Annotated in this window: 44 protein-coding genes (1 of these 44 only partly in view); 29 read left to right on the top strand and 15 right to left on the bottom strand. The window is 43.1% G+C overall.

The genetic code is table 11. The features are described 5' to 3' along the window. Positions 1 to 186: 186 nt before the first annotated feature. Complete coding sequence (locus EAH55_RS15625) at positions 187 to 831, top strand: redoxin domain-containing protein (RefSeq protein ID WP_112571776.1); 645 nt, start codon at positions 187 to 189, stop codon at positions 829 to 831. A gap of 77 nt (positions 832 to 908) precedes the next feature. Here EAH55_RS15625 and EAH55_RS15620 read toward each other — a convergent pair whose 3' ends face one another. The 4 genes from EAH55_RS15620 to EAH55_RS15605 form a co-directional block, all read right to left on the bottom strand. Beyond that, positions 909 to 2,459 carry an alpha-N-arabinofuranosidase gene (locus EAH55_RS15620; RefSeq protein WP_121810479.1) on the bottom strand — a complete coding sequence of 517 codons (1,551 nt, stop codon included), beginning with the start codon at positions 2,457 to 2,459 and terminating at the stop codon, positions 909 to 911. Between the two features lie 322 nt (positions 2,460 to 2,781). After that, positions 2,782 to 3,366, bottom strand: coding sequence for a TlpA family protein disulfide reductase (locus EAH55_RS15615; protein ID WP_121810478.1), 585 nt, complete (start codon positions 3,364 to 3,366; stop codon positions 2,782 to 2,784). Between the two features lie 36 nt (positions 3,367 to 3,402). After that, positions 3,403 to 3,813, bottom strand: a complete 411-nt coding sequence (locus EAH55_RS15610; RefSeq protein ID WP_121810477.1) for a DUF6691 family protein — start codon at positions 3,811 to 3,813, stop codon at positions 3,403 to 3,405. Position 3,814: 1 nt separating this feature from the next. Further along, complete coding sequence (locus EAH55_RS15605) at positions 3,815 to 4,375, bottom strand: YeeE/YedE family protein (protein ID WP_244228218.1); 561 nt, start codon at positions 4,373 to 4,375, stop codon at positions 3,815 to 3,817. Positions 4,376 to 4,540: 165 nt separating this feature from the next. Between EAH55_RS15605 and EAH55_RS15600 the strand changes: the two genes are divergently transcribed. The 15 genes from EAH55_RS15600 (at position 4,541) to eutC (ending at position 22,941) form a co-directional block, all read left to right on the top strand. After that, positions 4,541 to 5,095 (top strand): hypothetical protein, encoded by a 555-nt coding sequence (locus EAH55_RS15600; RefSeq protein ID WP_121810475.1) that lies wholly within the window; start codon positions 4,541 to 4,543, stop codon positions 5,093 to 5,095. Between the two features lie 267 nt (positions 5,096 to 5,362). After that, positions 5,363 to 6,286, top strand: a complete 924-nt coding sequence (locus EAH55_RS15595) for a transporter (RefSeq protein WP_208644858.1) — start codon at positions 5,363 to 5,365, stop codon at positions 6,284 to 6,286. A 30-nt stretch (positions 6,287 to 6,316) separates the two neighbouring features. Continuing rightward, a complete protein-coding gene (locus EAH55_RS15590) occupies positions 6,317 to 7,873 on the top strand; it encodes a phosphatase PAP2 family protein (protein ID WP_121810914.1) in 1,557 nt (518 codons plus the stop codon). Between the two features lie 29 nt (positions 7,874 to 7,902). Beyond that, positions 7,903 to 8,718: a hypothetical protein gene (locus EAH55_RS15585; protein WP_121810474.1), complete on the top strand. Its 816-nt coding sequence runs from the start codon at positions 7,903 to 7,905 to the stop codon at positions 8,716 to 8,718. Positions 8,719 to 8,826: 108 nt separating this feature from the next. After that, positions 8,827 to 9,933 carry a hypothetical protein gene (locus EAH55_RS15580; RefSeq protein ID WP_162996896.1) on the top strand — a complete coding sequence of 369 codons (1,107 nt, stop codon included), beginning with the start codon at positions 8,827 to 8,829 and terminating at the stop codon, positions 9,931 to 9,933. Positions 9,934 to 10,021: 88 nt separating this feature from the next. Then, positions 10,022 to 11,098: a hypothetical protein gene (locus EAH55_RS15575; protein WP_112571762.1), complete on the top strand. Its 1,077-nt coding sequence runs from the start codon at positions 10,022 to 10,024 to the stop codon at positions 11,096 to 11,098. 106 nt (positions 11,099 to 11,204) lie between these two features. After that, on the top strand, positions 11,205 to 11,669 hold the full coding sequence (locus EAH55_RS15570; protein ID WP_112572265.1) for a RidA family protein: 465 nt from the start codon (positions 11,205 to 11,207) through the stop codon (positions 11,667 to 11,669). Between the two features lie 99 nt (positions 11,670 to 11,768). Continuing rightward, positions 11,769 to 12,881 carry a D-TA family PLP-dependent enzyme gene (locus EAH55_RS15565; RefSeq protein ID WP_121810473.1) on the top strand — a complete coding sequence of 371 codons (1,113 nt, stop codon included), beginning with the start codon at positions 11,769 to 11,771 and terminating at the stop codon, positions 12,879 to 12,881. 15 nt (positions 12,882 to 12,896) lie between these two features. After that, positions 12,897 to 13,967: a dipeptidase gene (locus EAH55_RS15560; RefSeq protein ID WP_121810472.1), complete on the top strand. Its 1,071-nt coding sequence runs from the start codon at positions 12,897 to 12,899 to the stop codon at positions 13,965 to 13,967. Positions 13,968 to 14,215: 248 nt separating this feature from the next. Further along, entirely contained in the window at positions 14,216 to 16,816 is a 2,601-nt protein-coding gene (locus EAH55_RS15555) for an MGH1-like glycoside hydrolase domain-containing protein (protein WP_121810471.1), read from the top strand. A 73-nt stretch (positions 16,817 to 16,889) separates the two neighbouring features. Further along, positions 16,890 to 17,492, top strand: a complete 603-nt coding sequence (locus EAH55_RS15550; protein ID WP_121810470.1) for a Pycsar system effector family protein — start codon at positions 16,890 to 16,892, stop codon at positions 17,490 to 17,492. 475 nt (positions 17,493 to 17,967) lie between these two features. Beyond that, positions 17,968 to 18,897, top strand: a complete 930-nt coding sequence (locus tag EAH55_RS15545; RefSeq protein ID WP_121810469.1) for a sugar phosphate isomerase/epimerase family protein — start codon at positions 17,968 to 17,970, stop codon at positions 18,895 to 18,897. Between the two features lie 269 nt (positions 18,898 to 19,166). Continuing rightward, the gene (gene eat / locus EAH55_RS15540) at positions 19,167 to 20,516 is read left to right on the top strand and encodes an ethanolamine permease (protein WP_121810468.1); all 1,350 of its coding nucleotides are present in this window, start codon (positions 19,167 to 19,169) and stop codon (positions 20,514 to 20,516) included. Between the two features lie 116 nt (positions 20,517 to 20,632). Beyond that, on the top strand, positions 20,633 to 22,000 hold the full coding sequence (locus tag EAH55_RS15535; protein WP_121810467.1) for an ethanolamine ammonia-lyase subunit EutB: 1,368 nt from the start codon (positions 20,633 to 20,635) through the stop codon (positions 21,998 to 22,000). Between the two features lie 185 nt (positions 22,001 to 22,185). Then, entirely contained in the window at positions 22,186 to 22,941 is a 756-nt protein-coding gene (eutC, locus tag EAH55_RS15530; protein ID WP_121810466.1) for an ethanolamine ammonia-lyase subunit EutC, read from the top strand. Between the two features lie 169 nt (positions 22,942 to 23,110). Here eutC and EAH55_RS15525 read toward each other — a convergent pair whose 3' ends face one another. From EAH55_RS15525 to accD, 3 genes are all read right to left on the bottom strand, one after another. After that, positions 23,111 to 23,629, bottom strand: coding sequence for a DUF4251 domain-containing protein (locus EAH55_RS15525; protein WP_121810465.1), 519 nt, complete (start codon positions 23,627 to 23,629; stop codon positions 23,111 to 23,113). A gap of 248 nt (positions 23,630 to 23,877) precedes the next feature. After that, positions 23,878 to 25,761, bottom strand: a complete 1,884-nt coding sequence (htpG, locus tag EAH55_RS15520; RefSeq protein ID WP_121810464.1) for a molecular chaperone HtpG — start codon at positions 25,759 to 25,761, stop codon at positions 23,878 to 23,880. Positions 25,762 to 26,061: 300 nt separating this feature from the next. Then, a complete protein-coding gene (gene accD / locus EAH55_RS15515) occupies positions 26,062 to 26,907 on the bottom strand; it encodes an acetyl-CoA carboxylase, carboxyltransferase subunit beta (RefSeq protein WP_112571738.1) in 846 nt (281 codons plus the stop codon). 269 nt (positions 26,908 to 27,176) lie between these two features. On the opposite strand from accD, the gene fbaA reads away from it, so the two are divergent. The 3 genes from fbaA to EAH55_RS15500 all read left to right on the top strand — a co-directional run bounded on the left by fbaA (position 27,177) and on the right by EAH55_RS15500 (position 29,258). After that, a complete protein-coding gene (gene fbaA, locus EAH55_RS15510) occupies positions 27,177 to 28,256 on the top strand; it encodes a class II fructose-bisphosphate aldolase (protein ID WP_121810463.1) in 1,080 nt (359 codons plus the stop codon). A 101-nt stretch (positions 28,257 to 28,357) separates the two neighbouring features. Next, a complete protein-coding gene (locus tag EAH55_RS15505) occupies positions 28,358 to 28,882 on the top strand; it encodes a low affinity iron permease family protein (protein WP_121810912.1) in 525 nt (174 codons plus the stop codon). Then, positions 28,833 to 29,258 carry a GNAT family N-acetyltransferase gene (locus EAH55_RS15500; protein ID WP_121810462.1) on the top strand — a complete coding sequence of 142 codons (426 nt, stop codon included), beginning with the start codon at positions 28,833 to 28,835 and terminating at the stop codon, positions 29,256 to 29,258. The genes EAH55_RS15505 and EAH55_RS15500 overlap by 50 nt, the downstream gene beginning before the upstream one ends. Positions 29,259 to 29,372: 114 nt before the next feature. On the opposite strand, the gene EAH55_RS15495 is transcribed toward EAH55_RS15500, so the two are convergent. Further along, positions 29,373 to 29,723, bottom strand: coding sequence for a TfoX/Sxy family protein (locus EAH55_RS15495; RefSeq protein ID WP_121810461.1), 351 nt, complete (start codon positions 29,721 to 29,723; stop codon positions 29,373 to 29,375). Positions 29,724 to 29,800: 77 nt separating this feature from the next. Continuing rightward, complete coding sequence (locus tag EAH55_RS15490; protein ID WP_121810460.1) at positions 29,801 to 30,787, bottom strand: aldo/keto reductase; 987 nt, start codon at positions 30,785 to 30,787, stop codon at positions 29,801 to 29,803. 214 nt (positions 30,788 to 31,001) lie between these two features. Between EAH55_RS15490 and EAH55_RS15485 the strand changes: the two genes are divergently transcribed. After that, entirely contained in the window at positions 31,002 to 31,352 is a 351-nt protein-coding gene (locus EAH55_RS15485) for a YciI family protein (protein ID WP_112571727.1), read from the top strand. A 40-nt stretch (positions 31,353 to 31,392) separates the two neighbouring features. Beyond that, positions 31,393 to 32,616: an RNA polymerase sigma factor gene (locus EAH55_RS15480; RefSeq protein ID WP_121810459.1), complete on the top strand. Its 1,224-nt coding sequence runs from the start codon at positions 31,393 to 31,395 to the stop codon at positions 32,614 to 32,616. A gap of 139 nt (positions 32,617 to 32,755) precedes the next feature. On the opposite strand, the gene EAH55_RS15475 is transcribed toward EAH55_RS15480, so the two are convergent. From EAH55_RS15475 to EAH55_RS15460, 4 genes are all read right to left on the bottom strand, one after another. Further along, positions 32,756 to 34,933, bottom strand: coding sequence for a glycoside hydrolase family 3 protein (locus tag EAH55_RS15475; protein WP_121810458.1), 2,178 nt, complete (start codon positions 34,931 to 34,933; stop codon positions 32,756 to 32,758). A gap of 10 nt (positions 34,934 to 34,943) precedes the next feature. Beyond that, positions 34,944 to 38,264 (bottom strand): SusC/RagA family TonB-linked outer membrane protein, encoded by a 3,321-nt coding sequence (locus EAH55_RS15470; protein ID WP_121810457.1) that lies wholly within the window; start codon positions 38,262 to 38,264, stop codon positions 34,944 to 34,946. A gap of 188 nt (positions 38,265 to 38,452) precedes the next feature. Next, a complete protein-coding gene (locus EAH55_RS15465; protein WP_121810456.1) occupies positions 38,453 to 39,550 on the bottom strand; it encodes a FecR family protein in 1,098 nt (365 codons plus the stop codon). Positions 39,551 to 39,601: 51 nt separating this feature from the next. Continuing rightward, entirely contained in the window at positions 39,602 to 40,246 is a 645-nt protein-coding gene (locus EAH55_RS15460; protein ID WP_121810455.1) for an RNA polymerase sigma-70 factor, read from the bottom strand. Positions 40,247 to 40,427: 181 nt separating this feature from the next. On the opposite strand from EAH55_RS15460, the gene EAH55_RS15455 reads away from it, so the two are divergent. The 6 genes from EAH55_RS15455 (at position 40,428) to EAH55_RS15430 (ending at position 53,130) form a co-directional block, all read left to right on the top strand. Beyond that, complete coding sequence (locus EAH55_RS15455) at positions 40,428 to 41,867, top strand: alpha-L-fucosidase (RefSeq protein ID WP_121810454.1); 1,440 nt, start codon at positions 40,428 to 40,430, stop codon at positions 41,865 to 41,867. A 252-nt stretch (positions 41,868 to 42,119) separates the two neighbouring features. Next, the gene (locus EAH55_RS15450) at positions 42,120 to 44,792 is read left to right on the top strand and encodes a glycoside hydrolase family 2 protein (RefSeq protein ID WP_121810453.1); all 2,673 of its coding nucleotides are present in this window, start codon (positions 42,120 to 42,122) and stop codon (positions 44,790 to 44,792) included. A 16-nt stretch (positions 44,793 to 44,808) separates the two neighbouring features. Next, a complete protein-coding gene (locus EAH55_RS15445) occupies positions 44,809 to 47,103 on the top strand; it encodes a family 20 glycosylhydrolase (protein WP_244228216.1) in 2,295 nt (764 codons plus the stop codon). Positions 47,104 to 47,112: 9 nt separating this feature from the next. Continuing rightward, positions 47,113 to 49,230: an alpha-L-fucosidase gene (locus EAH55_RS15440; RefSeq protein WP_121810451.1), complete on the top strand. Its 2,118-nt coding sequence runs from the start codon at positions 47,113 to 47,115 to the stop codon at positions 49,228 to 49,230. Positions 49,231 to 49,299: 69 nt separating this feature from the next. Beyond that, complete coding sequence (locus EAH55_RS15435; RefSeq protein WP_121810450.1) at positions 49,300 to 51,576, top strand: GH92 family glycosyl hydrolase; 2,277 nt, start codon at positions 49,300 to 49,302, stop codon at positions 51,574 to 51,576. Positions 51,577 to 52,044: 468 nt separating this feature from the next. After that, on the top strand, positions 52,045 to 53,130 hold the full coding sequence (locus tag EAH55_RS15430) for a DNA topoisomerase IB (protein WP_121810449.1): 1,086 nt from the start codon (positions 52,045 to 52,047) through the stop codon (positions 53,128 to 53,130). 96 nt (positions 53,131 to 53,226) lie between these two features. Here the strand turns inward: EAH55_RS15430 and EAH55_RS15425 are convergent, their stop codons facing one another. Together EAH55_RS15425 and EAH55_RS15420 are read right to left on the bottom strand one after the other, a co-directional pair. After that, positions 53,227 to 55,095: a M56 family metallopeptidase gene (locus EAH55_RS15425; protein WP_121810448.1), complete on the bottom strand. Its 1,869-nt coding sequence runs from the start codon at positions 55,093 to 55,095 to the stop codon at positions 53,227 to 53,229. Between the two features lie 11 nt (positions 55,096 to 55,106). Next, positions 55,107 to 55,466: a BlaI/MecI/CopY family transcriptional regulator gene (locus EAH55_RS15420; protein ID WP_244228214.1), complete on the bottom strand. Its 360-nt coding sequence runs from the start codon at positions 55,464 to 55,466 to the stop codon at positions 55,107 to 55,109. Positions 55,467 to 55,881: 415 nt separating this feature from the next. On the opposite strand from EAH55_RS15420, the gene EAH55_RS15415 reads away from it, so the two are divergent. Both EAH55_RS15415 and EAH55_RS15410 read left to right on the top strand, forming a co-directional pair. Then, on the top strand, positions 55,882 to 57,465 hold the full coding sequence (locus EAH55_RS15415) for a flavin monoamine oxidase family protein (RefSeq protein ID WP_208644857.1): 1,584 nt from the start codon (positions 55,882 to 55,884) through the stop codon (positions 57,463 to 57,465). A gap of 34 nt (positions 57,466 to 57,499) precedes the next feature. After that, positions 57,500 to 57,671, top strand: the 5' portion of a protein-coding gene (locus EAH55_RS15410) for a pyridoxal phosphate-dependent aminotransferase (protein WP_162996895.1). Its footprint extends 995 nt past the window's final position; only the first 172 of its 1,167 coding nucleotides appear in the window; the start codon lies at positions 57,500 to 57,502; its stop codon lies beyond the right edge, outside the window.

Genomic DNA, 57,671 nt, shown 5'->3' with positions numbered 1-57,671 from the left:
ACCTCACTATATAATTAAAAGAATTTTATGAACCCATCCCACAACAAACAAATAAGCAATAGTGCTCCGCCGGCCTTGCTGATACGTTACAGGGTAATTTATGGATTATGCCGCTGTTGTTGATTTATTAAAACTCAACTACAAATACCTTAAAACATTATCCATAACATCATAAAACTATTTAAAATGCAAACTACAAATCACAATAAATATCCTTTTTTCGATCTGCTTGAAGTTGTTGCCGACCCCGATCTTAATTTTCGTAAAATAAAATCGTTGCACCCGGTTAAGGCAGGCAATTTTGTGCCGGAGTTTAAGCTAAGCAATGATTATAGCCGCTGGCAGCAATTTTACAATGGTGCCGAAACTCACGGGGCTATCTCTCAAAGGAATTTATTGAGTAAGCCGCTGGTGATCTCTTTTTTCTCGCACCATTGGGGGCAACAAGGCTTAGCGCAGCTTAAACAATTGAATGCTCTTCAGCATGAAGTTAAAGCAAGCGGGGGCAACCTGCTTATCATCACCGATGGTCAGGCGGAGGAACTTGAAAAATGGGCCTGGGAGCAAAGTCTAACGCTTAATTTTTATCACGATGCCAATAATGAAATAGCAAAACAATTTAGGGTATATTCTGATGATTACCCTGTATGGGACCGCTTTTCGGGCATCGATGAAAACGCGCCCTTATTGGCTACTTATATTATCGAGCCATCAAAACAGGTTATTTACAGCCACATCGACTGGGATTTCCTGGGAACTTTTTCTGCTGAGGATATTATTAGTGCAGTATATGAATCGGCACTGATCAGCAATAGCCGCAGATCGGCATAAGAAAAATGTATAAAGATCTTATCATAAAAACGGCCGGGCAATTTGCCCGGCCGTTTGCTTTTTAGGGAAAAGGGTGTTTATTTTAATTCAAGTGTTACTACAGATTTTGCAGGCAGACTTACCACCAGTTTGTCGCCGTCTTTTTTAGCGCCGCTGAAAGTGCTCAGGTGGATCTTGTTAGTATCTTTAAATGTATTCACATCAGTTAAATTAGCCGAAGTTAATACCTGGCCGCTAACAGTTTGCCATTTTACATCGCTAAGGCCGGTTGTAATGGTGATAGTATTATGCGGATCAAGGTTTACTAATGAGATATGTACTTTGCCTGATGCATCCTGTGAGGCAGAAGCATTTACCGCTTCAATCTTTTTACCATCAACTTCATAATCAGGTACACTTAGTTTAATAGGCAGGTATTTGGCATCCTGGTGCACCTTATACATGTCAAACACATGGTAAGTGGGTGTAAGCACCATTTTTTCTTTATCGGTTAATATTAATGCCTGCAATACGTTGATGGTTTGTGCAAGCGCGGCCATTCTAACACGATCGCTGTGGTTGTTAAATATATTGAGCGTTGTGCCGGCTATCAAAGCATCGCGTAAGCTGTTTTGCTGATAAAGGAAACCCGGATTTGTGCCTGGTTCAGGATCTGTCCAAACGCCCCATTCGTCAACAACAAGTGCTACCTTTTTTTCAGGATCGTATTTGTCCATAATGGCCGAGTGCTTGGTAACCAGCTCTTCCATTTTTAGGCAGTTAACCATGGTGCCAAAATATTCTTTCTCGCTAAAATCAGTCGCCGAACCTTTTTTGCCCCAGTTGCCGGTTGGTATAGTATAATAATGTAATGATAAACCCGACATCATCCAGTTGGGGATGTTTTTCATACAAACCTCTGTCCAGTGGTAATCGTCGGAGTTTGGTCCGCTGGCTATTTTTTTAAGTCTGGCGCCCGGGTAATCTTTCGCGAATGAAGCATAGCGTTTAAATAAGTCGGTGTAATATTCGGGTGTCATGTTACCACCGCAACCCCAGCTCTCGTTACCTACACCCCAAAATGTTACTTTATAAGGGGCCGGATGACCATTCTTTTTACGTAGCTGTACCACGGTGCTGGTACTGTTTGAGTTAAGGTATTCAATCCATTTAGACATTTCGTCAACGGTGCCACTGCCTACGTTACCGGCAATGTAAGGCTCACAACCCAATAAATCGCATAATTCCAAAAACTCGTGTGTGCCAAAGCTGTTATCCTCAGTAATGCCGCCCCAGTTGGTGTTTACCATGCGCGGGCGTTCGGTTGCTGGACCAATACCATCGCGCCAGTGATACTCATCGGCAAAGCAGCCGCCTGGCCAGCGCAGGTTAGGGATCTTTATCTTTTTGAGGGCATCAACAATATCAAGCCTGATACGGTCTTGCTTTTTTACGGGCAGGGTTTTATCAACCCAGAAACCACCATAAATGCCATGGCCAAGGTGCTCGGCAAACTGACCGTAAATATGTTTGCTGATAGTTGTTTTTGAATCGGTACTGATATTAAGTGTACCTGTTTGCCCGTAGGATGCCGAGCTCAATAAAGACAAAGCGATAACGCCGAGTTGTAAAAACGGGTTCTTTTTCATTGAAACTTAGGATTTAACTGATTGTACAGTAAAGAAAAGAAAAATTTGTTAATAAGTGTTAAAATAACAATAAAAATATCTGAACCATGATTGGCTTGATTTAAGGATTTCTTGAATTATAAGCATGTTGGAAACCAAGCCGGTGGCTAATCTGTCAGATTCGAGTTATCAGGAAATCCTTAAATCAGCCTAATCAAGGCTTTTTGTTAAAGACATTCAGTAATAAAGGAACTAACCACTTTCTTTAATTTATAAGTTTGTAGGAAATAAAATAGTTGATTATCTCGCAAGATGAGTATCATCAGGAAATCCTTTAATCAGGCTAATCAAGGTTCTTAATAAACTCTTCAAATTTCTCACTACTGTAATCAGCTGCTCCAGAGTGTTTGTAAACAAGCTTAGCATTCTTATCAAATACCAATGTAGTAGGGATAGTGCCATCGAGCAACGATTCGGGCACATTGCTGATCTGGTTGTATAAAGGCATATCGTAGCCGTTTTTGAGCATAAATGCTTTGGCTTTGGGGAAGTCATTATCTACATCCACTAACAGGAAGGCTACTTTAGGATCGTTTTTGAATTTTTTATAAAGCTCATTTACTCTCGGCATTTCGGCTATGCAGGGCGGGCACCAGGTAGCCCAGTAATTTATGAATACCACTTTAGATTTTAAAGAGCTTAACGATGTGATATTGCCGTTGGCGTCCTTAAATTGTATGTCGGGAACATTGGCAGGCGTTTCGCTATGTTTTGCATAGCCTTCCGGATCGGGCTGGAAAAGACCTAATGACATTAAGCCCCTGATCAGGTAACCTTTGGCATTGGGGTTAAAAATAACCAGCAGCGCCAGCGCCATGATCAGGATACTGAAAATGTTTGAAACCGATATCTTTTTTGGTGAGATCATAGTATCTAAAAGCTTAGTTGTTTAGGCAAGAGTAATTTAATGCGGCAATTTTTCCCTTAGCAGCCCATAAACCCATGTTCCTAAAATAGCGCTCAATAATGTAACCGAAGTAACCAAAAATCCGCTCCCGATTTGCGCAAATAACGGACCGGGACATGCGCCGGTAATTGCCCAGCCTAAACCGAATATCAGCCCGCCATACACGTTGCCCCAGTTAAATTTCTTGTTGGGGATAGCAATGGGCTCGCCGGAAAGAGTTTTGATCTTAAAGCGTTTAATGATCATGACAGAAATTATCCCAACAATAATAGCGCTACCTATAATGCCGTACATATGAAATGATTGCAGCCTGAACATCTCCTGGATCCTGAACCAGGAAATCACTTCTGATTTTACCAGCACTATGCCAAAAAGCAGGCCCGCAAAAAGGTATTTGATGTTGCGCATATTATAGGTGTAAAAGGTAAGGTAAAATAAACCAGGTCATGATAAAACCGCCCGCCATAAAGCAGCAGGTAGCCACCAGCGATGGCCATTGCAGGTTTGAAATACCCATAATAGCATGGCCTGATGTACAGCCACCGGCGTAACGGGTACCGAAGCCAACTAAAAATCCGCCTATTACCATAAAAACAAAACCTCTTAAAGTAAGCAGTTCATCGAAACTGAAGATATCCTTCGGCAGTAAACCGTTAAAATCCTTAACACCCTGTTGCTGTAATAGCGCATGCGTTTGCGGATTGATTTCAACCTCGTGATTGGCAGATAGAAATTGCGCGGCTATGAAGCCCCCTAAAACAATCCCGGCAACAAAAAACAGGTTCCAGCTTTCCTTTTTCCAGTCGTACTTAAAAAATGAAATATTAGCCGGAATGCAGGCTGCACATATGTGCCTTAATGAAGAGGATATTCCAAAAGTTTTATTACCGATGATGAGCAGGGCAGGTACAACAAGGCCAATCAGCGGTCCGGCCACGTACCACGGCCAGGGTTTGGTTATCAGATCCATAATTTACAGATTACTTATCCTGCAAATATAGCTGATGTAAATTGGCAAAATATTAATTGCGTTCCGTTGTAATTGTGATTTATACAATTTTACATTTTATTTGTTTTAACAATATTGTTACATATATTTACTGTTGATTATATACCCGAACAATAATTTCTTTTGGTGAAAAAGCTTATAGCGATACTGTTATTAAATGTGCATCTGTTCAATTTGGGCGGATACAATTTGGTATTTCAGTATTTTATTCATCAATCTGAAGCGCAAATTGTAAAAGAGATCTACGAAAACAAGGTTGATGCTACCAAGCTTGTTGAAATTAAGATTCCGGTACATCTTCCCAAGATCCACAGCTGGAACGGTTATGTGCATGACCAGGGACAACTCCAGTTAAAAGGCGTTTACTACAATTACCTGCGTTACAAGGTTACGCAGGATACCATGTCGTTTATTTGTATAGCCAACAGCGTTAAAACCCGTTTGGTTAATGCAAACCTCATTATTGCCAAGGAAATAAGTGACGTGCCACTGAGCAAAAAAGGTGCGCATGATTCATCACAAAAGAAAATAAGCGCTGGCGGCGAATACAGCTTCCAGGTTATGCATTATCAATTTTTATCCTATGGAAGGAAGTTAACGGTAAAACCGAACCCTATATCCTACCATGTAAATTCACCCTTCATCGAGTCGCCCGGCAAACCGCCTAACTCTGCCTGCTGATTATTGCCTGTAAATTATGAGTTAAATTGATTTGTGTGCCTGTATTTTAAGGATACAAACCGTTTTTTATCATTTGGCTGTTTAACCAGCGCGCCGCCGTGCGTGGCCGATTGCTGTTGTACAGTTTCTTTTTTACGGCTTTGATCATGTTCCTTAATGCTGATGTGTTGTCAATTACTTGGTAATCAAGATTGATAGCACCCAACCGGCTTGTTCAACCATTTTACAATTAGTTATTACCCTTATTATTTAAACGTAATGAAATTTATGTCGCTGTATTTTTACAGATGTTGTATTGTTGTTTCTTTTTTATTAGCTGTAACACAATGTGCCAAAGCGCAAACCGATGCTGACGCGTTGATGATCCCTAAAAATTATTTTTGTGCTGCCGCAGTATACACCCATGGGAGTTGGGACCATTACTGGGAAGGTACATTTAAACGGGATAATCAAAACTTAGGTACCGTTAGCACCAATGTTTACAGTTTGGGCGGTAACTACGGTCTTTCAAATCGCATAAATCTCTTGTTTATGGTTCCGTATATAACCACAAATGCATCTGCAGGTACTTTACGTGGCGAAAAGTCATTTCAGGATCTTGCGGTTACATTTAAGTGGATGGCAGTAAAAGAGGAGATAGGCCGTGGCTTATTCAGCGTTCACGCTATTGCTACCGGTACTTTGCCTTTAGCCAATTACGAAGCTGATTATTTGCCTTTGTCTGTAGGTTTACATAGCAAAAGCGTTGCGTTACGTGCATTGCTTAACTACCAGACAGGCAGGTTTTTCGTGGCAGGTTCTGGCCAGTACATCCGCCGTGACAACATTACCATCGACAGAAATTCATACTACACCACCGAGATGCATTACACCAATGAGGTGCAGTTGCCAAACGCTACCAACTTTATGTTTAGCAGCGGCTACCGCAGTCTTAAGTTTAATGCCGAGGCTACATTTACCAAAATTACAAGCACAAGCGGTTTTGATATCCGCAAAAACGATATGCCGTTTCCAAGTAACCGCATGAACAGTACAGCTGTTGGTTTGATACTTAAGTATAGCTTCCAATCAATAAGCGGACTTGAGTTTACCGCAGGTGGTAACTATGTTTTAGACGGGCGTAACGTAGGGCAAACCCGTTCGGGCTTTGCAGGTGTGTATTACGTGTTTAGCACAAAAAAGGAGAAGTAATAAGAGGTTGGACAACAAATGATCAATGAAATGAAAAAAACTATACTTAATATATTTACAATCACGGCACTGGCAGCGGTAACTTTTAGCTCATGCCGAAAGGATATTTTAGACCGCACATCGCTATACCCCGCGCTTAAACCCTCAAATCTGGACCTTACTGCCGATACCTGGAAACCGGTGCTGGTTACAGATTTTAGTACCTTAAACGTGGCTACGCCTGATGCTTTAACATCGCCAGCCTATGTGGCCGATTTAAATGAGATCAAGGCACTGCAGAAAAACCTGAGCAGTGATCAACAGGCAAAAATTCAATACTGGAGCGCCGGCTCGGTATTAAGGTGGAATGAGATTTTGCGCGAACTTGTAGCTAAGCACAATGTGCCGCCATATCAAAACGCCGACGGTACTTATCCGGCGCCAAACTCGGCTAATCCGTTCAATTATCCGGAGTTCCCATTTTCAAACCCGCCTTATGCCGCGCGTGCTTACGCTTACGTAAGTGCTGCCCAGTATGATGCTTTGGTTGCAGCATGGCACTTCAAAAATACTTACAAACGCACTGCACCATATAAAAATGATTCGGGTGTTAAAGCGCTGATCCCGGCATCTGATCTGCCTTCATATCCATGTGAAGACGCTGTTGTATCTGGTGCTACATCTGAGATCATGAAGCTGCTTTTCCCAACCGAGATTGCTTACATACAAAGCAAAGTTGACGAAGAAAGGTTGTACAGAATATCCTCAGGTGCAAATACCCGTGGTGAGTTTACAGCCGGCGAATCGTTAGGCAGGCAGGTTGCTTTACTATTTGCAACCCGCGCCCGTAATGATCGTGCAGGTAAAGCTATCGGTACCCCTGATATCTGGAAAAGCTTTGAAACAGTTACCGCAGCAAAAGGCGAACAATTTTGGGTGAGCCTGGAAACCCCCAAAAGACCGCCGATGTTGCCATTGTTTTCAAAAGTTACCCCATTTCTGTTTGATTCGGCTACTGTAGTTGCCATCAGGCCACCGGCGCCGTATGCAACTAATTCGCCTGAGTTTAAAAAGGAAACGGAAGAGGTGCTTTCATTCAGCAAAGACCACAGCCGTGATCATGAGGAACTGGTTGCTTTTTGGGCTGATGGTGTTGGTACTTATACGCCAGCCGGTCACTGGAACGCCATTGCCGCAGATGAATTTGTAAAACAAAACTACAGTGAAGTGCGCTGGGCGCGTAACTTTGCCTTATTGAACATGGCCGAAATGGATGCTGCTATTGTGTGCTGGGATACAAAGTATTTTTACTTTAACCAACGCCCGTCGCAAGCTAACCCTAATATCAAAACCTTAACCGGTGTGCCAAACTTTCCGGCCTATACATCTGGCCACTCTAACTTTAGTGGTGCGGCATCAACTGTGTTAACTTATTTATTGCCTGATAGGGGAAGTAAATTTACCGATATGGCGCACGCGGCGGCTATGTCAAGGTTGTACGGAGCCATTCACTATCGCAGTGATTGCGAAGTTGGTTTAACAACCGGAAATAAAGTTGGCCAATACGCGGTTAACAGGGGTAAGGCAGATGGTGCCGACGCAAAATAAAAGGATGTTGAATTGAGGACGAATAAACAATGCGCAGCTTAACAAACGATCAAAAAATATATTATACACTTCGCCTGGCAGTAGCCATGTGCTTTATCGGGCATGGCGCTTTTGGAATAATCACCAAACAGATCTGGTGTAACTATTTCGGCGTATTTGGGATAGGTAAAGAGATGGCCTATACCCTGATGCCTTATGTTGGTACTGTTGATATATTGATGGGTATATCTATGCTGGTTTATCCAACCCGCGCTGTAGCCGCATGGCTGATAGTTTGGGGATTGGCCACGGCATCTATGCGACCTTTATCGGGAGAGCCTTTTGCTGAATTCATCGAACGCGCCGGCAACTACGGAGCACCATTTGTATTGCTGTTGTTGCAGGGCGGGTTCAAAATCGGGAAAAGGCAATGGTTTGCCCGTATGGATGATCATGTAAATATCAACACCGATACTTTAGCCAAAGTTATCACCTGTTTAAGGGTATTTGCCTTTATGCTGCTGATAGGTCACGGCTGGCTTAACCTGATTCAAAAACAAGGCTTGCTAAACCAATACCATGCACTTGGTTTTGCCGATCCGGCTAAAACGGCACAGGTGGTTGGCTTGTTTGAGGTGTTGGCTGCTGCGATGGTGCTTATTCGTCCTTTTAAAAATATACTACTCGTTTTTATCATATGGAAAATATCCAGCGAGCTCTTTTATCCCAAATATGAAATGTTTGAGTGGATAGAGCGGGGTGGGAGCTATGGTGTGCTGCTGGCCTTGTGGTTTGCGGTTAAAAAAGCACCGGCTGGATATATACTTTGGCCTTTTAAACAAACATCACATTTAAAAGTAAGCTAAGTCAACAAAACATATCAAAATCTTATGGTGCAGGGTGAAAAATTACCCTGCCTTGTAAACCTATTATCTGAACAATCGCAAATGCATACAAATACTACTACTAACTCTATGAAAAAATTTATACTGAAACTTACTTACGTTACTACGATCATCATATTTGCAGGCTTTGCAAAAGCAAATGCGCAAGGCTGTGTTGCTATCAGAAGTACGGGCGGCTTATGTACTATGGATGAACACCCGGATAGTATTACCAGCAGCGGCAGCTGGCTGTTGAATAGTAACAACCGTTACTTTCGCTCATATAAACATTTTGTTGGTACCAAAGAGCAAAAACAACGTATTGAGCAGGGAACAAATGTTATCAATCATTCTTATACCCAGGATTTAACACTGACACGTGTTTTTAATAACCGCTGGTCGTTTGCGGTTGACTTGCCGATACTGGACAACAGCCGCTCATCATTATATGAGCACGGTGGTAAAGAACGCCTGCAAACCCATTCATTTGGTTTGGGCGATGTGCGCTTAACTGCATATGCCTGGTTATTAAACCCTGCAAAAGCCCGCCGTGGTAATATTCAGGTTGGTTTGGGACTAAAGCTGCCAACAGGAAATTACAATTACCAGGATTATTTTTACCATACAGCGGCCAACGATGGCAAAACGCTTGGTCCTGTTGATCAGTCTATCCAGTTGGGTGATGGCGGTACAGGCATTACTACCGAGATCAATACATACTACAATTTTACGCAGCGTTTTGGCTTATACGGCGGTTTTTATTATCTGATTAGCCCAAGGGAGCAAAACGGTGTATCATCGGCCCGTGGCAGTGTACCAAGCTCCAAAGCCGTTGCTAACGGAAGCGATGTAATGAGCGTGCCGGATCAGGTAATGATCCGCGGTGGCGCGAGCTATGGTATCAGCAAGTTTGATTTCTCTGCAGGTGTACGTTATGAATGCCTACCGGTTCATGACCTTGTAGGTGGCAGCAATGGTTTCCGCAGGCCAGGGTATATCATTTCGGCTGAGCCCGGTGTTACTTACCGTGTTAAATCATTTTCAATTTATGCCTTTGTACCTGTAGCGTTAAAACGCGACCGTACGCAAAGTGTGCCGGATAAAATTTCGACCAGTTTAACCGGTGTTTATACCCAGGGCGATGCCGCATTTGCGGATTACGCCATTAACGTAGGAGTAACTTTTAGAATTAAATAGTGAATTGGTTTTGTTTAAGCCGGGGGTGAGATCTCCGGCTTTATTTAACCTTCGATTACAAACTGCAATTACATATAAACAACATATTATGAAACATACTTTACAAATTCTTTTTTGCACAGCTATATGTGGCCTGTTTACCTATACCAGCGCCCATGCCCAGGGTTGCGTTGCTATAAAAGGTGATGGTCCTTTTACCAATATGGAACACACTACTCAGGATACCTCATACAAAGGCTGGGAACTTACCGCTTCATGGCGTTATTTTAAATCGTTCCGCCACTTTAAGGGTACCGATGAGCAAAAGCAACGTCAGGTTATAGGTAACGAGGTAATTAATCACCAACATACTATCGATATCAACCTCACCCGTAATTTTAACCAGTATTGGTCGGTTTCGGTAGGTATACCTTACCTGGTAAATACCCGTTCATCATTATATGAACATGGTGGTAAAGAGCGTCATAAATCATACTCTGATGGTATTGGTGATTCACGTATCATCGTTAACCGCTGGCTGTTCGATAGCCGTAAAAGCAATGGTAATATCCAGGTTGGTTTAGGTATTAAGCTTCCTACAGGCGATTTTAACTACAAATCACATTTTTACAATGTTATTCCGTCTGAGCGCCCTGTCGATCAGTCAATCCAGTTAGGCGATGGTGGTTTGGGTATCATTGCTGAGGCAAACGGTTATTTAGGTTTTGGCAGCGGCTTTAGCGGCTACAGCAATTTGTACTACATGAGCAACCCACGCAATATGAATGGGACACGCACTTACCGCGAAACATTGAGCGCAACGCTGGCTAATGAAGCTATTTCAAGCGTACCGGATCAGTACCTGGCACGTGTGGGTGTTAACTACACTATCGCTCATGTATTTACTATTTCGGCAGGTGGCCGGATTGAAGGTATCCCGGTTCATGATTTGATTGGCAAAAGCGATGGCTTCCGTCGTCCGGGGTATATTATTTCTGCCGAGCCTTCACTGAGCTACGCGTTTAAAAGGGTGAATATTTTCGCCAGCGTACCAATCGCGTTAAAACGCGACCGTACACAAAGCGTTACAGATAAAGAAAACTCAATAGCTACCGGTACTTATGTTATCGGCGACGCGGCATTTGCCGACTACGCTATCAATTTTGGTGTGTCGTTTAAATTTTGAGATTATATATTCTACTTAGTTGATTTTGGATAAAGCCGGGAGTGAGATCCCCGGCTTTTTTGTTTTTTATGATACTTTTTTATTTAAAAACAATAGTTTTATGCCCATGAACACTCCCGAAGAAAACTTTGCAGCGCTGGGTTTAAATCTGCCGCCTGCACCAAAGCCACTTGGCGTTTATAAACCATGTTTAGTTGATGGCAAATACCTTTACCTGTCGGGCCATGGCCCTGTGCAGGACGATGCCTCATTGATTATCGGTCGCGTTGGTGATACCGTGAGCCAGGAAGATGGCAAGCTTGCTGCGCAGCAGGTTGGTTTAACCATGCTGGCTACTATTAAAGCCAACATCGGCAGTTTTAATAAAATAAAGCGTGTTATAAAAGTGCTGGGTATGGTTAACTGTACTCCCGAATTTGAAAAACACCCTTTCATTATTAACGGCGCCAGCGAACTTTTTGCTAAAATATGGGGCGAAGAGAATGGTATCGGCGTGCGCAGCGCAGTAGGCATGGGATCACTACCTGATAATATCCCTGTTGAGATTGAAGCACTGTTTGAATTAGAATAAATAATTCGATACGATTTTGTAGAGAAGCAAGTATGCATCTCTACAAAAATTGCCTGGCTTACGACTTACTACTTAACTTAATACTTCCGACTTAAAACCATGACCCCTAACTGGTATACTATACAGGATATTGATAAGCTGGATACCCCGGCGCTGGTTGTTTATCCCAATAGGGTTAAAACAAACATAACCACGCTTACGGGTATGATTGATGATGTTGCCCGTTTGCGCCCGCATGTTAAAACTTATAAAAATGCAGAGGTTATCGGGTTGCTGCTAAATGCAGGTATCCGCAAGTTTAAATGTGCTACCATTGCCGAGGCCGAGTTATTGGCCATGAGCAATGCTTCTGATGTTTTGCTGGCCTATCAGCCCGAAGGGCCAAAACTGCACCGTTTTATCCGGTTGATCCATGCTTATCCCCAAACTCATTTTTCTTGTTTAGTTGATAATTCATCATCGGCTAAGGAGATTTCCGACGCGGCGGTTAGGTTTAAAACCAATATCGATGTATACCTGGATATGAATGTTGGCATGAACCGCACTGGTATAGCTCCGGGCTTTGAAGCGTTACAGCTTTATATGGATTGCGGAGTATTGCCAGGAATTAACCCTGTGGGTTTGCATGCTTATGATGGCCATATTCATGATGTGGATTTACAGAAACGGGCGGATAGGTGCAACTTTGCATTTGATCCTGTGCTTAAATTACAGCAAACCATAAAAAGCAAGGGTTATCCTGAGCCGGTTATAGTTGCGGGTGGATCACCTACTTTTCCTATCCATGCCAAACGAAAATATGTTGAGTGTAGCCCTGGCACATTTGTTTACTGGGACAAAGGATATCAGATGGAGATGCCTGAACAGGATTTTTTACCTGCCGCGCTGGTTGTTACAAGAGTGATTTCACTACCCAGCCCAGGCAAGCTTTGTTTAGATGTGGGGCATAAGTCGATATCGGCCGAGAACGAATTGAGCAAACGTATTTACTTTTTAAACGCGCCTGCGCTTTACCCGGTAAGTCAAAGCGAAGAGCATTTGGTAGTTGAAGCCGGCGCTAATCATCAATACAAGGTGGGCGATGTGCTTTATGGCATTCCGCACCATGTTTGTCCTACGGTAGCGCTTTATGAGCGCGTTTATACTATTGAGAACGAAAATATTAGCGGCGAATGGCTGAATAAAGCCCGCGACCGCAAGATCACCATTTAAATCTCCCCCGAAACCATGTTTGTTATAGATGCCCATTTGGATTTAAGCATGAACGCCCTGGAGTGGAACCGCGACCTTACGCGCCCACTTGCTGAGGTAAATAAACGCGAAGAAGGCTTAACCGATAAGCCAGATCGTGCAAAAGCCGTTGTTACACTGCCCGAATTACGGAAAGGCAATATAGGCCTGGTTGTAGCCACACAGATAGGGCGTTATGTAGCTCCTGATAATCCTTTGCCGGGCTGGCATTCGCCTGAGCAGGCCTGGGCACAAACCCAGGGGCAGGTAGCCTGGTACAAAGCCATGGAAGATGCCGAGGAAATGGTACAGGTGAACGATCTTGCGTCCCTTGAAAAGCACCTGGCGCTTTGGGGCGATGGCGCATCAACTGAAAAGAAACCGGTAGGCTACATTTTAAGTTTGGAAGGTGCAGATTCGATTGTGACGGTTAAACACCTGGAACGGGCTTATAACTACGGTCTCAGGGCCGTTGGCCCGGCGCATTATGGTCCTGGCAGGTATGCACAAGGCACAGATGCTACCGGCTACATGGGGCCAAAAGGGCATGAGCTATTAAAGGAAATGGAGCGCCTGAATATTATCTTGGATGCCACCCATTTATGTGACGATAGTTTTTGGGAGGCGCTTGACCATTTTAACGGTCATGTTTGGGCAAGTCATAATAATTGCCGCGCGCTGGTAAATCATAACCGGCAGTACAGCGACGAAATGATTAAAGTACTGATTGACCGTGGTGCAGTTATTGGTGCAGCGCTTGATGCCTGGATGATGGTGCCGGGTTGGGTGAGGGGAGTATCAACACCTAAAGGTATGAACTGCAATATGGAAGTAATGGTTGATCATATAGATCATATCTGCCAGATAGCCGGTAACGCCCTGCACGTAGGTATGGGTACCGACCTTGATGGAGCCTTTGGTCGTGAGCAATGCCCGTATGACCTGGAAACCATTGCCGATTTGCAAAAAGTTCCTGATCTGCTAAAAAAACGCGGTTATACCGATGAAGATATTCAAAATATGATGCATGGTAACTGGCTACGTTTTTTAAGAAAAGCCTGGGCTTGATCAGTTGGCGGTTCTTAGTTTGCGATTAGCAGTAATATATACGATACTCTGGTCGAAGTTTAGCGATAGTGTAATTTCTACCTAAAACCATGGAAGCGTCCTGCTTCCGTGGTAACTATCTAAGCCTTTATTCCTCTTATTCTTCATAATACAGTAAAACAAATCGCGCGTTACTGTATTTTTACCCAACTAAGCATACTTTGCAAAACACATGCTTTAAATTAGGCGTTGTGCCTAACACTACCCGTATGAATGCAGAACAATCAAGGTTAAAGGACACAGGCTGGAAAAAATGGGGCCCCTACGTAAGTGATCGCCAATGGGGAACCGTACGCGAGGATTATAGTGCCAATGGCGATGCCTGGAACTATATCACCCATGATATGGCCCGTAGCAAGGCTTACCGCTGGGGTGAGGAGGGAATAGCTGGGATCTGCGACAGGCAACAATATCTTTGCTTCGCTATAGCGCTTTGGAATAAAAAAGACCCGATCATTAAAGAACGATACTTCGGTTTAAGTAACCCGGAAGGCAATCATGGTGAGGATGTAAAGGAAATGTACTATTATCTGGATAGTACGCCTACGCACTCGTACATGAAAACCTTGTACAAATACCCGCAAAATGAGTTTCCGTACAGCTGGCTGGTAGATGAAAACAAACGCCGTGGCCGTCAGGACCCGGAGTTTGAGATCATGGACACCGGTATATTTGACCATAACGAATACTTTGATGTTTTTACCGAATATGCCAAAAACGCCCAGGAAGATATCCTCATTAAAATAACCATTCATAACCGGAGTGATCAAGATGCACCGCTGAACGTGATGCCTACCTTGTGGTTTCGCAATACCTGGGGATGGGGGTATGATTCGCGCAAGCCAGATCTTGTAGGATCTTCCGATAAAGTGATCAGTGTTTTTCATAAAGACCTTGGCCAGATGTGGTTACACACCGAAGGTGATGGCCGGCTTTTGTTTTGTGATAATGAAACCAATTCGCGCAGGCTTTATAATTATGATGATGGCCGTAGATATTATAAGGATGGCATAAACGATTATATTGTTCACGGTGCCGATACGGTAAATCCCAAAAACATGGGTACCAAGGCAGCGGTAAACTATGATCTGAATATCCCGGCCGGGAAAAGTGTGAGCCTTCGTCTCCGTTTGTCTGAAGATGCTAATTATAGTTTCGAGGATTTTGACGAGATTTTTGAAGTACGCAAAACGGAAGCCGATCAATTTTACAATGATGTTCACGGTGCTACCATGAACCCTGATCGTAGGCTGATCCAACGGCAGGCTTTTTCTGGGATGTTGTGGAATAAGCAATTTTTTTACACCGATGTGCGCCATTGGCTGAGTGGCGATAAAGGAATGCCGCGCCCGCCTGCTCAACGATTAAATGCCCGTAACAGCAAGTGGACCCACCTTAATACAAGGGACATCGTTTCGATGCCCGATAAATGGGAATACCCTTGGTTTGCCGCCTGGGACCTTGCCTTTCATTGCCTGCCGCTGGCAACCATTGATATGGCTTTTGCCAAAAATCAACTGATTTTGCTCACACGCGACTGGTATATGCACCCTAACGGCCAGTTGCCGGCTTATGAGTGGGATTTTGGCGATGTAAACCCTCCCGTACATGCTATGGCTGTATGGAATGTTTATAAAACGGATAAAGAAAATAACAACGGCAAAGGCGATACCTATTTCCTGGAACGTGTTTTTCATAAACTGATGCTCAATTTTACCTGGTGGGTTAACCGTAAGGACCAATCAGGTAATAATATATTTGAAGGCGGCTTCCTTGGGATGGATAACATTGGTGTTTTTGATCGTAATATGCATTTGCCTTCCGGTCAGCACCTCGAGCAAGCCGATGGCACCAGCTGGATGGCCATGTATTCGCTTAACCTGCTGCGCATTGCTACCGAGCTTACCGAAAACGATAACGCTTATGCCGATATCGCTTCCAAGTTTTTTGAGCACTTCATTTATATTGTTGGGGCGATGTCAAACCTGGGTGAAAATAACGAAGGGTTGTGGGATGATGAAGACGGCTTTTTTTACGATCAGATCCGTTTTCCGGATGATGGTTCGGTAAAAATGCGGGTTAGGAGCATAGTTGGTTTAATCCCGCTGTTTGCTACCGAAGTATTGGACGAAAAGGATATCATGGAAAGCCCGGTATTTAAAGACCGCATGAAATGGTTTGCCGAGAACCGGCCTGATCTAGCGTCGCTGGTTTCACGCTGGAACGAGAAAGGAACCGATGGTAAACACCTGATTAGTTTGTTGCGTGGTTACAGGATGAAATCGCTGCTGAGGTATATGCTTGATGAAAATGAATTTTTGAGCGATTATGGCATCCGTTCGTTGTCCAAATACCACCAGAAACATCCTTATCATGTTTCGGTAAATGGAGTTGAGTTTGGCATATCTTATGTGCCAGGCGAGAGCGACAGCGGTCTTTTTGGAGGCAACAGTAATTGGCGTGGCCCTATCTGGATGCCAATAAACTACCTCATTATCGATAGTCTGCACCGTTTCTACATGTTTTATGGCGATGAGTTTAAAATAGAATGTCCAACCGGATCCGGTAATTTTATGAACCTGAAGGAAGTAGCCAATGAGCTCTATGCCCGCGTTTCTAAACTGTTTATGAAAAACGAAAACGGTGAGCGACCGGTTTACGGTAAAAATCAAAAGCTGCAGAATGATCCGCATTTTAAAGATCATATCCTTTTTTACGAGTTTTTTGACGGTGATACTGGTCTGGGTTTAGGTGCAGCCCACCAAACCGGCTGGACAGGTTTGATTGCTAATTGCTTGTACCTGGAGTAAAGATATCGCTCTTGTATACGTCATTTTGACTTTAAGATATTGATACGAAATAACCTAAATTTATGGGTTTAAAATGAAAGCGATGGCAGACGCCCCGGAAACATTACCGCAAAAGGCTGCGGAGGTAGCTGATATAGATTTAGGCATTGAAACCCTGCTAAAGGTTACTGCCAGTACCGATCAACGCCTGAGTGATATGGCCGACAATAAAGCCCAGATCCTGATCACGGTTAATTCTATCATTATTTCGGCTATTATTAGTTTGGTTCTGCGGAAATTGAAAGATAACTCTTTCCTGGTACTGCCGTCGTATCTGCTGCTTACAGTTAGTTTGGCTACTATGATCCTCGCTATATTGTCTACCCGGCCATCTATACCAAGGGGGAAATTCAGTACCAAAGATATTGATGACAAAAAAGCCAATCTGCTGTTTTTTGGTAATTTTTACCGGATGAAGCTTGATGACTTTGCAGCCGGTATGAAGAATGTACTCCATGATAAAGAATACCTGTACGATAGTCTGATTAAAGATATTCATACACAGGGCGTGGTGCTGGGCCGTAAATACCGTTTGCTCCGGGCTGCCTATAATGTTTTCATGTTCGGGCTTATCATAGCTATTATTACTTTCATTATATCATCAATGGTACACAACAGCCTGCCCGAGATCGTTTGATTTAGGATACGCAAAACTGTTATTTAAACCCATTTCTGCGTTAGGGATAGGAGCGTAAAGCCCGCAGCGTACGTTGGGTTTGTGCACTGGTAAAGCGAGGACTTGCAGCGAATAGCCGGGGCCGGAGGCAACGCCCGTATATATAATTGTAATAAAGGTTATATTCTTAGCAATCTATCTGTGTTGTGTACCTCCGGCACACTAAAAAACTGTCATATCTTAATGCTACAAACCTTTGGCACCTCTGGTGCTAACTGCTAATTTACTAACCATAACATATGTACCGAAAATTAGCTATTATAGTTTGGACGCCATATAACGACGTGAATTTATTTATTACCGACCTTAAGCTTTCAGCATTCTGCTTTTAGCTTAAAAATAAATTATTGTGTAAAAAAGACACAATAAAATTTCTTTGCTCATTTTTAATTAATTAGCTTTACTGTACCAGTTAATTATTAACCATTATCAAAGCATGAATTACAGCAGAAGAAATTTTATTAAAGGCACCGGCGCATTAGTGCTTGGTGGCATGGCTTTATCGGGTAAAGCGGCAAGTTTGTTAAGTAACATGGAGCACCACCCTGTAGGATTACAGTTATTTACCTTTTTTGGCATTATTGATGAAGATGTTAATGGCACGCTAAACAAAATTGCGGCTATAGGCTATAAGGAGTTGGAATCGGCCTTTAGTAAAAAGGGAGGCTATTACGGCATGAAACCTAAAGAGTTTAAAGCTACGGCGAACGACTTAGGGATGAATTGGGTTTCGCACCACGTACTTGGCGCCCCGTTTAAGCTGCCTCCGGGAGCAAAAATGCCTGTTGGCGCCGATGGCAAGCCGATGGTGCTGCCTCCTGTGTTGAACCTGCGCGATAATATGCAGCAAGTAGTTGATGAAGTTGCGGAAGGTGGCGTTAAATACCTGGTTTGCGCCAATTCGCCAACCGCCACACTTGACGAAATAAAATCAACTATTGAAGTACTTAACAAAACCGGGGAAGCGGCTAAAAAAGCTGGCATCCAGTTCGCCTATCATAACCATGATATGGAATTTCACGCGGTTGATGGTAAAGTACCGTATGATTTACTTTTGGGCGAAACCGACGCGAACAATGTAAAAATGGAGCTTGATTTGGCCTGGGCTGTTAAGGCAGGTAAAAATCCGGTAGAGATGTTTAAACAACATCCGGGCCGTTTCCCGCTTTGGCATGTGAAGGATCTGGATGCTGCCAGGCAAAATATCCAGCCTGTAGGCGGTGGTACTATTGATTTTAAACCAATTTTCGCAGCGGCAAAATCAGCAGGGATGAAACACTTTTTCGTGGAACATGATATGCCAAAAGATGCTTTTGCCAGTATTACTGCCAGTATGGGCTATTTGAAGGATAAGCTGATGGTGTAAATGGATTGTAGCTAACTATTGATTGTTTTTATATTAGAACGGCAGCCGGTAAATGAGATTTATCGGCTGTTTTTATTATGTGAGGGTGTTTGTGATTTGTGTTTTTGTGCTGTTTCTAATTTTTGAATTATTTATGATGGGATATTGTTATAAATTACTGTGTTTTATGAAAAAGAACCGCTTAACAATTCCATAACGTTCCGTAATTTTGATTTAACCTGCCATATGAGTAATTTAAGGCGATAAATTATTGTTTATAGCGGCGGTGTATGGCGGAAACTTCTACAGAACATTTAAAAAGGGTTTTAAAACCGATCCATTTATGGGCCATTGCCGTAGGTTTGGTTATTTCGGGCGAGTATTTTGGATGGAATTTAGGATGGGCTGTATCGGGTACAATAGGCCTGTTGATAGCCACGCTGGTTATCACATTAATGTATATCACATTTATTTTTAGTTATACCGAACTCACCGCCTCCATCCCTCATGCCGGCGGTGCTTTTGCATATGCCTACCGGGCAATGGGGCCATTTGGTGGCTTGATTGCCGGTTACGCTACCCTTGTCGATTTCCTGGTAGCCACGCCTGCCGTAGCGGTTTCTTTAGGCAGTTATCTTCATTTTTTATACCCGGCCATTCCCATAACGGAAGCGGCCATGGGGTTTAACGTGTTTTTTATTCTTTTAAACATGCTGGGGGTTAAAGAGTCTGCCACGTTTTCCGTATTCATCACCATACTTGCCGTAGTGGAGCTGGCTCTTTACCTGGGCATTGTTTCGCCTCATTTTAAAATGGATAATTACCTTACTAATCCTATGCCATTTGGATGGGCGGGGGTATTTGCCGCATTACCTTTTGCTGTTTGGTTTTATTTGGCCATTGAGGGTGTTGCCATGGTTGCCGAAGAAGTTGAAAATCCTAAAAGGAACATTCCTCGAGGATATATTTCGGCTATAATAACCCTTGTAGTATTGGCCTTAGGTGTAATGATTATTACCGGCGGACTTACCGATTGGCGCAAACTAAGTCATTTAGATTATCCGCTACCCGAAGCCATCGGCATAGTATTGGGAAAGGGTAACGGCTTAACCAAAATATTTGCCAGCATAGGTTTGTTTGGCCTGATAGCTTCGCTGCACGGGATCATCCTTGCGTCGTCAAGGCAGGTTTTCGCGATGGCACGCAGCGGTTATTTGCCGCGTATGCTGTCAGATATTAACCACAGGTTCCAAACCCCGCATTGGGCGCTGGTGGTGAGCGGAGTGGTAAGTTCTATCTTCATTTATAAATTTAAAACAGATCAGATTATCATGCTATCGGTACTTGGCGCGGTAGTGATGTACATTATGAGCATGCTGAGCCTGTTTATACTGCGCAAAAAGGAGCCCCGTTTAAGCCGGCCATTTTTGGCCCCGGCATACCCGGTTTTCCCGGCAATTGCTTTAGTGATTTGTGTGGTTTGTTTGATAGCAACCATATACTTTAACCCGGATATGAGCCTCATTTTTGGAGGAGGACTGGTAATTGTACTGTTAATTTTTGTAGCGATGGGCAAACATAGAGTTGCCCTAACCGAAGATATGATGAGCGCACCAATAGAAGAAGTCATTAATCATTGAGTCATTAGGTCATTTGCTTATCCGCTTTGTGAATAATGACCGACGACTAATTATATAATGTGAATAGTCGTTATATAAAATGACTTAATGACCAAATGACATAATGATACAAGAGAATGTACCGCCACAATATACATCACCGGGTTTATAAGTTCCCTGATCTTAAAGCATTGTTGGGGAAAGCGTCGCCTTATCGCTCGGGCGATGAGTTGGCCGGGCTTTGCTCCGGTGGGTATGAAGAACGGGTGGCAGCTCAAATTACCCTGGCAGATGTACCGCTCAAAAACTTTTTAAACGAGGTAGTGATCCCATACGAGGATGACGAAATTACCCGGCTTATTATTGATGAACATGACGAAGTGGCCTTTAGTCATATCAGCCATTTAACCGTTGGCGAACTACGCGATTGGTTATTAAGTGATGAAACGGATTGTGCCACTTTAACAACGATAGCTCCTGGCTTAACACCCGAGATGGTGGCTGCAGTATCCAAACTGATGCGCAACCAGGATCTGATTGCCATGGCCAATAAGTGCCAGGTAGTTACCCGTTTCCGTAATACCATAGGCTTAAAAGGGCATTTCAGTACCCGTTTACAACCCAACCACCCAACGGATGATCCACGGGGAGTGGCAGCCAGTATTATTGATGGTTTGTTATTTGGCAGCGGTGATGCAGTTATTGGCATTAACCCGGCAACAGATAGCCCGGCTGCTGTAAGTAGCCTGCTTTCATTAATGGACGAGTTACGGCACAGGTTTGAGATTCCGACACAAACCTGTGTGCTGAGCCATATTACCACAACATTGCAGCTGGTTAACGAAGGTGCGCCGGTTGATCTCTGTTTTCAGTCTATAGCTGGTACCGAAAAAGCTAACGCCAGCTTTGGAGTTAATTTAAGTTTGATTGAGGAGGCATACCAGGCAACATTATCTTTAAAACGGGGCACGGTAGGTAACAACGTGATGTATTTTGAAACGGGGCAGGGTAGCGCTTTATCTGCCAATGCCAATTTTGGTGTTGATCAGCAAACTTGCGAAGTGCGGGCTTATGCCGTTGCCCGTAAGTTTAAACCTTTACTGGTGAATACGGTGGTAGGTTTTATTGGTCCGGAGTATTTATATGATGGCAAACAGATTATCCGTGCTGCACTTGAAGATCATTTTTGCGGAAAGCTTTTAGGTTTGCCCATGGGAGTCGACGTATGCTATACCAACCATGCCGAAGCCGATCAGGATGATATGGATAACCTGCTTACCCTTTTAGGTGTAGCGGGCTGCAACTTTGTTATGGGTATTCCTGGTTCGGATGATATTATGCTTAATTACCAGTCCACTTCATTTCATGATGCTTTATACCTGCGCAAAGTGCTGGGGCTGAAACCTGCACCCGAGTTTGATCAATGGTTGATAAAACAGGGAATTATTGATGACAGGGGGAATATGCTACCTGTGAGCGAGCATGGCTTGTTGGGAGGATTTTGATTAAAGGTAAAAGGATAAAGGCGAAAGGTAAAAGGTTTTTCGAACCGGCTTAAAAAAATACGGTGTCATCCTGAACTTGTTTCAGGAACCCACAAGAAAAGTCAGCGTCATGCAGCGGTAGACATGGTATATGGGGTGCCGAAACAAGTTCGGCATGATGACAGGAGATAAGAACATTAACATAAATGAAACGAAACATCCCACAGGAAATTGAGCCATTGAAAGCTTTGCAGGAGTTTACTTCGGCAAGGATTGCTATTGGCCGCGTGGGAACAAGTATCCCATTAAAGCAATCGCTTGAGTTTAAGCTGGCTCATGCCCATGCGCGGGACGCCGTATATTCTGAGTTGGATTTAGGTAAGCTAACCGATACCCTTAAACATTTCGGGCTGCCTGTTTTGCATCTGCAAAGTAAGGTAACCGACCGGCGGCAATATCTGCAACGGCCAGATCTTGGGCGCAGGCTTAATGAGGTTTCATTAAATGAGTTGAATGGTTACAACGTTGAAAGTGACGTGGCTATCATTGTTGTTGATGGACTTTCGGCCACAGCGGTAAAAAAGAACGCCGTGGGTTTGCTGGACGCGCTGATTCCACTATTGCTTGCAAACGGGTTAAAACTTGCTCCTATTAGCCTGGTTGAGCAGGGTAGGGTGGCTATTGGCGATGATATCGGTTACGGTCTTAACGCCAAACTTTCGTTGATATTGATAGGTGAACGCCCCGGCCTGAGTGCCGCCGATAGCCTTGGGGCATATCTTACCTACAATCCCAAACCCGGTTTAACCGACGAATCTCGTAACTGCGTTTCCAACATCCGACATAAAGGATTGACTTATAAAAAAGCCGCAAAAAAGATCTTCTATTTAATTAATGAAGCGTTTAAACGAAAGCTATCTGGGGTGGAGTTGAAAGATAATGCGGGATTGATAGAGTCTTAAGTTCTCTAAGAAATAGCAACGGGTAGAAAAGAGGCGTCATTGCGAGGCACGAAGCAATCCCCAAAAAAGCAGAGGAACTTTTCAAGTCGGCTCTGTATAGTTAGGGATTGCTTCGTGCCTCGCAATGACGCTTTCATTTATAATGACGATTTGTTCATAAACTTAGTACTTAAGATTTATTTCTCCTCGCTTCAACGTAACCGTTAAATGATATTGGGTCGCGGTTACTGCTGATCACTTGTAATGAGCCATAGCCATCCTGCGAAATGCTCAGGTTAAATGTTTGTACATCGCGCCAGTCGGCTATGTTCTTTTCTTTGGGTTTAATAGTGATATTCCAGCCTTTACCTTTTGGGGTCGACGAGTATGTAAACTTTGTAGTGTTTACTTTAATACCGCCATCTGTTGTTCCCGGAGGTGGGGCTACATAAGCCCTGCCAAAATAGGGCAAGAATGATACAATGGTATCTTTACTTATCGTGATATCGTAATCAGAGGTAAGCGGCCTGGTTCCACCCCGCATTGGCAAAGCATAATTTGCTTTGAATACAAAATTTTGATCTTCTATCATCTTTTTGATCTCAGCTTGTTTGGCTGCTTTTTTCTCGGCCTTGGTTTGAGCCTGGGTTACGTTAACCCCAATAAATATGAATGCAGCCAAAAGGGCTATTTTGTTTAATATTTTCATGATATAAATGTTTAAGTAGTTAGACGATAAAGTGTTATTTAGGTTTAAGTACACTCAAATTTAAACAATCTTTTAAACAAAAAAGCCACCCGTCTTGGGTGGCTTTTGAAAGAAAAATATAAAAGGGTTGGCTTGTGCGATTCCCCTCTTGAGAGGGGTGTAGGGGTGTGTTGCTCTTTAAGCCGACGAAACACACCCCTGCTATCGCTCGGTCTTCCGCGCCCCCTCTCAAGAGGGGATTTTTAAAATTATATCAAACTCACGCTACGTTTAACAAATTCAGTTAAATCGGCGCCGGTCAATAAACCTTGCGATAATAGCGCTAAGTCAAATGCTTGTTTTGAAAGCTGGGCTTGAACGGCTTCGTCTTCTTCCTGTAAAATGCGGCTTACAAGTTTGTGATTGCCGTTTACAATAACTTTGTAGTTATCAGGCATGTTACCGTAGAAACTCATGCCTCCGCCCATAGCAGCCATATCTTTCATACGGCGCATAAACTCGTCCATGGTTACGGTAACTGGTAACTCATCAGGGTTAAGGCTTTCAATTTGTACATTGTAAGCAGGTCTGTTAATAGCTTTATCAAAAATACTCTTCACCTGGGTACTTTGCTCTTCGGTAAGCACGGTTTCAAGCGCATCATCTTTTTTGATCAGCTTGTCGGCTACGTCAGCATCAACACGTTTTAACGATGTTTTTTCTAACTTCTGCTCTAACTGGCTAATGAAGTGGTTGTCGATAGGCGAGTTCATCACCAATACATCATAGCCCTTTTTATTGGCCGATTGGATAAATGAATCCTGTTTTGCCGGATCGTTAGTATAAATGTAAACCAGCTGACCGTCCTTGTCGGTTTGATTGGCTTCAACTTTGTCTTTGTACTCAGGCAGGGTAAAGTTTTGTTTATCGGTGTTGGTAACTAAAACAAAGTCTTTGGCTTTTTCATAAAACTTGTCTTCACTCACCATGCCGTATTTAACAAACAGGCCGATATCAGTCCATTTTTCTTCGTAAGCTTTACGATCAGCTTTGAACAAGTCTGACAATTTATCAGCTACTTTTTTAGTGATATAGCTGTTGATCTTTTTAACGTTGCTATCAGCCTGTAAAAAGCTTCTTGATACGTTAAGCGGAATGTCCGGTGAATCAATAACACCGTGTAGTAGCATTAAAAACTCAGGAACAATGTCTTTTACCTCATCGGTAATGAATACCTGGCGGCTGAATAATTTGATCTTGTTTTTCTGGAATTCGAAATCATTTTTCAGCTTAGGGAAATATAACACACCGGTAAGGTTGAAAGGATAATCAACATTAAGGTGGATCCAGAATAAAGGATCTTCGCTAAATGGATAAAGCTGCTTATAAAAGTCAAGATAGTCTTCGTCTTTTAATTCAGATGGTGCTTTTGTCCAGATAGGGTTGGTAGTGTTGATGATGTTATCAACTTCAACTGAAGTATATTTTGGTTTGCCTTCTTCGTCAACACCGTCTTCAACAGACTCAGTTTTAGTGCCGAATTTAATAGGTACAGGTAAAAACTTGCAATATTTATCAAGGATCTCCTGCAGTTTGTACTGGCTTAAAAACTCTGCCGATTCATCATTAATAAACAAAGTGATCTCGGTACCGCGCTCTTCTAAAATACCTTCGCCAATTTCAAATTCGGTACTACCATCGCATACCCAGAAAGCAGGCTCTGCACCTTCCTGGTAGGATAGGGTTTGGATCTCTACTTTATCAGCTACCATGAAAGCCGAGTAAAAACCTAAACCAAAGCGACCGATGATCTCGTTGGCATCTTTAGCTTCCTTGAATTTCTCCATGAATTCGGTAGCACCTGAAAAAGCGATCTGGTTAATATACTTTTTGATCTCTTCGGCGGTCATACCGATACCATTATCGCTAATGGTGATGGTCTTTTTGTCGGCATCAAAAGCAACTTCAACGCGAAGGTTGCCAAGTTCGCCGTTGTACTGGCCTAATGAAGCCAGGCGTTTAATTTTTTGGGTAGCATCTACCGCGTTTGATACCAGCTCGCGCAAAAATATCTCATTATCAGAATATAAGAACTTTTTGATAATCGGGAAAATGTTCTCGGTGTGGATCGAAATGCTGCCTTTTTCTTGCATAACTATATTTTAATAGGATTGATTTAATGTTTGTCGTTATTGCACATCAATGTGTGTTCCAATTGTTATTGTATTGTCAAAATGGCAGGGGACTCAGCCAAACAGATTTTTGAAGCGTAACTCTCCACGTCATTGCGAGGTACGAAGCAATCCCCAACTTTACAGCGCGGCTGTACAAGAGCCACTGCACAGTTTGCGATTGCTTCGTACCTCGCAATGACGATTATTGAAGTAAGTGCAAAAAAATAAGGGATAAACATTTAAGTTTATCCCTTACCGCATCAAGGAGATGCATATCTCTTAATTAGCCATCATCTTGATAAATGACGCTAACTTCTCTTTCATTTCCCTTCTGTCTACAATGAAATCAAGGAAACCGTGCTCCTGAACAAACTCTGCAGTCTGGAAACCTTTAGGAAGATCTTTTTTGATTGTTTCTTTGATTACCCTCGGACCGGCAAAACCAATCAGCGCGCCTGGTTCGGCAATGTTAATATCGCCTAACATAGCGTATGAAGCTGTTACGCCACCTGTAGTAGGGTCGGTAAGCAAAGATATGTAAGGGATTTTTGCCTGTGCAAGCAAAGCCAGTTTTGCTGATGTTTTAGCCATCTGCATTAATGAAAACGCGGCTTCCATCATTCGGGCACCACCTGATTTTGAGATCATCAGGAACGGAACCTTATGCTCGATACTATAATCGATAGAACGTGCTATTTTTTCACCAACAACAGATCCCATTGAACCACCAATGAAATTAAAGTCCATACACGCTATAACAATGTCCTGGCCGTCAATTTTGCCGGCAGCAGCCCTGATAGCGTCGTTTAAACCTGTTTTCTTTTGAGTTTCTTTAAGCCTGTCGGTATACTTTTTGGTATCCTCAAAATGCAGCGGATCACCTGAAGTAAGGTTAGGAAAAAGTTCTGTAAACTCGTTATTATCAAATAGTACCGAAAAATATTCTTTTGAACCTATGCGCAGGTGGAAGCCACAGTAATGGCACACATATTGATTTTCTACCTGTTCTGAATAGTGTAAAGGTTTCTTACAATTAGGGCATTTATTCCAGATGCCATCGGGGGCTTCTTTCTTTTCCTCAGTAGTCGTAATTATCCCTTTCAACTCTCGTTTAAACCATGCCATATCTGTGTCTAACTCTTTCAATTGGGTACAAAGAAACAAAAAATATTAAACATGTAGTGTCGGTATATAAAAAGTTATACCGGAGCAAATTGTTTGCTCGAATCTAAAATACTTATTTAATGCTATTTTTGTAATAAAAGGATTGGATTATTAATGATTTATATCATATTTTCAAATTAAGCCTATTTTTACTATCGTTTTAATATACTTTTAACAAAACTTAACTCATTTCAATAAATTTTATAACTTCGAGCCCCAAATAAACGCTAATGGATTTAAAAAATTATAGAGGTGTTCTGCACGGCGATCAGGTGCAGGAACTATTTGAAGCAGCAAAAAAGCATCAGTTTGCTTTACCGGCGGTAAACGTTATTGGTACTAATACTATCAATGCGGTTATGGAAACAGCTAAAGCTGTTAACTCCCCGGTTATTATTCAGCTGTCAAATGGCGGTGCACAGTTTTACGCCGGCAAATCATTGGATAATTCAAAACTTCAGGCTTGTATTTTAGGTGGTGTATCTGCTGCAAAGCACGTTCACCTTTTAGCAGAGCATTATGGTGTAGCAGTAATCCTGCATACCGATCATGCTGCTAAAAAATTATTACCCTGGATTGACGGCTTGTTAGATCATGGCGAGAAATTTTTTGCAGAAACAGGCAAACCTTTATTCTCATCACACATGCTTGACCTTTCGGAAGAGCCTATTGAAGAGAACATCGAAATTTCGGCTAAATACCTTGAGCGTATGGCTAAAATGGGTATGACACTTGAAATTGAATTAGGTGTTACCGGTGGTGAAGAAGATGGTGTTGACAACTCTGACGTTGACAGCTCACGTTTATATACTCAGCCAGAAGAGGTTTCTTATTCATATGAGCACCTTTCAAAAGTAAGCCCTCGTTTTACCGTGGCTGCTGCTTTTGGTAACGTACATGGTGTTTACAAACCAGGTAACGTTAAGTTACAACCGGTTATTTTGCATAACTCACAAGAGTATGTTAAACAAAAATTTGGTTTAACTGCCGAAAAACCAATCAACTTTGTATTCCACGGTGGTTCTGGTTCAAGCCAGGAAGAAATCCGCGAAGCTATTTCATACGGCGCTATCAAAATGAACATTGATACCGATATGCAATGGGCTTACTGGGAAGGTATTAAAGATTACTACAAATCAAAAGAAGTATACCTGCAAAGCCAGATCGGTAGCCCTGATGGCGAGGATTCTCCAAACAAAAAATACTACGATCCACGCGTTTGGTTACGCAAAGGCGAAGAAAACTTTGTTAAAAGGCTTTCTGTTGCTTTCGAAGATCTTAACTGTATCGACGTATACAGCAAATTATAATATTCATCAAAAACTAACAAAAGCGCCTGTACATTTGTTGTACAGGCGCTTTGTTGTTTAATGGCAGCAGGCATTCCCCAAAAACAATAAAATCTGCTACCATGGTTACAAACAAAAAAAAGAAAAAGAATTTATTTGAGCGCTTTGCCAACTGGGCAACTATAGCAACCGGAAGCTCGGGAGCATTTATTATTGCATTTGGAGTTATTATTGTTTGGGGGATAACCGGACCTTTATTTCATTATTCAGATACCTGGCAACTGGTTATCAACACCGGGACTACCATTGTAACCTTCCTGATGGTTTTTTTGATCCAGAAATCGCAAAACAAAGATTCAAAAGCTATACATTTGAAGCTAAATGAGTTGCTTGCATCACACCAGGGTGCCAGCAACCGTATGGTTGATATAGAGGATATTACAGAGAAAGAGCTTGATCAGCTGCATAAGTTTTATGTAGAACTGGCCGATTTGGCCGAGGAGGAGGATGATATCACCTGTACGCACTCTATCGATGCAGCAAGGGAAAACCATACCACTAAGCTTAATAACTATAAAACAAAACCGCATTACATCAATGCCCGCAAAAATCACAGTAAAAAAAGTAACGGAACAAGCCGAACTTGATATCGTACATGCCATCAGGCGTGAAGTATTTGTTGTTGAGCAAAATTGCCCGCCCGAGTTGGAGTATGAAAACGAAGATGTGTCGCATCATTTTTTAGCTACGGTTGATGGTGAACCCGCGGGAGCATGCCGCTGGCGCAAAACCGAAAATGGCTATAAATTGGAACGTTTCGCGGTATTGAAAGCATTCAGAGGGTTTGGCTTGGGAGCGGAGATGGTAAAAATCGTATTGGCCGATTTGCCTGCCGATGCTGACTATATTTATCTTAACTCGCAAACGCCTGCCGTGCCTTTTTATGCTAAACTGGGTTTTGAAGCATCAGGCCCGGAATTTGAAGAAGCCGGGATCAAGCATTATAAAATGGTGAAAAAGTAACAAACATTTTAAAGGATAGAAGACGTCATTGCGAGGTACGAAGCAATCCCCGATTAGCGAGTCCACCTACATAGTTTGGGATTGCTTCGTACCTCGCAATGACGGACGCTTTAATTACTTCTTGCTTTTCCTCTTTTTTGATGCTTCAGCAAGCGGATTAAACTCAAGGCACAAATTGACCCAGTAGTTTAAATCTTTACTGGTTTGCAGGTTGAAATCTTCAACGTATACATAACCCTTCATCACTCTGTCGCCACTCACCATTTGGTTGCAATTGCCTTTCTCAAGTTCAATTGATGCTTGCTGTTCACCTATACGGCACAGGATGTAATTATTGCCTACGCAAACGCAAAGCTTATCATCAACCATAAAGCATACGCCCTGGAACATTTTCTTCTCTTCCACTACGGGCAGATCCATTAATGCTTCACGGATACGATCGGCCATTTGTTGGTTGTAAGCCATGTTTTGATTGTTGGATTTTGAGGTAAAGGCGTTGTGTACCAATTTTATACGCCAACGCCTTTGCCCGAATAATGTTGTTAATTTTTATCTACGAATTTATAGTTTGCCTCATTGTACCTGTCGCCGGTATCAGGATATTTGGCTAAAACAGCTTCGATATCTTGTAAGTCGGCAGGAGTTAATTTTACATCAACTGAGCCTGCGTTATCCAACAGGTATTTTCTTCTCTTTGTTCCAGGAATAGGGATAATGTTGTCGCCCTGCGCCAGTACCCACGCCAGCGCCAATTGGGCGGGTGTACATTGCTTTTGAGCCGCAAGCTGTGCAAACTCGTGAGCCAGTCCCATATTATTTTCGGCGTTTTCGCTTTGATAACGTGGCAGGCTTTTTCTGAAATCGTTATCGGCCAGTTTGGTTACATCCAAGGCATTGGTAACTAAACCGCGCACCAGCGGACTAAAAGGAACAAATGAAATGCCTAACTCCTTGCAAACAGGTAAAATCTCTGCTTCTACGTCGCGGGTTAACAATGAATATTCGCTTTGAAGGGCGCTGATGGGATGCACCGCGTGAGCGCGACGAATAGAATTTGCCGAAGCCTCAGATAAGCCCAGGTATTTTACTTTACCTTCATTTACCAGATCGGCCATGGCGCCAACCATATCTTCAACCGGTACATTTGGGTCTATGCGGTGGGCGTAGTACAAGTCAATCACATCCGTTTTTAAGCGTTTAAGGCTTTTTTCAACAGCGGTTTTGATATATGCAGGCGAGCCATCAAACTCAGTAAGCCTACCATCGGCACCGGCCCTGAAACCAAATTTAGTGGCAATGAAGATCTTATCACGGTTAGGTACTAATACTTTTGATACCAGCTCTTCGTTGCGGCCGTTGGCGTAAACATCGGCAGTATCCCAAAAGTTAATGCCTATTTCTATCGATTTTTCGAGGGTAGCTATCGATTCGTCATCGTCCGGTTGACCGTAGGCATGGTTCATACCCATGCAGCCCAGACCAATGGCCGAAAGCTCGACCCCGGTGTTTCCTAATTTTCTGTATTTCATGGTTTGGTAGTATTGTTATATGATCAAAGTACGTGAAATAACAAAAGCATATCAACCTCAATTTATAAGCGCTATGTAAGGTTATGGCCAGTAAGCCGGTAAATTAGTTATGCAGATTAAGTTTTTCTGACTAATTTGAAAAAAAATCAAACGCTTGTCCAATTCGGCAAAACCTGATCGTCTTTTGGTTTTTAACCATTAAATTCAAGAAAACATGAACGAGTTCTTATTGATCTTCAGAAGAGATGCAGAAGCCACCGCGGTGCAACGGTCGCCAGAGCAAATGCAAACCATGATGAATTACTGGCGCGAATGGATTGGCGGCATTGCCGCGCAAAACAAGCTTGTTGCTGTTGGTAACAGGCTGGATACTAACGGGAGTGTAATAAAACCCGATAATGTGGTAACTGACGGGCCTTATGTTGAAGTTAAAGAAGCTATTGGCGGCTATAGCATTATCAAAGCATCGTCGCTGGAAGAGGCAACCGAATTATCAAAGGGCTGTCCGATATTATCAGTGGGCGGTAGCGTTGAAGTCCGTCCTATCATCCCAATGGAAGTATAATTAATTTTACCGCCTCCCATATACGGGAGGCGGTTTGTTTATGCAGCAAGATCAGCTTTTACCGCATTTGTTTCGCTCCGAATATCAAAAGATAATAGCGGTACTGTGCCATTATTTTGGCTTTGAGCATATTGAGGCAGCCGAAGATATTGCCAGTGATACATTCCTCACGGCGGCCGAAACGTGGGGCATTAAAGGTTTGCCGGATAATCCTAAGGCATGGTTATACACCGTAGCCCGGAATAAGGCAACTGATTATGTTAGACGCAGCGCAAAATTCAAACAAAAAATGGTTGAAGGGTTTGATACGGAAGATAATTATGAAGTAGAAATCGACCTTTCTGACCAGAATATCAGCGATAGCCAGTTGCAGATGATGTTTGCCATTTGCCATCCGCTACTTCCTGCCGAGGCACAGATCGGTCTTGCCCTGCGTATTCTTTGCGGTTTCGGGATTGATGAAATTGCTGAAGCTTTTTTGTCAAATAAAGAAACGATAAATAAACGCCTGTTCAGAGCAAAAGAAAAGTTGCGCGAACAGAAAGTGAAGATCGTTTTTCCGGAGGCGGTTGATATTGTTAGCCGTTTGGGCATAGTATTGAAAACCTTATACCTGCTTTTTAACGAAGGTTATTACTCCAGCTGCCAGAGCACTACCTTACGTAAGGACCTATGTTTGGAGGCCATGCGCCTTAATTATCTCCTTTTAGAAAATCAGCAAACCAATTTGCCCGAAGTAAATGCCTTATTATCGCTGATGTGTTTTCATGCTTCGAGGTTTAATGCCCGGATAGATGACGCCGGCGAGATGATTCGCTACGATGATCAGGACAGGACGCTTTGGACTGATGAGCTTATAGCCAAGGGAAGATACTATCTTAACCTGGCCTCAAAAGGAAATGAAGCCGGTAAATATCATATTGAAGCTGCCATTGCCTATTGGCATACCGTTAAAACAGATACGCCCGAAAAATGGGAAAATATATTAATGCTTTACAATAGGTTACTTATTGCAGCTTATTCGCCCGCGGCGGCTTTGAACCGGGCTTACGCTTTAGCAAAAGTAAAAGGGAAGGAGAAAGCCATTATTGAGGCGGAGAAATTAAAACTGGATACAAATCACCTGTATCACGTGTTGCTGGGATATTTATATACCTCGGTAGATAATGAAAGGGCGGCTTGGCATTTGCGAATCGCACTTAGACAAGCTAAGACCCCGGCAGATAAAAGTAGAATTATGAAGGATTTAGAGGCCTTGTTATAAAGCCTTGACTAAAAAAGCGTCATTGCGAGGCACGAAGCAAGCCCAAACTATACAGGGCGAACCTGCTAATCGGGGATTGCTTCGTGCCTCGCAATGACGCTTATAGTATTATTTTATAAAACTGTTTTTTTGCAGGGGCTTAATTAGCCACTTTAAAATCCGCTACCAGTTTTTCATCGGCCGAGCTGCTGCCCAATACGAGTTTGTAGCTGCCCGGATATAGTTTCCATTTATGAGTAGCAAGGTCCCATTTCTGCAGATCCTGAACCGGGATTTTTAAGGTAACTGTACCTTCTTTATCTTGTTCAAGGCTGATGCGTTTAAAGCTTTTCAATTCCTTAACCGGCATCCTGTCGATGTTGGGATATTTGATATAGGCTTGTACTACCTCATCACCGTTGAATTTACCGGTATTTTTAACGTTTACAGTTACGGCAACAGTGTCTGCTTTTTTGTAGGTAGCTTTTAATTTGCTGCCCAGGGTATAGTTGAATGTAGTATAACTTAACCCAAAACCAAAAGGGTATTGCACCGGACCGGTATAGTAACGGTAGGTACGGCCTTTCATATTGTAATCGCTATAATCGGGCAGATTGCTCATGTCTTTATAGAATGTAAGCGGCAGGTGGCCGGAAGGTGAAACCTCGCCGAAAATAATATCAGCTAACGCGTTACCTCCTTGTTCGCCGGGATACCAGGCAAATATGATGGCATCTGCATAAGGCTCAATAGCCGATACATCAATATCGCTGCCTGCGGTAATTACGGCTACCAACGGTTTGTTTTTTACGCTTTTGCGTAACTCCTTCATAAAAGCGATTTCGCTGGCAGGCAAACTCAAAGTTTTTTTATCGCCACCACTTTCTGACAGGAAAGCATCACCGGCTTCGCCTTCTAAAACAGGGGAGAGGCCTATAACCGCAATGGTAGCATCGGCATTACCAGCAGCCCAGGTACCACCAAAGTGAGTGGTATCTTTATAATCGCAGCCAAGGTCATACTCAACGCGGGTAGCTTTATCAACGGCGCCCGTAATACCTTCAACAAAGTTAATCACCTTGCTGCTGGTACCATGGTAGTTAGCTATCATAGCATCAAGTGAGGCCGCGTTTGGCCCAACTACCATAATGCTCGAGTAGTTGCTTTTTTTGAATGGCAAAACATTGTTGTTATTCTTTAATAATACCATACTTTGCTGAGCAACCTTACGGGCTAATGCCAGGTGTTGGTCGTTGTGAACACTATCGGCTCCATAAGCATGATACGGGTTAGCGGCAGGATCATCATAAAATCCAAGCTTAAATTCGGTGCGTAAAATAGCGCTCAAGGCCTGGTCAACGTCTTTTTCGGTAAGCAGACCTTGCTTAATAGCTTTAATGCCGTCATTTTGTAAAATAGATGAGCAATCCAGATCGACGCCGGCTTTAATGGCAGCAGCAGCTACTTCAACTGCGGTTGGCAGGGTTTTGTGGGTAAGGTAAACATCATCCAAAGCACCGCAATCGGTAACCACGTGGCCGTTAAAGCCCCATTCTTTCCGTAAGATATCAGTAAGCAACACTTTATTAATAGAGTTTGGTACGCCGTTAACACGGTTGTAGGCACTCATTACCGATTCAACGTGGTTTTTAACTAACTCGTGAAAAGCATACAGGTAAGTTTCGCGAAGGTCTTTTTCATCAACTTTAGCGTCAAATTTATCGCGTGTAGCTTCCGGGCCGCTGTGAACAGCAAAGTGTTTTGCCGTAGCTGAAGCTTTCAGGTATTTAGGATCATCGCCCTGTAAACCTTTAACAAAGGCCGAACCCATGCGGCCGGTCAGGAATGGGTCTTCCCCATAAGTTTCCTGGCCGCGTCCCCAACGTGGATCGCGGAAAATGTTAATGTTAGGGGTCCAAAAGGTAAGGCCCATGTATTGCAGGTGCCTGTCTTGCGCAATGGCCAGGTTATATTTAGCACGGGCTTCGGTAGATATGGCTGTTGATACTTGTTTCAATAAGTCATCATTAAAAGTAGCCGACATACCAATAGCCTGTGGGAATATAGTAGCCTCACCGGCACGGGCCACACCATGCAATGCCTCGTTCCACCAGTTGTATGCCGGGATGCCTAAACGGGGCACAGCCTGGCTGCGGTAACCTAATAAAGAGATCTTTTCTTCGAGGGTTAGTTTCGATAAAAGGTCTTTTACTCTTAAGTCAATCGATTGCGAAGCGTCTTTGTAAAAAGGTGTCTGGGCTTTTACGGTAGAAAAATTAAACAATACCGTTAGTAAAGCCAAACAGCGCAGCGTAGTTTGTTTTATGGTGGATGCCATTTTAATTGATTTATTTTTTGAGTTTAAAGTTAATATTTATTCCGTAAGTATGCGTTGGCGGAAGGCTTGCACCTTCAATTCCGGCGTATTTTATGTCGGGAGAGAAGCCCGATTCAGGGTCGATATTGTCTGATCGTTTCACTATCGTCCATAAATTTCTGCCTACCAACGAGAAAGTTATGCCCTCAAAAGGGGTATTATTAAGAAAACCTTTTGAAAATGTATAGCCAAAAGTAACTTGCCTAAGCTTGATAAACCTACCGTCTAATACGTTCAGGGCCGAAACACTTTGGGCAAGTGCCTGGTAATAGGTTTGCGCCGGCACAACAACCGTGTTTTTATCGCCGTTGGCATTTACACCATCGCCAACAACACCGGTTTCCCTTCCCGGCAGGGTAAGTTTATTGAAGCCCCGGTAAATGCTGTTATAATTAGTGGCCGAAAGTATTTTGTTACCAAACCTATAATCGATCAGGAATGATAGGCTGAATTTTTTATAGGTAAAATTGTTGTTAAACCCACCATAAATATTGGGTACCGCGCTGCCCATAGGCACCCTGGGACCGGCTTGTGGTAACCCATTGCCATCAAAAATAATCTGGCCCTTGGCATTTCTGAGGTAATCATTCGCCATGATTTGCGGACCGGGTAAACCTTTAACCAATGCTGTTGCAGCATTTAGCGGGCGGTAAGTACCAAAGCTTATATTGGCAGATTCGGGGGTGCCATCTGTTTGAAGGATCTTGTTTTGAACATAGGTGAAGTTGAATGAGGGCGACCAGTTAAAATTGGCAGTTTTAAAAGGTGTGCCGCTCAACGAAACCTCAATGCCATTATTTTGAGTTGAACCGGTTGGTATGAACCGGCGGGCAAAGCCGGTTGCCAGGTCAAGATCACCTTTAATAATCTCGTTCCTGGTTTTGCGATGGAAGTAGGCAACATCAAGTCCCAGTCGTCCGTTTAAAAACTTCAGGTCGGTACCAACTTCCATTTCTGTAAGTGTATACGGCTTTAAAAAAAGATTTGGTAAACTGTCGCTAAAACCGCCTGTTGGTATCCCATTCACGGGATTGTTGATTGTATAATATTGCGATGTTATATAAACGTCGGTAGGTTCGCCGCTGGTTTGAGCGTATGACAGGCGGAGTTTTCCGAAATCAAGTCCGGGTATGTGCACAAGATCCGAAAACAGGATACTTGCCGACACCGACGGAGTAAAAATACTCCGGTTGTCAACTGGCAGGGTCGAGTAAGTATCATAGCGACCGGTGGTGGTTAACGTAAGAAAGTTTTTTAACGAAAAATCGACAGAATAATAAGTTGAATGTGTTTCGGAGCTTTTAAAATCATAGCTGCTGTTTTTTGTAGCCAGGTTAGTGTAGCTATAAAAATTAGGTACAATAAATGGCCCTCCAAAAAGGCGGGTGTATTCGTAGCTGTTTTTACGCAGATTGGCCCCTGCGGATAAGTCAAAGCTAAGCAGGTTTTTTATGATATCACGTTTGGCGCCAATCAAAATGTCGGCATTCAGTTCTGAGCGCTCTGTTGATGATTGCTCATCCATAGAACCGGCGCCTCCCGGCGAATAAGCAGTTCCGGTAGGCGTGATGGTTAAACGTTTATCATACAGCACATCATCGCCTAAGCGGGCCTGGGCATACATCCAATCTGCGAAATTATAACGGGCCGTTATTGCTGATATCAAACGGTTCCGGCTTATATTATTGATAAATTTATTTACAGCGAAATAAGGATTGGTCACAAAAGTATCGCCGGTCCACCTCAGTTCATCACCGTTTGAGTCATAGCCAGGTGCCAGGGCTGCCTGGTTTTCATTGGCAGCAAGATATTGAATGTTATTGGGGTTAAGGGGGCCATCGCTCAGGTTTGGTTTAAGGTTTGATGATTCGTCAATATAGTTAGCAATAACGTTAACGTTAAATTTATCGCTTATCCCCTGGGTGGCGGTTAAGTTTACCGTTTTACGGTTAAGACCACTGTTGCGGATAACGGAGCCATTCCTGAGATCGGAAACAGACAGGCGGAATGCACCTGTTTCGTTGCCGCCATTAAAGGCTATGGTGTTGGTATAAGTATAACCGCGGCGGTAAAACTTATCTATATTATCGTTAACTGCCGAGTAGGGGTAATATTTACCATCAAACTGGATGGTAGGCTTGCCGTCAAGCTTTTCGCCCCAACCAAAATTTCCGGATGTTATGGCATTGTTTACTGTTGCCGGCCTGATCCCGTAAAGGCCCTGTCCGTAAACCTTTTGATAATCAAATGTATTGATTGCCTTGTCTGTTTGATAATTGGTATTGAACTCAATTCCAAAGCCCGAGTTCTTTTTACTTGTTTTGGTTGTGATCAGAATCACGCCATTAGCGGCCCTCGCTCCGTACAATGCAGAAGCCGCCTGGCCTTTCAGTACGGTCATGCTTTCAACATCATCAGGATTGATATTGCTTATGCCATCGCCAAAATCGGCGCCACCCCATTCGTTTGCGGCCCCCCGTTGTGTGTTATCAATGGGCACACCATTAATGATAAAGAGCGGAGCGCTTGCGCCAAAACTGGTAACACCTCTAAGTAAAATACGTGCGGATGATGCTGGCCCGCCGTTAACGCCGCTAATGCTTAAACCGGCTACCCGGCCCTCTAATGAATAGGCCACGTTTGATTCTTTGGCTTTATCCAGTACTTCGCCACCTATGGTTGTAACCGAATAGCCAACCTTTTTTTCTTCTTTTTTTATACCGAGGGCAGTTACTACAACTTCGCTTAAGATATTACTTACCGATAGTGCGATTTTAAGAGGAGTGGTTCCGGACACTTTTACTTCGCGGGTAACATAGCCCACAAAGCTTATGATTAGTATTGATTGGTCGGGAGCTTCAAAAGAAAATGAGCCTTGCTGGTCGGTAGGCGCCCCCATGGTTGAGCCCCGTACCCTAACTGTAGCTCCTGCAAGCGGTTTCCCGCTTTCGTCAACAACAGTACCTGTTATTTTAACCACATTAACTATTTCGTCAACCGGGGTTATTACTATCAGGTGGTTGGCGAGCTCGGTATATGAAAAGCCCGAATTGGCTAATATTTTATCTAAAACGATTTTAACATCCTCATTCTCGAAGTTTAAATCAACTCTGTTTAACGTTGGTATTTTTCTTTCGCTGTAAACAAAATGATAAAGGCTCTGATGTTCGATGATTGATATAACCTTTTTAAAATCGGCTGATTTTAAGTTAATAGTGACATGGGTTTGTGAATATACAGTTAATATAGCGAGTAAATTGAAGAACAATATTAACGTAAACCGTATTTTCATTTATTCTGATAACCTATACCTATCGTCAACATCCATTAGGGATGCCTAAATTTACATAAATTTTATAATAAGCGGCAGGCTATAGTGCAAAATGAACAGATAACTGTGTAACAATTATAAATATTGTAAATAATATTGGGGCTACTGAGGTAAGAAAGCGCTTATTGCCCGGTTGTCTGAAAGCGGCATTAGTAAATGAAAATGGTTGATTTTTTTATTTTATAATGAAAGTCTTCGGTACGGCGTAGCGCATCAAGCGCCTCTGTAATACTTTCTTTTTCATAAGTACCGTTGAAGCGGTATTTTTTAAGGTCGTCATTTTTAAATTTAATCTCAACACCATACCAGCGCTCCATACGTGCAGCAAGATCGGCAAAGCTTTCATCCCTGAAAATGAGTTTGTTTTGGGTCCACGAAGTTTCAAGAACAGCACTATCGTACTGGTGAAGGCGGGTAAAGCTTGTTAAGACATATTGAGTACCAGCACTGCTATCGGTTGCGGGTGCAAGTTTGTTTTCTTTTTTATGTACCGTAGCAAATGAGCCTTTATTAACAATCAGTTTTTCACTCGGTTTTAAAATGATCCTGTCAGACGGACGGTCGTCAAGTGTAACTTCAATAGCGCCCCTGATCAAGGTTGTTTCACTTGAAGGGTCATTCGGGTATGATTTTACGTTGAAAGCCGTACCTAAAACTTTGATGTTCATTTTTTCAGTATGGATAATGAACGGGTGCTCATGATCTTTATGCACATCAAAAAAAGCTTCGCCGCTTAAATAAACCTCTCGGGTTTTACCTGTAAAGCTTGTCGGGTACCGTAATGAGCTTTTTGAATTAAGGGTTATGCGGGTGCCATCTGTTAACACGATGGTTGATTTTTCGCGCACAAAGGTATTTTTGTTTTGCCAGGCGCTGGGTACGGTGCCTGCAATTTCACGACCGGCAAGAGTTACTTTTGAATAAAACAGGTAAGCACCGCCGGCTATTAAAATAATGGCCGCCGCAGCACGCCATAAATAACGCATTATACCTTTTTTTACAGGCGCTACCGTAACTATAGGCTCGGTAGTTTCTTGTGCTTTAATTTTTGATTTTATTTTTTGAAAAGCAAGGGCATTGTCAGCGTACTCTGCATCATTGTGTTTCCAATAGGCAGAAAGGGCATCATATTGCTCACGAAGGGAAGCATCATTGGCTAAGCAAAGCAGAAGTTCGTTATGTTCATCAGAGCTGATCTCGTTCGACAGTTTTTTGCCTACCAGCTCTATAAATTTATCATTGCCCATCTTAAAATTGCATCCTTATTTGTGATAGGACAACTTATTTAGGTTAATTACCTACAAGTGTAGAAAAAATAATTGAAAAATCACAACTATCGATCCTAAAATGTTGATTACATTGGTTTTAGGCATATTTTCATTATGCTTATTGTATTGTGTCAAAACGACACTAAGTTTCTTTATTGCGCGAAACAATTGTGTCTGTACTGTGCGCGGCGAAATATTGAGAATTTCGGCCACCTCTTTGTACTTCATGCCATCCTCCTTTATTAGTCTGAAAACAATACGACATTGTTGCGGAAGTCCCGCAATGGCCTGGTCCATCCGGAAGATGAGCTCCTTATTTTCTATTTCTTTTTGAGGGTTGTACGTATTTACAAATTCAACCGAATTGGTTTCTTCAATCTGTACAAGATGAATGGTTGAATATTTTTTGATGTGGTTTAGCGATTGGTTTTTTGCCGCAACAAACAAATAGGTTTCGGGGTTCTGAATTTCGGTCAGGTTTTTACGGTTGAGCCAGCATTTCACAAACACGTCCGAAACTATTTCTTCGGCAATTTCCCGTTGATGCACATACAACACGCAAAATTTAATGAGCGAGTTGTTAAGGACATGGAAAAACAGCTCAAAGGCATTCTCATCGTCATTGTTACAAATGAGTTTCCACAATTTTAGCGTATCAACTTTTCTGTCTCTCAAAACTGAAGGATTTTAATTAATCAACTAAATTTAAACTTAATAATGGTGTAACAATAATAACATATTAAAACTAAAAAATGAAATTTATTAACGTAAGTTGCGATGTTTTTTAAAATATTTTAAAAAGTGTGTAGGCAATACACCATATAAAATTGTCAGTAATTTATAAAATAAAAGCTTGATGAAACGATTATTTACAGCATTTCTTTTGGTTTTTGGCTGTGTTAAAGCATTTGGGCAACAGCACAATATGTCAAAGCAGTATGTACCTGCCGGCGACCCCGTGGTTGAGCAAAAAATTGCCAATTGGCAGGATCTTAAGTTTGGTTTGTTCATGCACTGGGGTACTTACAGCCAGTGGGGCGTAGTAGAAAGTTGGAGCATTTGTCCGGAAGATGAAGGATGGACTCAACGCCGCGGCCCTTATGGCGCTACCTATAATGGTTATAAGACAGCGTATGAAAATTTGCAAACCACCTTTAACCCAACCAAATTCAACCCCGAAAAATGGGTGAAGGCGGCTAAAGATGCCGGTATGAAATATGTGATCTTCACAACCAAGCATCATGACGGTTTTTGCATGTTTGATACTAAAGAAACCGATTATAAAATTACGAGCAGCAAAACGCCATTTTCAAGCAATCCGCGAAGCAACGTAACTAAGGAAATTTTCAACGCTTTCCGTAAAGACAACTTTATGATAGGGGCTTATTTTTCAAAGCCCGACTGGCATACAGAAAATTATTGGTGGCCATACTTTCCACCTAAAGACCGCAACGTAAACTACGACCCTAAAAAATACCCTGAGCGCTGGCAAAAGTTTAAAGACTTTACCTATAACCAGATCAACGAACTAATGAGCGATTATGGTAAGGTTGATATTTTATGGCTTGATGGAGGATGGGTACGCCCTAAAACCAGTGTTGATACTACTATTGACTGGCAACGCGGAATTAAATTTGACCAGGATATTGATATGCCAAAGATAGCTGCAATGGGCAGGCAAAAGCAGCCCGGTTTAATTGTGGTCGATCGTACCGTAGCCGGTAAATACGAAAACTACACTACGCCCGAGCAGGAAGTACCGGAAGTTCCGCTTGACCATCCCTGGGAAAGCTGCATAACCATGGGTAACTCCTGGAGCTATGTTCCCGGCGACCATTATAAATCGGTGCAAAAAATTGTGCAGTTACTGGTAAAGATCGTATCACGCGGTGGTAACTTGCTTATGAATATCGGACCTGGCCCGGATGGGGATTGGGATCCCGTTGCTTATGAGCGCCTGCAAGGCATCAGCCGTTGGATGAAGATCAATGGCGAAGGTATTTACGCCAGCCAGTCGGTAGCGCCGTATTCAACAGGTAATATATACTATACTAAAGCTAAAAGCAGCAATACTATTTATGCCTTTGCCCTGAGCGATGAGGAAAAGGTAGTTTTACCTGCAACTGTATCAGTAAAACTAAAGGATATCAAGAAAGTAAAGAAAGTGACCTTGCTTGGCAGTACGCAAAGCCTTAAATGGAAACAGGTAGCCGATGGTATTGATATCAGCATTCCAACAAAACTACAACAAGCCAGCGGGCTTAATGAAGCGGCCGGTTTTAAAATAGTTTATTAGATATAAATATAAAAATGTCATTTCGACGAATAGGGTAGGGAAAAGCATTGGGGGAGGAGAAATCTTATACAAGCGATGAGCAAAAATGCCGGGCGTATAAGATTTCTCTTCGCGCCCGTGCGCACCCCATTCCATACTCATCGAAATGACAAGGGTTTTAAATCCGACAAAATACCACATAATATAGCCAAGTTTTTACAGCTAAAATGATTTGGCAGTTTTTAATTTTGATCATTCATCCAATCTAAATAAATGACAACAACCCGTTCTGCAGGCAGATCTGCATTGTTTAAATTTTCGTTAGTGTTATCTGTCCTTGCTTCAGGCGTTTACCAAAACGCGGAGGCTCAAACCAGTTATGAGCTAAACAGCGGCTGGAAATCAACCTCTATGAATAGTGTTAAGGATAATGGCACTGTTATATCTCAAACTAATTATGATCTGGCTGCATGGAATCCGGCAGTTGTTCCCGGTACCGTGTTAACCACTCAGCTTGCCAATAAGCAGGTCCCGGATCCTTTTTATGGGATGAATAACGAAAAGATCCCTGACATTTATAAAGTAGGCCGCGATTATTATACCTATTGGTTTGCCAAAGACTTTAAAGAAACAGCGCCAACAGGCAGTAACCAAACTTACCTCAACTTTCGTGGTGTAAATTATAGCTGTGATGTTTTCCTGAACGGGCATAAACTGAACAGCAAGCTGCATAAAGGTATGTTTTTACGCCAGAGCTATAACATTACAAAATGGCTGAGCAAAAACGGAAACAATCGTTTAGCGGTTATCGTGTATCCTCCGGATGTTGTGGGTAACCCTAACGGTGGTCAGGGTGGCGATGGTACAATTGCCCGTGGCGTAGGTATCCAATACACAGCAGGTTGGGACTGGATCCAGCCTATCCGTGACCGCAATACCGGCATCTGGGATAAAGTAACTATTGAGCACACCGGCGCGGTAGTTATCAAAGATCCTCATGTAGTTACCCTTGTTCCGGGTGTACGTCAGCCGGAGGGTGCACAGCAGCCTGCCATTGTTCAGGTATCGGCCGAGGTTGAGAACGCAACCGGCGCGCCTGTCAGCGGTACTTTACAATATAATTTAGATGGTAAACTGGTATCGCAGCCGGTTACTTTAAAAGCCAACTCAAAACAGGATGTTAAATTGGCCGATTACAGCCTGAAAAATCCTAAGCTTTGGTGGCCAAATGGATACGGTCCGCAAAATTTGTATAAGCTTAATCTGCAGTTTGTGGCCGCTGGCAAGGTATCCGACCAAAAAAATATTGAAGTTGGTGTACGCCAGATCACTACCGAATGGAATAACAAAACTCAAAGTCGGCAGGTTAACATAAACGGTCAAAAAATATTTATTAAAGGCGGAAACTGGATCATCTCCGATCAGATGCTGCGTTTCAGCGATGCCCGTTATGATGCCGAGGTTCGTTTTCACCGTGATATGAACCTGAACCTGATCCGTGTTTGGGGTGGCGCACTGATTGAACGCCCCGAATTTTATGAAGCTTGTGACAAATACGGTATGCTGGTTTTCCAGGATATGTGGGGCTCTGGCGACTGTAATGGCCGCTGGACCGACCCGATGAAACTTGACGATCAGTGGACACGCCGTAAATATCCTGATGATCATGATCTGTATTTGAAATCAGTAGCCGACCAGGTTAAACTGGTTCGTAATTTCCCGTCGCTGGCTATCTGGTGTGGTGGTAACGAGATCACTCCGCCTGAGGATATCTTCGCGGCACTGCGTGATACCATTATGCCTAAACTGGATAATACCCGCTGGTTTATCCCATATTCAAATTCCGAAGAAATGTCGCGCAATGTACAGGGCGGTAATGGTGACGGCCCTTATGGTGTCCAAAGCCTTACAACTTTCTGGGATCATCAAACCTATCCGTTCAATTCAGAAGTAGGTTCGGTTGGTGTAAGCGATTATGAGTCATTAAAGCGTTTTATTCCTGCCGAAAATATGGTTGTGCCTGAATTTGACGCATCAACTGGCAAAACCAAAACAGACCCTGTTTGGGAGTACCATAAATATATTGGCTACGATGGCTTTATTGATAAATATGGCAAAGCCAAAGATGTTGAGGATTTTGCCACTAAAGCCCAATTGGTAAACTATGATCAGTACCGTGCGCTGATGGAAGGCTTTAGCTCGCATATGTGGGATTGGTATACCGGTACCATTATCTGGAAAACTCAAAACCCGTGGACGGCCATGCGCGGTCAAATGTATGATTATTACCTTGATCCTAACGCTTGTCTTTACGGTTTACATAGCGGAAGCGAGCCTTTACACATCATGTATAACCAAACAGATGGCATGGTGATGGTAGCCAATAATACATTTAAAACACACAGTAACATGCTGCTGGTTGCCAAAACCTATGACATGGATGGCAAGGAGAAAGTATTAACCCAGGTTTTTGCCGATGTAACGCCAACCACCACTAAAAGGTACCTGTCGCTTAAGCATGAGATCGAGAAAGAAGCGAAGGATAAAGGCGTATTCCTTTGCCTGCAGCTGCTTAAATCAGATAAAGAAGTGATTAGCGAAAATATTTACTGGCTACCTGATGCAAACGGCGATTTTTCGGGATTGCAAAAAATGCCTAAAGGTAATTTAGGTGCAACAGCTAAATACCTGAAAAACGGTAAGGTTGAAGTTACTCTGACAAATGAAGGTAATGGTGCATTGGCGTTCTTTAACCGTTTATCGTTAGTTAATGCTGATACCAAGCAACGGATCCTTCCGGCGTTTTACAGCGATAACTACGTAACCGTATTACCCGGCCAAACCAAAAAAGTTTTTATCGATCACAACCCGGGAGCAGACAAAAATCTGGCTGTAACTGTTGGCGGCTGGAATATTGCTGAAAGAACTATATCTATCGACAAATAATAACAGACAGAAGAAAATGAAAGTTATCTCAAAATATTTGTCATTAGCGGCTTTAATGCTTGCCTGCACAGGTGGTGTTAATGCCCAGGAAACAACGGCAAAATTCCCGTTGATACCTTATCCGGCACAATTAACCGCCGGCGAAGGTTCATTTAGCATTACAGCTAAAACCGGCATTGTTACTTCCAACGCTTTTAATACCGAAGCTTATGTTTTGAAAGATCTGTTGCGTAAAGGTTTGGGTAAGCCAATTGAAGTAAGCAAGATAAAGAAAGCCCATGCTATCAACCTGGTTTACGACGCAAGCATAACTACTCCCGAAGCCTACCGCATGAGTGTAACTAAAGAGCAGGTAGTTATCAGGGCGAAAGACCCGGCCGGCGCGTTTCACGCAGTAGAAACCATCCGTCAATTATTGCCTGTTGGTGTTGAAGCGGGTGTTGTACAAAAGCAATTGTCGTTGCCGGTCGTTGCCATTGAAGATGCGCCTGTTTATGAATGGCGCGGAATGCACCTGGATGTATCAAGGCACTTTTTCTCGGTAAGCTACCTGAAAAAGTTTATCGACAGGATGGCTTTATACAAGATGAATAAGCTGCACCTGCATTTAACTGACGATCAGGGCTGGCGTATCGAAATAAAAAAATATCCATTGCTTACCCAAGCCGGTGCTTGGCGCACGTTCAATAACCAGGATTCGGCCTGTATAAAAAAGGCTAAGGATAATCCTGATTTTGTGATCGATAAAGAGCATATCATCCAAAAAGATGGTAAAACCTTGTACGGTGGTTTTTACACCCAGGATGAAATGAAGGGCGTGGTAGCTTATGCTGCTGCCCGCCACATCGATATTGTTCCGGAAATTGATATGCCGGGGCACATGATGGCAGCTATTAACTCATATCCGTTTTTAACCTGCGATGGCGAAAATAAATGGGGCGAACTGTTTACCAAACCAATTTGCCCTTGTAACGAAACCACTTTTGAGTTTGCTGAGAATGTATTTACCGAGATCATGCAGATTTTCCCGTCTAAATATATCCACATCGGCGGTGATGAGGTTGACCGTACCAACTGGGGTAAATCAGAGGCCTGTAAAGCTTTAATGGCTAAAGAGGGTATTAAAGATCTGGCTGGCTTGCATAGCTATTTCATTAACCGCATGGAGAAGTTTTTTAACTCCAAAGGGCGCAAATTAATTGGTTGGGACGAGGTGATTGAAGGTGGTATTAGTCCAACGGCTATTATCATGTACTGGCGTACCTGGGTGCCAGACGCTCCTGTTAAGGCGGTAAAAAATGGTAACACGGTGATCATGACGCCCGGCGAACCGCTTTATTTTGATAATCAGCCTGATCAGTATTCTGTTAGCAGGGTTTATCATTTTAACCCGGTACCTAAAGTGCTGAATGCTGAGGAAGCCAAATCAATTATTGGTGCACAGGCAAATCTCTGGTCGGAGATGATCCCGTCAGAAAAGCGTGCCGATTATATGTACATGCCACGTATGACCGCTCTGTCCGAAATGCTATGGACACACCAGGAAACTGAATATGAATCATACCTGAAACGCCTGACCGAGCAATATAAACGCATGGACGCGATGAAGATCAACTATCGTTTGCCGGATTTGCCAAATCTGCTTAATCAGTACGTTTTCACTAACGAAGGCAAGCTGAGCATTATATCTCCATTGCCAAGCCTTACTATCCGTTATACTACTGACGGTACTTTGCCTGATACAAAATCGCCGGTATTACCATCGCCTTTAACTATCTCCAAATCAGAATTGGTAAGGGTTGCCGCGTTTACACCAACCGGAACCCGTGGCGACGTATATAACCTGAACTATACCCAGCAGCAAATGCTTGGCCCGGTAAAAATTGCTCCACCAAAACCCGGACTTACCGCTACTTATTACAAAGCGTTCTTCAAAAAAACAGCTTTGATGCAAAATGCAAAAGTTGATAGCACATTCAGTACCGATAAGATAGAAGTACCTGCTACGGTTAAAGCCCCATCGTTTGGTATTACTTATAAAGGTTACATTGATGTGCCAACCGATGGCATTTACAGTTTCTATTTAACCTGCGATGACGGTGGCGTGCTTTACATAGGCGATAAAACTGTTGTGGATAACGATGGTAACCATTCGGCGCAGGAACGCAGCGGACAGGTTGCCCTTAAAATGGGTACACATCCGTTTAAGCTTGATTTTATTGAAGGTGGCGGCGGCTTTAAGTTGCTGCTAAAATATAGTGTTAATGGCTCGGCCCCACAGGATGTGCCAGCATCATGGTTCAAAAACTAATAACCAATTATGAAGAAGTTTACAGGCATTGCCTTGTTGTTACTTACAGCCGGTTTAAATGGCTTTAGTCAAACGGCCCCGAAACCTTATGGTGTATTGCCTACGCAGGGACAACTCAACTGGCAGGAAACCGGAATGTATTGCATTATCCATTATGGGGTGGATACTTATACCAACAAAGAATGGGGTTTTGGTGATGAGGATCCGAAGATTTTTAACCCGTCGCAGTTTAGCGCTATGCAGATCGTAGCTGCTGCAAAAGCCGGCGGTTTTAAGGGGGTGGTGGTTGTGGCTAAACATCACGATGGTTTTTGTATCTGGCCAACTAAAACTACTGAACATAATATCACCAAAAGCCCCTATAAAAATGGCAAGGGCGATATGCTGAAAGAATATCGCGAAGCGTGCGATAAACTGGGCATGAAGCTTGGGGTATACTGCTCGCCATGGGACAGAAACAATCCATATTATGGTACGCCGGAATATGTAAAGATCTATCGTGAGCAGTTGAAAGAGTTATATACTAACTATGGCCCGTTGTTTATTTCATGGCATGACGGCGCCAATGGTGGTGACGGCTACTATGGAGGCAAGCGTGAAGTACGAAAAATTGACCGCTCAACTTACTACGGCTGGGATACAACCTGGGGCATTACACGCAAACTGCAACCAAACGCGGTGCTGTTTGGTGATGTTGGCCCGGACGTGCGCTGGGTAGGTAATGAGGAAGGCCATGCAGGGGAAACCTGCTGGGCTACCTATACACCTCATGCGCCGGATGAAGGTAAGGTTCCGGCTAATGGTTATGTGAAAGATTATGAAGGAACGGAAGGCACCCGCAACGGTAAGTACTGGATGCCTGCCGAATGTGACGTGTCATTACGTCCCGGATGGTTTTATCACAAAACGCAGGATGAAGGTGTGAAATCGCCTTATACCTTGCTTGATCTGTATTACAAAAGCGTAGGCCGTGGCGCGGCGCTTGATTTGGGTTTATCTCCCGATCCGCGTGGTATTATTAACGAGGTCGATGTGAAATCATTAACCGAGTTCGGCAACCTGCTTAAACAAACCTTCGCTGTTAACCTGGCAAAAGGAGCTACACTGACTGCAAGCAACGTGCGTGGAGGCAACAAAGCTAAGTTTGGTCCGCAGTTTTTGTTGGATGATAACAGGTACAGCTATTGGGCTACTGACGATAAAGTAACCACACCAACCTTAACCATCGATCTGCATTCGCCAAAAACATTTAATGTAATCCGCTTGCGCGAGAATATCAAGCTTGGTCAGCGTATTGAGGCAGTTGCTGTAGATGCGTATCTGAATGGTAAATGGGAGCAGATAGGAGAGGCTACCAGCATTGGTGGTAACAGGCTGATCCGTTTAACTCAAAACATAACAGCAAGCAAGTTGAGGCTGCGCGTTACCGCATCGCCGGTAGCAATTGCCTTGAGCGATTTCGGAATTTACAAAGAACCTGTTCACTTAACCGCGCCAAAAATATCGCGTAATAAAAAAGGCGAAATAAGCATCACCACCGAAGCTCCGGTGAGCACTATTCGCTATACGCTTGATGGGCATGAGCCAACGTCAAGTTCGCCGGTTTATAGCAAGCCTTTTACGCTTAATGAAGGTGGTACTGTAAAGGCTCGCAGTTTTGAAGGTAAAGATCAGCAAAGCGAGAGTACTTATGTATCATTCGGCTACGCCAAAGGCGATTGGAAGGTGTTGGATGCCACTGCTGCCGGTGACGAGTGGAGCAAAGCAGAAAACGCTTTTGATGAAAATACACGCAGCCTTTACGCTACCCTGAAAAAAGAAGATGCGCAATTCCCGCAGCAAATCAGCGTTGATTTGGGTAAGGAGCAAAAGATAAAGGCATTTGGCTATTTGCCAAGGCAGGATAAACAGGCGACCGGCATTGTTGACAGTTACGTTTTCTACATCAGCAATGATGGCAAAACCTGGGAAAAGGTGGCTTCGGGCGAATTTTCAAATATCAAATCGAACCCGATTGAGCAGCCTGTAGTATTGAAGCAGGAAGTGACGGCGAGATATTTTAAATTTGAAGCCGCGCATGTAATTGCAGGTAATGGCATAGCCGTAGCTGAATTAAGCGTTTATTAATAATCTATTAAGTATTGAGGTTTACTTTGCAGGCAATATAAACCTCAATACCATCATCTAAAATAAAGAATGAAAAAACAACTCGTTTTGGCCGGCTTGCTGGCCATGGTTAATTTAAGTTCCCATGCACAAAGGCATCAATCGCAGCCTATGAAAAAGGCCGGCGGTTTAACGCAATATGTGGATCTGTACATTGGTACCGGTTTTCATGGGCACGTTTTTGTGGGTGCAAGCGTTCCTTTTGGTGCAGTGCAGTTAGGCCCAACCAATATTTCTGAGGGCTGGGACTGGTGCTCTGGCTACCATATTTCCGATTCTACCATCATTGGCTTCCAGCATACGCACTTAAGCGGTACGGGTATTGGCGACCTGGGCGATATATCTTTCATGCCTACAATAGGCGCTATCAACGTTTATAAAGGCAGCAATAAAAATTTAAAAAGCGGTTATGTATCGTTGTTTAGCCATAAGGATGAGGTTGTAAAACCTGGCTACTACAAAGTAAAGCTTAAAAAATATGATATCGGTGTCGAGCTTACCGCCAGCACCCGCGTTGGGATGCACAAATACACCTTCCCGGCATCAAAGGATGCACATATCCTGATCGATCTGCAGGAAGGTATTGGCTGGGACAGGCCAATGGAAACCTTCATTAAACAGGTTGATAAGAATACCATTTGCGGGTATCGTTTTTCAAAAGGTTGGGCAAATGATCAGCGTATTTATTTTACGGCGGTTTTCTCTAAGCCTATCAAAACATTCGCGGTTTATGACAGCACTGCTAACGTAAAAGGTACCGAACTTAAAGGTGTGAAAGTTAAAGGTGTTATCAGCTTTGCTACCACCAAAGGCGAGGTTGTTTATGCCAAAGTGGGTATCTCGCCGGTAAGCGCCGAGAATGCTATGCTGAACATCAAAGCCGAGATACCAGGCTGGGATTTCAATAAAGTTGTTACCGACGCGGATGCTGCCTGGAATAAACAGTTAGAAAAGATTACCATTAAGGCTGATTCATTATCACAGATGAAGAAGTTTTATACTGCTTTTTATCATACTATGATTGCGCCGTCTATTTTTAATGATGTAAACGGCGAATACTGGGGAACTGATAAAAAAGTACACAAAAACGAAGGTTTCAATAACGTAACCACGTTTTCGTTATGGGATACTTATCGTTCAAATAACCCGCTGTCAACCATCATCCACCCGGAGCATGTGAATGATATGATTAACTCTATGCTGGCTATTTATCAGCAACAGGGCAGCTTGCCTGTTTGGCATTTGATGGCCAACGAAACCAACTGTATGGTGGGTTATAGTGCCGTACCGGTGGTTGCCGACGCGTTATTGAAAGGCTACAAAGGCTTTGACGCTAACTTAGCTTACGAAGCTATGAAAACCACCGCTATGGGCGATGATCGTGGTATCAAATACGTGAAAAAATATGGCTATATCCCGGCAGATAGCAGTCGCGAATCGGTTTCGATGGGGCTTGAATATGCTATTGACGATTGGAGCCTTGCACAGGTAGCCAAAAAATTAGGCAAAACTGAAGACTATACTTATTTCAGCAAACGTGGCGCCTACTACAAAAACTACTATGATGCCAAAGCTGGTTTCATGCGTGGCCGTTTATCGCAAGATGCATGGCGTACACCTTATAGTCCATTCATTTCTATCCACGAAACCGGCGACTTTACCGAGGGTAATGGCTGGCAGTACACTTTCCTTGTTCCGCAGGATGTGGAAGGTTTGATTGATATGCTGGGCGGCGTTGATAAGTTCAATACCAAGCTTGATTCGCTGTTTATCGCTCAGGGCGATATGGGTAAATTTAAATCGCCGGATGTTTCAGGTTTGATTGGTCAGTATGCACACGGTAACGAACCAAGTCACCCAATGAGCTACTACTACGCATATTCAGGCAAACCATGGAAAACAGCCGAGAAGGTGAGGTTTATCCTTGATGATTTTTATACAGATAAACCAGACGGTATTATTGGGAACGAGGATGTCGGCCAGATGTCGGCCTGGTATGTGTTATCGGCAGTTGGCTTTTACCCGGTTAACCCGGCCAATGGTTTGTATGTATTTGGCAGTCCGGTAGTAAATGAAGCTACATTGAAATTACAGGGAAATAAGAAATTTCACGTGGTGGTTAAAAACAATGGCCCTAAAAATAAATACATCCAGGCTATGACATTAAATGGCACTGACTACACCAAAACTTACATCAAACATACTGATGTTATGCAAGGCGGCGAACTGGTGATTACCATGGGTGATAAGCCGGGTACGGTTTGGGGTGTTGGTGAAGCTAATAAAGCAGTTTCGGTGTTGAAGTAATTATTCGATATTTATACAGCATGTTCAAGCGTCCACGCTTGAATACAAACACCCGGGAGCGTCCACGCTTCCGGGTGTTTTGTTAAGGGCCGATCCTTGCCGTATCGGTTATAAGCATGGACGCTTATATTTTGGATAGTTCAAGCGCGGACGCTTGAACTCGCAGGTTGCTATCAACGCACCACTTGGCCGCTTGTCTTCCAATCAAACAATATTTATCAAATCACGCGGATTGTGATAAGTCCGGGTTCTGGCAGTAACGACAGGGTTAACAGGGTTAACATAATTTTGAATATTTTAATTTATATGATTGATAGTCAATTTTTTAAAAAAAAATAGGGGTTACGCAGAGGGGTTACAAAACATTTAGTTTTTGGTCGGTATTATTACGCTTTAACTTGCAGGAAATATCTCCATAAGACAAATCTATAATTAAAACTTAATCCCCACTCGGCATGTTATCCCTACATGAACCGTCTCATCAAAAAGCTCGAAAAAATTGGCCGCGATCCTAAGATCACGGCAAAGGCAGTTGGCCTGCGTTATGTATCTGATTCATCGCCGGGTTATACCCGCAAAAAATCAGGCAAAGGCTGGAGCTATTATGATGCGGATGGTGCTCTTGTAAAAGATAAGGAGCTGATAACAAGGTTCAATAAACTGGTGATTCCCCCGGCTTATACCCATGTCTGGATTTCACCATATGAAAACGGTCACTTGCAATTTACGGGTACCGATGTGGCAGGGCGTAAACAATACCGTTATCATGCGCACTGGAACCAGATCCGTAATCAATCCAAATATCACCGAATGCAAACTTTCGCGGCTCATTTGCCTGCAATCAGGGAGCAGGTAGATAAAGACCTGGCAAGGCATAACCTCGGTCATGAAAAGGTAGTGGCATTAGTGGTTAGATTGATGGAATTAACCAGTATCAGGGTAGGGAATGAGTCGTACAAAAAACTTTACGGATCATTTGGTTTAACAACCCTGCAAAACAGGCATGTAAAAGTTGAAGGCTCTAACCTGCGGTTTGAGTTTAAAGGTAAAAAAGGAGTATTCCACAAAGTATCCTTGCAAAGCCGTAAGCTGGCCCGTTTGGTAAAACAATGCCGAGATATCCCCGGAAAAGAGCTTTTTCAATACTATAATGAAGATGGTACCCGGTGTAGTGTTGGCTCCGGTGATATTAATAGTTACCTGCATGAAATAACCGGCGAAGATTTTACAGCAAAAGATTTCCGTACCTGGGCGGGCAGTGTGAGCGCATTATATGCCTTTAAGGAAGCAGGCGAGTTTGATAGCGTAACTGAGTGCAAAAAGAAAATAGTGAGTGTGCTGGACGAGGTGGCTATAAACCTTGGGAACACTCGTACTGTTTGTAAAAAGTACTACGTGCACCCATCGGTTATTAAAAGTTATGAGGAGGGAACCATTTTTAAATATATCAGCCAGCTTGATGAACGCGAAGATGTAAAAGCTGCCGAACTTAATATCGCAGAGAAAGCATTGCTCAACCTGCTGGAAACGGAAAAACTGGCCGAGGCCAGTTAAGCTGGTTGAGTATGTTTACCGGGTTGATTATAGAGCGGTATAAAGAACGATTAACTATAAACTGATCTCCGAATAACCCAGGCTCAAATCAACCATTTACTTTTTGTGGGTAGTGATTATTACGACACCGTCTTTGGCTTTATCGCCGTACTTTTTTGCGGTATCATCACTTTTAAGTATAGAAATACTTTCCACTTTATTCGGGTCGAGCTTTTTAAATGCCTCCATGGTGCTGGTTTTGCCGTCTATCAATATTAGTGGATCTTTATCGCCATTGGTAACAATGCTCATCCCGTTTACATTTAGTGCCTTGATGTTTGCTTTTTTGCCATACCCGGTAACAACCACATCTCCGCCACTGGCCACCATAGCAGCATCGCCAGACCTTACACTGTACGATAATGTAGAAGGTTTTGCTTTTACCCCATTTACGGTTACAGTACTAATGCTGCTCGCATTTGCCGAACTGGAGATACCTTTTACTATTACCACATTTTTAAGATTTTTTACATCAACTTTTTTATCATCCGGAACAATGGTCACAGCATTAACATTGTCGTCGGCTATAACTGCATCGCCGCTTACATTGGTAGTAACAATTTTGCTAATCACCCTGGTTTTTGCTACTTCTTTTTCGAGTTCTTCTTTATTGGGCGCGTCCTTGGTGATTACATAGGCCACTTTAACAGGTTTGTCATCCTCAATTTTTGCAAATTTCCGGGCCCTATCACCAGTAAGTATATACACGTTGTCGATTTTTGTTGGGTCGAGGTTTTTGCCGGTTGATACTGCACCGTTTACCACAAATATCAACGAGTCTTTTCTAACCGCATCTACAGCTATTTTTATCCTTTTGTTGGTGTCTGACTGAATAGCCAACGGCGCTACTGCGGTCGACGGGCTTAGCGCAAGTTTAGGCAGCGCTGCCGGCGTAGGAGCGGCCGCAGCTTTCGGAGTTTTTGTTTTTGACGCAGGTTTGGAAGCTTTGGCGGGTTTAATATCAGTGTTAACAACCTCATCAGCGTTGATGTTAATGATCCTGGCCAGGGGCTGTACCGCGTTGGCAAGGGTGATCCTCACAGGTTTGGCAAAATCAGCTTTTGAAATGCTGAATACCAGTAACAAGGCCATAACGGCCGGCACTACAAAAGCGTAGCGGGTGAGGTTAAGTTTCGACGATCTCTTCGCGTTCATCATGATTATCCGTTTTTTTATGGTTGAAATATTGAAATGGTTTACAATGCTGGGTTGGCTGTTATTGAAACTTACATTCACCAAACTGTACTGGTACGCTTTACTGTCGATCCCATTTTTCAGGATCTTGTGATCGGTAATAAATTCAATGTTTTCGCGTACAGCCCTTTTTATAAGCCAGATGCCCGGGTTAAACCAGTAGAAGATACTGCTAAGCTCTGCCAGCAAAATATCAGCAGTATGCCACTGGTTTACGTGCACCTGCTCATGCAGCAGGATCGATTTCAGGTCGGCGGGTTCATGTTTAGCAGGGTTTACATAAATGCTCCGCCAAAAAGAAAATGGCGCCGCGTCTTTGTCCATCACCCTAACCAAATGTTCGCCTATGTATTGAGGTTTGGAATTTTTATACAATCGTAATAAGGATAGCAGCTGCAGGGCCAGGCGGATGAAGAGCAAGCCTGCGCCCGCCCAGAAAATTACGCTCAACCAATACCAGTAATCAAATGTTTGCACCGGTTGGTTTACCAGTTGGGCCGGCGACTGCCAGTTGATGGCTATCTGCTCAATCGGTTTGGCCAATTCTTCGTGCCGCTGCACAAAGGCCGAAAAGTTGATTTGCGGGTAAATACTTGCAAACAGGATGGCCGCAAGCAAATAAATACGGTTAAGCGTATAAAAGGTGAGGGGCCTTAGCACCAGGTAATAGCCCGCACAAAACAATAGCAGGGCTATGTTCACTTTTAATAAAAAAACAAATGTTGCCGGCATGGTTGTAAGGTTTATTGTTTTTCAATGAGTTTAATGATCTCTTTCAGGTCGGTAGCGCTGATCTTTTTTTCGTTGGCGAAAAACGTAACCAGGTCTTTATAAGAGTTTTGGAAGTAATTGCTTACAAAGCCGCTCATAAAGCGTTTTTTATATTCCTCTTCCTGTATCAGGGGGAAGTACCGAAAAGAGTTGCCCTTTTTTTCGCTTTTTAAAAATCCTTTGCGTTCCAGGTTTTTTACGGTTGAAGCGAGGGTAGTGTAGGGGGGCTTAGGTTCGGCCAGTTGATCTAAAAAATCCTTGATAAATCCAGGGCCCGATTGCCACACTGCCTGCATTGCTTCTTCCTCTTGTTGCGATAATTTTTCCATCATGTTACGATTGTTTCGTAAATCTACGAACTATTCGTAGTGAAACAAATTTATTTTCACTTTTTAACAGATTTTAACTTTTGGGGGAGAGATTAGAGGTTGGAGATCAGGGGTTAGGGGGATGGTCTGAACTCGAATTAAACGAATTAGATGAATTAACAGAATGCTAAGTAAATTCAATAAATTCTCATAATTTGTTTAATTCGAGTTCAGACTAAAATTTTGTAAATTCTAAAATCCTATAAATTCCGATTCAGACAACATCTCCGTTCATATCTTAACATTAATTTGCCAACCACTCAAATTACTGCGTTAATTTTATAAAAATCACAGCAAAAGTTGATCTGCGCTTAACATAAAAGCAAACAAAAAACTATATTTAAAGCAGAGTTGATTGTAAAACATAAATACGCGCTTATTGAAAACTATTACCCGCCGGGACTTTTTAGGAAAAGGTGCCATGCTGGCTGGCGGAGCTTATCCGGCCATGCTTGCGCTTGGTTTATTAAAATCCGCACCCGCCCATGCTTTTAATCTCGAGGGCAGTGGCAAAGGAAAACACATTATCATTTTAGGGGCCGGATTAGCCGGCATGACCTGTGCCTATGAATTAGGCAAGCTGGGCTATCAATGTACCATCCTGGAAGCGCGGCAGCGTACCGGTGGGCGCTGTTTCAGCATTCGTAATGGCAGTACCAATACCGAAATTGATAAGCCTACAGCTACCGCCCGTTTTGACGCCGGGCAATACTTTAACGCCGGGCCTTCACGCATACCGCACAACCATGAACTTACGCTGCATTATTGTAAAGAATTGAGTGTGCCTGTCCAGGTTTATAATAACGTGAACGAAGGCGCTTATTACTTTGCTGAGGGAAAGGGGCCTTTATCCAACAAAAAAATCAAGGTAAGGGAGGTGCATAATGATATCCGTGGGTACATGACCGAAATGATGGCTAAAAGCATTGATCATGGAGGCCTTGATAGTAGCTTTACCAAAGAAGACGGCGAAAAGATAATCGAATACCTGCAAGCCGAAGGCGGACTGGATATTGATAAGCTGTACAAAGCCTCCGCGCGGCGTGGTTATACCGAATCGCCGGGAGCGGGAGAAAGGCCCGGTAAAATTGCCGAACCTCATAAACTGGCCGATCTGCTGCATTCAGGTTTAATGGATCCTGACTTTTATAACGTGGCTGAGTATACCTACGAGTTGCAAATGACCATGTTTCAGGCCATTGGCGGTATGGATCAGATTGCTAAAGCTTTGGAAAAAAAGGTAGCGCCATCCATAAAAATGGGAGCAGAGGTTACAGCAATCAATAACATAGCAGATGGCGTTAAGATTACTTATAAAGATGCAACAGGTGAGCATATATTAAATGGCGATCTATGTATCTGTACCATTCCGCTGCCGGTTTTGAGTAATATCAGCAATAACTTTAGTGGTAATGTAAGCCGCGCTATTGATTATATCAGCTATAACCAAACCGGGAAAATAGGATTGCAGTTTAAGCGCCGGTTTTGGGAAGAGGATGAGCATATTTACGGCGGTATAACGCACACTAACAATGATTTAACTCAGATATTTTATCCATCCTATGATTATTTAGGAAAAAAAGGTATCTTGATTGGATATTACAACTTTAATGAAAAAGCGCAGAAAGTTGGCGCTTTAGGCTATGCCGAAAGAGAGAGGTTCGCACTGGAGAAGGGCAGGTTGATCCACCCGCAATATGATCAGGAGTTTGAAAACTCGTTTTCGGTTAGCTGGCATAAAACCAAATACAATTTAGGCGGATGGGCGGTTTATACTACCGAAACCCGTAAAACACAATACCCGGTACTGTTAAAACCCGATAAGCAGGTTTATTTTGCAGGCGAGCATTTGACATACCTTAATGCCTGGATGGCCGGGGCTTTTGAATCGGCCAGGAGTACGGTTGCCGCTATACACGCCAGGGTTACCGATCAGCGTACCCAATACCCGGTTCAAAAATAAAACGACGTTACAAAACATTAAATACCACCACACCATGTCAAGCACAATTAACCGCAGAAACTGGATTAAATCCAGCGTATTTATGGCCGGAGGAATGGCCCTTTTTTCAGGAACAATTGGTAAGCTGGCAGCCATGCCGGCCAGAGTATTTAAACCATTGAGCCGCAGTTTAACCGATCAGGAAGCCGTAACCAATGCCGGCTTTG

The organism is Mucilaginibacter kameinonensis, from assembly GCF_003675385.1.
Taxonomy (GTDB): Bacteria; Bacteroidota; Bacteroidia; order Sphingobacteriales; family Sphingobacteriaceae; genus Mucilaginibacter; species Mucilaginibacter kameinonensis.
The sequence above is the reverse complement of the archived record's forward strand: the minus strand, read 5'-3'. Positions and strand labels throughout refer to the sequence as shown.

What these genes read in the sequence shown, in the direction of transcription:
- EAH55_RS15575 (WP_112571762.1), top strand. Translation starts at nt 10,022, where the DNA reads ATGAAACATACTTTACAAATTCTTTTTTGCACAGCTATATGTGGCCTG.
- EAH55_RS15550 (WP_121810470.1), top strand. Translation starts at nt 16,890, where the DNA reads ATGAAAGCGATGGCAGACGCCCCGGAAACATTACCGCAAAAGGCTGCG.
- EAH55_RS15485 (WP_112571727.1), top strand. Translation starts at nt 31,002, where the DNA reads ATGAACGAGTTCTTATTGATCTTCAGAAGAGATGCAGAAGCCACCGCG.
- EAH55_RS15475 (WP_121810458.1), bottom strand. Translation starts at nt 34,933, where the DNA reads ATGGCATCCACCATAAAACAAACTACGCTGCGCTGTTTGGCTTTACTA.
- EAH55_RS15580 (WP_162996896.1), top strand. Translation starts at nt 8,827, where the DNA reads ATGAAAAAATTTATACTGAAACTTACTTACGTTACTACGATCATCATA.
- EAH55_RS15625 (WP_112571776.1), top strand. Translation starts at nt 187, where the DNA reads ATGCAAACTACAAATCACAATAAATATCCTTTTTTCGATCTGCTTGAA.
- EAH55_RS15440 (WP_121810451.1), top strand. Translation starts at nt 47,113, where the DNA reads ATGAAGAAGTTTACAGGCATTGCCTTGTTGTTACTTACAGCCGGTTTA.
- EAH55_RS15495 (WP_121810461.1), bottom strand. Translation starts at nt 29,723, where the DNA reads ATGGCTTACAACCAACAAATGGCCGATCGTATCCGTGAAGCATTAATG.
- EAH55_RS15505 (WP_121810912.1), top strand. Translation starts at nt 28,358, where the DNA reads ATGGTTACAAACAAAAAAAAGAAAAAGAATTTATTTGAGCGCTTTGCC.
- fbaA (WP_121810463.1), top strand. Translation starts at nt 27,177, where the DNA reads ATGGATTTAAAAAATTATAGAGGTGTTCTGCACGGCGATCAGGTGCAG.
- eutC (WP_121810466.1), top strand. Translation starts at nt 22,186, where the DNA reads ATGAAACGAAACATCCCACAGGAAATTGAGCCATTGAAAGCTTTGCAG.
- EAH55_RS15565 (WP_121810473.1), top strand. Translation starts at nt 11,769, where the DNA reads ATGACCCCTAACTGGTATACTATACAGGATATTGATAAGCTGGATACC.
- EAH55_RS15570 (WP_112572265.1), top strand. Translation starts at nt 11,205, where the DNA reads ATGAACACTCCCGAAGAAAACTTTGCAGCGCTGGGTTTAAATCTGCCG.
- accD (WP_112571738.1), bottom strand. Translation starts at nt 26,907, where the DNA reads ATGGCATGGTTTAAACGAGAGTTGAAAGGGATAATTACGACTACTGAG.
- eat (WP_121810468.1), top strand. Translation starts at nt 19,167, where the DNA reads ATGGCGGAAACTTCTACAGAACATTTAAAAAGGGTTTTAAAACCGATC.
- EAH55_RS15555 (WP_121810471.1), top strand. Translation starts at nt 14,216, where the DNA reads ATGAATGCAGAACAATCAAGGTTAAAGGACACAGGCTGGAAAAAATGG.
- EAH55_RS15435 (WP_121810450.1), top strand. Translation starts at nt 49,300, where the DNA reads ATGAAAAAACAACTCGTTTTGGCCGGCTTGCTGGCCATGGTTAATTTA.
- EAH55_RS15425 (WP_121810448.1), bottom strand. Translation starts at nt 55,095, where the DNA reads ATGCCGGCAACATTTGTTTTTTTATTAAAAGTGAACATAGCCCTGCTA.
- EAH55_RS15605 (WP_244228218.1), bottom strand. Translation starts at nt 4,375, where the DNA reads ATGGATCTGATAACCAAACCCTGGCCGTGGTACGTGGCCGGACCGCTG.
- EAH55_RS15490 (WP_121810460.1), bottom strand. Translation starts at nt 30,787, where the DNA reads ATGAAATACAGAAAATTAGGAAACACCGGGGTCGAGCTTTCGGCCATT.
- EAH55_RS15525 (WP_121810465.1), bottom strand. Translation starts at nt 23,629, where the DNA reads ATGAAAATATTAAACAAAATAGCCCTTTTGGCTGCATTCATATTTATT.
- EAH55_RS15545 (WP_121810469.1), top strand. Translation starts at nt 17,968, where the DNA reads ATGAATTACAGCAGAAGAAATTTTATTAAAGGCACCGGCGCATTAGTG.
- EAH55_RS15590 (WP_121810914.1), top strand. Translation starts at nt 6,317, where the DNA reads ATGAAAAAAACTATACTTAATATATTTACAATCACGGCACTGGCAGCG.
- EAH55_RS15610 (WP_121810477.1), bottom strand. Translation starts at nt 3,813, where the DNA reads ATGCGCAACATCAAATACCTTTTTGCGGGCCTGCTTTTTGGCATAGTG.
- EAH55_RS15465 (WP_121810456.1), bottom strand. Translation starts at nt 39,550, where the DNA reads ATGGGCAATGATAAATTTATAGAGCTGGTAGGCAAAAAACTGTCGAAC.
- EAH55_RS15585 (WP_121810474.1), top strand. Translation starts at nt 7,903, where the DNA reads ATGCGCAGCTTAACAAACGATCAAAAAATATATTATACACTTCGCCTG.
- EAH55_RS15615 (WP_121810478.1), bottom strand. Translation starts at nt 3,366, where the DNA reads ATGATCTCACCAAAAAAGATATCGGTTTCAAACATTTTCAGTATCCTG.
- EAH55_RS15420 (WP_244228214.1), bottom strand. Translation starts at nt 55,466, where the DNA reads ATGATGGAAAAATTATCGCAACAAGAGGAAGAAGCAATGCAGGCAGTG.
- EAH55_RS15560 (WP_121810472.1), top strand. Translation starts at nt 12,897, where the DNA reads ATGTTTGTTATAGATGCCCATTTGGATTTAAGCATGAACGCCCTGGAG.
- htpG (WP_121810464.1), bottom strand. Translation starts at nt 25,761, where the DNA reads ATGCAAGAAAAAGGCAGCATTTCGATCCACACCGAGAACATTTTCCCG.
- EAH55_RS15470 (WP_121810457.1), bottom strand. Translation starts at nt 38,264, where the DNA reads ATGAAAATACGGTTTACGTTAATATTGTTCTTCAATTTACTCGCTATA.
- EAH55_RS15620 (WP_121810479.1), bottom strand. Translation starts at nt 2,459, where the DNA reads ATGAAAAAGAACCCGTTTTTACAACTCGGCGTTATCGCTTTGTCTTTA.
- EAH55_RS15430 (WP_121810449.1), top strand. Translation starts at nt 52,045, where the DNA reads ATGAACCGTCTCATCAAAAAGCTCGAAAAAATTGGCCGCGATCCTAAG.
- EAH55_RS15450 (WP_121810453.1), top strand. Translation starts at nt 42,120, where the DNA reads ATGACAACAACCCGTTCTGCAGGCAGATCTGCATTGTTTAAATTTTCG.
- EAH55_RS15445 (WP_244228216.1), top strand. Translation starts at nt 44,809, where the DNA reads ATGAAAGTTATCTCAAAATATTTGTCATTAGCGGCTTTAATGCTTGCC.
- EAH55_RS15455 (WP_121810454.1), top strand. Translation starts at nt 40,428, where the DNA reads ATGAAACGATTATTTACAGCATTTCTTTTGGTTTTTGGCTGTGTTAAA.
- EAH55_RS15535 (WP_121810467.1), top strand. Translation starts at nt 20,633, where the DNA reads ATGTACCGCCACAATATACATCACCGGGTTTATAAGTTCCCTGATCTT.
- EAH55_RS15480 (WP_121810459.1), top strand. Translation starts at nt 31,393, where the DNA reads ATGCAGCAAGATCAGCTTTTACCGCATTTGTTTCGCTCCGAATATCAA.
- EAH55_RS15500 (WP_121810462.1), top strand. Translation starts at nt 28,833, where the DNA reads ATGCCCGCAAAAATCACAGTAAAAAAAGTAACGGAACAAGCCGAACTT.
- EAH55_RS15595 (WP_208644858.1), top strand. Translation starts at nt 5,363, where the DNA reads ATGTCGCTGTATTTTTACAGATGTTGTATTGTTGTTTCTTTTTTATTA.